Source organism: Saccharothrix sp. S26, from assembly GCF_021390395.1.
In the GTDB taxonomy this organism is placed as follows: Bacteria; Actinomycetota; Actinomycetes; order Mycobacteriales; family Pseudonocardiaceae; genus Actinosynnema.
Map to the genome: position 1 here is coordinate 113,635 of NZ_JAJUWT010000017.1, position 57,671 is coordinate 171,305.

Annotated in this window: 45 protein-coding genes (1 of these 45 running past the window's edge); 32 read left to right on the forward strand and 13 right to left on the reverse strand. The window is 71.8% G+C overall.

All coding sequences use genetic code 11. The annotated features are described in order from the left end of the window. Positions 1–282 precede the first annotated feature (282 nt). The 6 genes from LZG04_RS26545 (at position 283) to LZG04_RS26570 (ending at position 11,910) form a co-directional block, all read left to right on the forward strand. Positions 283–1,905 (forward strand): cellulose binding domain-containing protein, encoded by a 1,623-nt coding sequence (locus LZG04_RS26545; protein WP_233821628.1) that lies wholly within the window; start codon positions 283–285, stop codon positions 1,903–1,905. A gap of 409 nt (positions 1,906–2,314) precedes the next feature. Next, the gene (locus tag LZG04_RS26550; protein ID WP_374202886.1) at positions 2,315–3,631 is read left to right on the forward strand and encodes a cellulose binding domain-containing protein; all 1,317 of its coding nucleotides are present in this window, start codon (positions 2,315–2,317) and stop codon (positions 3,629–3,631) included. A 183-nt stretch (positions 3,632–3,814) separates the two neighbouring features. Further along, positions 3,815–6,508, forward strand: a complete 2,694-nt coding sequence (locus LZG04_RS26555) for an RICIN domain-containing protein (RefSeq protein WP_233821630.1) — start codon at positions 3,815–3,817, stop codon at positions 6,506–6,508. Between the two features lie 256 nt (positions 6,509–6,764). Next, complete coding sequence (locus LZG04_RS41975; RefSeq protein WP_267937930.1) at positions 6,765–7,853, forward strand: ABC transporter ATP-binding protein; 1,089 nt, start codon at positions 6,765–6,767, stop codon at positions 7,851–7,853. Between the two features lie 338 nt (positions 7,854–8,191). After that, positions 8,192–9,361, forward strand: a complete 1,170-nt coding sequence (locus tag LZG04_RS26565) for an esterase family protein (protein WP_233821632.1) — start codon at positions 8,192–8,194, stop codon at positions 9,359–9,361. Positions 9,362–9,366: 5 nt separating this feature from the next. After that, positions 9,367–11,910 carry a bifunctional lysylphosphatidylglycerol flippase/synthetase MprF gene (locus LZG04_RS26570; RefSeq protein ID WP_233821824.1) on the forward strand — a complete coding sequence of 848 codons (2,544 nt, stop codon included), beginning with the start codon at positions 9,367–9,369 and terminating at the stop codon, positions 11,908–11,910. Positions 11,911–11,928: 18 nt separating this feature from the next. On the opposite strand, the gene LZG04_RS26575 is transcribed toward LZG04_RS26570, so the two are convergent. Beyond that, a complete protein-coding gene (locus LZG04_RS26575) occupies positions 11,929–13,134 on the reverse strand; it encodes a glycoside hydrolase family 5 protein (protein WP_233821634.1) in 1,206 nt (401 codons plus the stop codon). A gap of 343 nt (positions 13,135–13,477) precedes the next feature. Then, on the reverse strand, positions 13,478–13,834 hold the full coding sequence (locus LZG04_RS26580) for an STAS domain-containing protein (protein ID WP_233821636.1): 357 nt from the start codon (positions 13,832–13,834) through the stop codon (positions 13,478–13,480). Between the two features lie 338 nt (positions 13,835–14,172). Here LZG04_RS26580 and LZG04_RS26585 point away from each other — a divergent pair, with 338 nt between their 5' ends. From LZG04_RS26585 to LZG04_RS26605, 5 genes are all read left to right on the forward strand, one after another. Continuing rightward, positions 14,173–18,327, forward strand: coding sequence for a SpoIIE family protein phosphatase (locus tag LZG04_RS26585; protein WP_233821638.1), 4,155 nt, complete (start codon positions 14,173–14,175; stop codon positions 18,325–18,327). Further along, positions 18,327–18,644: an STAS domain-containing protein gene (locus tag LZG04_RS26590; protein ID WP_233821640.1), complete on the forward strand. Its 318-nt coding sequence runs from the start codon at positions 18,327–18,329 to the stop codon at positions 18,642–18,644. The genes LZG04_RS26585 and LZG04_RS26590 overlap by 1 nt, the downstream gene beginning before the upstream one ends. 201 nt (positions 18,645–18,845) lie before the next feature. Next, positions 18,846–19,214, forward strand: a complete 369-nt coding sequence (locus LZG04_RS26595) for an STAS domain-containing protein (protein ID WP_233821642.1) — start codon at positions 18,846–18,848, stop codon at positions 19,212–19,214. A gap of 133 nt (positions 19,215–19,347) precedes the next feature. Next, positions 19,348–19,785, forward strand: a complete 438-nt coding sequence (locus LZG04_RS26600; RefSeq protein ID WP_233821644.1) for an ATP-binding protein — start codon at positions 19,348–19,350, stop codon at positions 19,783–19,785. Positions 19,786–19,987: 202 nt separating this feature from the next. Then, complete coding sequence (locus LZG04_RS26605; RefSeq protein ID WP_233821646.1) at positions 19,988–20,965, forward strand: L-threonylcarbamoyladenylate synthase; 978 nt, start codon at positions 19,988–19,990, stop codon at positions 20,963–20,965. A 73-nt stretch (positions 20,966–21,038) separates the two neighbouring features. On the opposite strand, the gene LZG04_RS26610 is transcribed toward LZG04_RS26605, so the two are convergent. Then, positions 21,039–21,671: a carbonic anhydrase gene (locus tag LZG04_RS26610; RefSeq protein WP_233821648.1), complete on the reverse strand. Its 633-nt coding sequence runs from the start codon at positions 21,669–21,671 to the stop codon at positions 21,039–21,041. Between the two features lie 136 nt (positions 21,672–21,807). Between LZG04_RS26610 and LZG04_RS42695 the strand changes: the two genes are divergently transcribed. Continuing rightward, a complete protein-coding gene (locus LZG04_RS42695; protein ID WP_233821650.1) occupies positions 21,808–22,845 on the forward strand; it encodes a helix-turn-helix transcriptional regulator in 1,038 nt (345 codons plus the stop codon). Positions 22,846–22,897: 52 nt separating this feature from the next. Here the strand turns inward: LZG04_RS42695 and LZG04_RS26620 are convergent, their stop codons facing one another. Next, positions 22,898–24,451 (reverse strand): discoidin domain-containing protein, encoded by a 1,554-nt coding sequence (locus tag LZG04_RS26620; protein WP_233821652.1) that lies wholly within the window; start codon positions 24,449–24,451, stop codon positions 22,898–22,900. Positions 24,452–24,622: 171 nt separating this feature from the next. After that, positions 24,623–25,219, reverse strand: coding sequence for a DUF4291 domain-containing protein (locus tag LZG04_RS26625; protein WP_233821654.1), 597 nt, complete (start codon positions 25,217–25,219; stop codon positions 24,623–24,625). A gap of 213 nt (positions 25,220–25,432) precedes the next feature. Between LZG04_RS26625 and LZG04_RS26630 the strand changes: the two genes are divergently transcribed. Beyond that, positions 25,433–25,876 carry a hypothetical protein gene (locus tag LZG04_RS26630; RefSeq protein WP_233821656.1) on the forward strand — a complete coding sequence of 148 codons (444 nt, stop codon included), beginning with the start codon at positions 25,433–25,435 and terminating at the stop codon, positions 25,874–25,876. Positions 25,877–25,883: 7 nt separating this feature from the next. Here LZG04_RS26630 and LZG04_RS26635 read toward each other — a convergent pair whose 3' ends face one another. Next, positions 25,884–27,017: a hypothetical protein gene (locus LZG04_RS26635; RefSeq protein ID WP_233821658.1), complete on the reverse strand. Its 1,134-nt coding sequence runs from the start codon at positions 27,015–27,017 to the stop codon at positions 25,884–25,886. A gap of 458 nt (positions 27,018–27,475) precedes the next feature. Between LZG04_RS26635 and LZG04_RS26640 the strand changes: the two genes are divergently transcribed. From LZG04_RS26640 to LZG04_RS26660, 5 genes are read left to right on the forward strand one after another with little or no spacing between them, the layout of a single operon-like run. Then, positions 27,476–28,642: a glycosyltransferase gene (locus tag LZG04_RS26640; RefSeq protein WP_233821660.1), complete on the forward strand. Its 1,167-nt coding sequence runs from the start codon at positions 27,476–27,478 to the stop codon at positions 28,640–28,642. Beyond that, complete coding sequence (locus LZG04_RS26645) at positions 28,639–29,949, forward strand: aromatic ring-hydroxylating dioxygenase subunit alpha (protein WP_233821663.1); 1,311 nt, start codon at positions 28,639–28,641, stop codon at positions 29,947–29,949. The genes LZG04_RS26640 and LZG04_RS26645 overlap by 4 nt, the downstream gene beginning before the upstream one ends. Further along, positions 29,946–30,458 carry an aromatic-ring-hydroxylating dioxygenase subunit beta gene (locus tag LZG04_RS26650; RefSeq protein ID WP_233821665.1) on the forward strand — a complete coding sequence of 171 codons (513 nt, stop codon included), beginning with the start codon at positions 29,946–29,948 and terminating at the stop codon, positions 30,456–30,458. Before LZG04_RS26645 ends, LZG04_RS26650 begins: the two co-directional genes overlap by 4 nt. Before the next feature lie 36 nt (positions 30,459–30,494). After that, entirely contained in the window at positions 30,495–30,887 is a 393-nt protein-coding gene (locus tag LZG04_RS26655) for a carboxymuconolactone decarboxylase family protein (protein ID WP_233821667.1), read from the forward strand. Next, positions 30,877–31,413, forward strand: coding sequence for a hypothetical protein (locus LZG04_RS26660; protein WP_233821669.1), 537 nt, complete (start codon positions 30,877–30,879; stop codon positions 31,411–31,413). The genes LZG04_RS26655 and LZG04_RS26660 overlap by 11 nt, the downstream gene beginning before the upstream one ends. Here LZG04_RS26660 and LZG04_RS26665 read toward each other — a convergent pair. Then, positions 31,356–32,012 (reverse strand): NAD(P)H-dependent oxidoreductase, encoded by a 657-nt coding sequence (locus tag LZG04_RS26665; RefSeq protein WP_233821671.1) that lies wholly within the window; start codon positions 32,010–32,012, stop codon positions 31,356–31,358. The two genes, LZG04_RS26660 and LZG04_RS26665, sit on opposite strands and share 58 nt — an antisense overlap. Before the next feature lie 47 nt (positions 32,013–32,059). Continuing rightward, positions 32,060–32,857: a type II CAAX prenyl endopeptidase Rce1 family protein gene (locus LZG04_RS26670; RefSeq protein WP_233821673.1), complete on the reverse strand. Its 798-nt coding sequence runs from the start codon at positions 32,855–32,857 to the stop codon at positions 32,060–32,062. A 135-nt stretch (positions 32,858–32,992) separates the two neighbouring features. On the opposite strand from LZG04_RS26670, the gene LZG04_RS26675 reads away from it, so the two are divergent. The 7 genes from LZG04_RS26675 to LZG04_RS26705 all read left to right on the forward strand — a co-directional run bounded on the left by LZG04_RS26675 (position 32,993) and on the right by LZG04_RS26705 (position 39,760). Further along, a complete protein-coding gene (locus tag LZG04_RS26675; protein WP_233821675.1) occupies positions 32,993–34,276 on the forward strand; it encodes a histidine kinase in 1,284 nt (427 codons plus the stop codon). Next, a complete protein-coding gene (locus tag LZG04_RS26680; RefSeq protein ID WP_233821826.1) occupies positions 34,276–34,926 on the forward strand; it encodes a response regulator transcription factor in 651 nt (216 codons plus the stop codon). Before LZG04_RS26675 ends, LZG04_RS26680 begins: the two co-directional genes overlap by 1 nt. A gap of 186 nt (positions 34,927–35,112) precedes the next feature. Continuing rightward, positions 35,113–35,826, forward strand: a complete 714-nt coding sequence (locus tag LZG04_RS26685; protein ID WP_233821677.1) for a hypothetical protein — start codon at positions 35,113–35,115, stop codon at positions 35,824–35,826. A gap of 390 nt (positions 35,827–36,216) precedes the next feature. After that, positions 36,217–36,978: a rhamnogalacturonan acetylesterase gene (locus tag LZG04_RS26690; RefSeq protein ID WP_233821678.1), complete on the forward strand. Its 762-nt coding sequence runs from the start codon at positions 36,217–36,219 to the stop codon at positions 36,976–36,978. Between the two features lie 47 nt (positions 36,979–37,025). Then, positions 37,026–38,033 (forward strand): pectinesterase family protein, encoded by a 1,008-nt coding sequence (locus LZG04_RS26695; RefSeq protein ID WP_233821680.1) that lies wholly within the window; start codon positions 37,026–37,028, stop codon positions 38,031–38,033. A gap of 220 nt (positions 38,034–38,253) precedes the next feature. Next, positions 38,254–38,526 (forward strand): DUF6851 domain-containing protein, encoded by a 273-nt coding sequence (locus LZG04_RS43080; protein ID WP_374202891.1) that lies wholly within the window; start codon positions 38,254–38,256, stop codon positions 38,524–38,526. A gap of 142 nt (positions 38,527–38,668) precedes the next feature. Then, positions 38,669–39,760, forward strand: coding sequence for a phospholipase (locus LZG04_RS26705; RefSeq protein WP_233821684.1), 1,092 nt, complete (start codon positions 38,669–38,671; stop codon positions 39,758–39,760). 75 nt (positions 39,761–39,835) lie between these two features. Here LZG04_RS26705 and LZG04_RS26710 read toward each other — a convergent pair whose 3' ends face one another. Genes LZG04_RS26710 through LZG04_RS26720 form a run of 3 tightly spaced genes read right to left on the reverse strand, consistent with a single transcriptional unit; the run spans position 39,836 to position 41,976 of the window. Beyond that, a complete protein-coding gene (locus LZG04_RS26710) occupies positions 39,836–41,302 on the reverse strand; it encodes an AarF/ABC1/UbiB kinase family protein (RefSeq protein WP_233821686.1) in 1,467 nt (488 codons plus the stop codon). 26 nt (positions 41,303–41,328) lie between these two features. Then, positions 41,329–41,619, reverse strand: a complete 291-nt coding sequence (locus tag LZG04_RS26715) for a hypothetical protein (RefSeq protein WP_233821689.1) — start codon at positions 41,617–41,619, stop codon at positions 41,329–41,331. Between the two features lie 39 nt (positions 41,620–41,658). Next, on the reverse strand, positions 41,659–41,976 hold the full coding sequence (locus LZG04_RS26720) for a hypothetical protein (protein WP_233821691.1): 318 nt from the start codon (positions 41,974–41,976) through the stop codon (positions 41,659–41,661). A gap of 463 nt (positions 41,977–42,439) precedes the next feature. On the opposite strand from LZG04_RS26720, the gene LZG04_RS26725 reads away from it, so the two are divergent. The 7 genes from LZG04_RS26725 (at position 42,440) to LZG04_RS26755 (ending at position 54,947) form a co-directional block, all read left to right on the forward strand. Continuing rightward, positions 42,440–43,903 (forward strand): wax ester/triacylglycerol synthase domain-containing protein, encoded by a 1,464-nt coding sequence (locus tag LZG04_RS26725; protein ID WP_233821693.1) that lies wholly within the window; start codon positions 42,440–42,442, stop codon positions 43,901–43,903. Positions 43,904–43,945: 42 nt separating this feature from the next. Beyond that, positions 43,946–44,770 (forward strand): SDR family NAD(P)-dependent oxidoreductase, encoded by an 825-nt coding sequence (locus LZG04_RS26730; RefSeq protein WP_233821696.1) that lies wholly within the window; start codon positions 43,946–43,948, stop codon positions 44,768–44,770. A 47-nt stretch (positions 44,771–44,817) separates the two neighbouring features. Further along, positions 44,818–46,164 (forward strand): acyltransferase domain-containing protein, encoded by a 1,347-nt coding sequence (locus LZG04_RS26735; protein ID WP_233821698.1) that lies wholly within the window; start codon positions 44,818–44,820, stop codon positions 46,162–46,164. Further along, entirely contained in the window at positions 46,161–51,722 is a 5,562-nt protein-coding gene (locus tag LZG04_RS26740) for an SDR family oxidoreductase (RefSeq protein WP_233821700.1), read from the forward strand. Before LZG04_RS26735 ends, LZG04_RS26740 begins: the two co-directional genes overlap by 4 nt. Next, complete coding sequence (locus LZG04_RS42700; RefSeq protein ID WP_233821703.1) at positions 51,709–53,451, forward strand: acyl-CoA dehydrogenase; 1,743 nt, start codon at positions 51,709–51,711, stop codon at positions 53,449–53,451. The genes LZG04_RS26740 and LZG04_RS42700 overlap by 14 nt, the downstream gene beginning before the upstream one ends. Before the next feature lie 165 nt (positions 53,452–53,616). Further along, entirely contained in the window at positions 53,617–53,985 is a 369-nt protein-coding gene (locus LZG04_RS26750) for a response regulator transcription factor (protein ID WP_233821704.1), read from the forward strand. Then, entirely contained in the window at positions 53,982–54,947 is a 966-nt protein-coding gene (locus LZG04_RS26755) for an alpha/beta hydrolase (protein WP_233821706.1), read from the forward strand. The genes LZG04_RS26750 and LZG04_RS26755 overlap by 4 nt, the downstream gene beginning before the upstream one ends. 347 nt (positions 54,948–55,294) lie before the next feature. On the opposite strand, the gene LZG04_RS26760 is transcribed toward LZG04_RS26755, so the two are convergent. Both LZG04_RS26760 and LZG04_RS26765 read right to left on the reverse strand, forming a co-directional pair. Further along, positions 55,295–56,056, reverse strand: coding sequence for a hypothetical protein (locus LZG04_RS26760; protein WP_233821708.1), 762 nt, complete (start codon positions 56,054–56,056; stop codon positions 55,295–55,297). 26 nt (positions 56,057–56,082) lie between these two features. Further along, positions 56,083–57,671, reverse strand: the 3' portion of a protein-coding gene (locus tag LZG04_RS26765; protein ID WP_233821710.1) for an MMPL family transporter. The gene runs 592 nt beyond the window's last position; the window shows 1,589 of its 2,181 coding nt (coding positions 593–2,181); the start codon falls outside the window, past its right edge; it ends in the stop codon at positions 56,083–56,085.

Below are 57,671 nucleotides of genomic sequence, written 5' to 3' on the forward strand. Positions count from 1 at the left end.
AGAGGAACGGAACCAGGACGACGATTGACCGGTGAAACCGTTCGCACAACGGCGTGCGACGGATTCCGCGATCGCCGATGCCGGCAATGACCGCGGCACGTCGGCTAAAACGAACGCGCACATCTTTAGCTTTGACCGGCCGAATCGCGCATTGCTACCTTCGACGGGCAATCGGGGTCGCGCCGCGGGCGGCGACCCGACCCTGCCGGTGTCTGTCGGACGGCGCTGGGCCGCCGCGCGTCGGGCGAGCCACGACACCGAACAGCGAAGGGATCCAAGACCATGGAACACCCACCCCGGCGGCGGCATCGCGCCGTGCGCGCCGCGTCCGCGGCCCTCCTCGTGGCGGCAGGCATGGTGACCGTGCTGAACACCGGACCCGCCCGGGCCCTGGACAACGGAGTGGCGCGCACCCCGCCGATGGGGTGGAACTCGTGGAACACGTTCGGCTGCAACATCAACGAGACGCTGATCAAGCAGATGGCCGACACGATGGCCGGCTCCGGGATGCGTGACGCGGGCTACCAGTACGTGGTGGTGGACGACTGCTGGATGAACCCCAACCGGGACTCGGCGGGCAACCTGCAGGGCGACCCGAGCCGGTTCCCCAGCGGGATGAAGGCCCTGGGCGACTACATCCACGCCAAGGGGCTCAAGTTCGGGATCTACCAGGCGCCGCTGGCCGAGACGTGCGCCCAGTACTTCAACTCCTACCCCGGTTCGACCGGGGCGCTGGGCCACGAGGAGCAGGACGCCCGCCAGTTCGCCGCGTGGGGCGTGGACTTCCTCAAGTACGACTGGTGCTCGCCCAGCGGCACGATCGACGACCAGGTGCGCACGTTCGCCAAGATGCGCGACGCGCTGCGCGCCACCGGCCGCCCGATCGTCTACAGCATCAACTCCAACAGCATCCACGACAAGACCGGACCCCGGCGGAACTGGGGTGACGTGGCGAACATGTGGCGCACCACCGAGGACATCACCAACAAGTGGGACACCGGGCAGACGAACGGGTACCCGATGGGCATCCAGAACATCGTCAACGTCACCGTCCCGCTCGCCTCCTACGCCAGGCCGGGCGGGTTCAACGACCCCGACATGATGGAGGTCGGCCGCGGCGGCATGACCGACACCGAGATGCGCAGCCACTTCGCCCTGTGGGCCGTCATGGCCTCACCGCTCATCGCCGGCAACGACCTGCGCAACATGGACGCCGCCACGCAGACGATCCTGAAGAACGCCAACCTCATCGCCATCAACCAGGACCCGCTCGGGTTGCAGGCCGTGCAGATCTCCAACGACGGCACGCGGCGGGTGCTGGCCAAGCGGCTGGCCGACGGCGACGTGGCGGTGGCGCTGTTCAACCAGGGCTCCGCCGCGACCACGGTCTCCGTCAACGCCTTCTCGGTCGGTCTCGAAGGGGTGTCGTTCACGCTGCGGGACGTCTGGACGAACGCGGTCACCTCGACGAGCGGGGCCATCTCCGCCACCGTGCCCGGGCACGGCACCGTCGTCTACCGCGTCACGGGCTCCGGGATGCCCACGACCACGACCACCACGACGACCACCACCACGCCGCAGCCGAGTGGCGCGTGCCGCGTCACCAACACCGTCAACGCCTGGGGCAACGGCCTGACCTCGGACATCACCATCACCAACACCGGGTCCGCGCCGATCTCCGGCTGGTCGTTGGCGTTCACCCTGCCCGGTGGGCAGACCATCACCTCCGGCTGGAACGCGAGCTACACGCCGTCGTCCGGACAGGTGACGGCCAGGAACGTCTCCTACAACGCCGACCTCGCCCCCGGCGCGTCGGTCGCCATCGGCTTCCAAGCGACCCACACCGGTAACGCGGGCAAGCCGGCCTCCTACACGCTCAACGGCGCCGCCTGCACCACCTCCTGATGGCACCCGACGCGCCGCTCCCCGTCCGCTGACGTCCCACGTCCGCGGCGGTGGAGCGGCGCGTCGAGCGACCAGTTGTTTACGCTAACAATCTTGCTCTATGTGACCACGTTCAAGCTTGGTTTAGCGCTAACAATTTTAGCTTCGTTGAGCGTTGACCGCCGCGTCGCGCGCCGGCTACATTGACCCCGAAAACGGCAAGTGTTTTAGCCGAAAGTTTCGACTCCCGTCGGCCGCGCACCGCGCGGCCGTCCGTCAACGACGACGTTGGGGACACGGATGCGAGATCGCCTCCTGCGCCGTGCGCGTGCGACGAGCGCCCTTCCTCCCGGTCGTGCCCGGCGCGGCGGCCGGGTCTGCTGGACCGGACCAACGCACCCGATGTCCGCACAGCAGAAAAGAGTCTCTGATGATCACGCGTAGGCTTCTCGGGCCCGCGTTGGCGGCGGTGCTCCTCACCGCGGCGGCGACCGGCACCGCGATGAGCGGGGCACTCGGCGACATCGCGCCGTCCGCGCAAGTCGGTGCCCTCGCGTCGAGCGCCGGCTGCGGCAAGGCCCCGACGTTGCGCAGTGGCACGCACACCATCCAGAGCGGTGGCAAGAGCCGCAGCTTCATCTTGCGGGTGCCGGATGGTTACGACAACGCCCGTCCGTACCGGTTGATCTTCGGGTTCCACTGGCGTGGCGGCACGATGAACGACGTGTCGTCGGGTGGTACGAGTGGGACGGCGTGGTCGTACTACGGGATGCAGGAGCAGTCGAACAACAGCGCGATCCTGGTCGCGCCGCAGGGCCTGGGCAACGGCTGGGCGAACTCCGGCGGCGAGGACGTCACGTTCACCGACGACATGATCCGGCTGATCGAGGCCGATCTCTGCGTCGACACCGCGTTGCGGTTCGCCATGGGCTTCAGCTACGGCGGTGGGATGAGCTACGCGTTGGCGTGTGCTCGGGCGACGGTGTTCCGGGCCGTGGTGGTGTACTCGGGTGCGCAGTTGAGCGGTTGTTCGGGTGGGAGCCAGCCGATCGCGTACTTCGGCATCCACGGGATCACGGACAACGTGCTCAACATCTCGATGGGTCGGTCGTTGCGGGACAAGTTCGTGGCGAACAACGGTTGCACGCCGCAGAGCCCGCGTGAGCCGGGGCAGGGCAGCATGTCGCACATCACGACGACGTACTCGTGCCGTGCGGGTTACCCGGTGCAGTGGGCGGCGTTCGACAACGGCCACATGCCGGGCCCGGTGGACGGCACGTACGCCGAGAGCGGCATCCGCACCTGGACCAAGGGCGAGGCGTGGAAGTTCATCTCCCAGTTCCAGGGCGGCCCCACCACGACGACCACGACGACGACGTCCACCACGACCACGTCCACGACGACGACCACCACCACGTCGAACCCGCCCGGTGACGGTTGCAAGGTCACCGACACGATCAACGCGTGGAACACCGGCCTGACGTCGGAGATCGTCGTCACGAACACCGGCAGCTCGCCGATCAACGGCTGGTCCCTGGTGTTCACCCTGCCCGGCGGGCAGACCATCACCTCCGGCTGGAACGCCTCGTACTCGCCCACCTCGGGTCAGGTCACCGCCCGGAACGTCTCCTACAACGGCACGATCGCACCCGGCGGGTCGGTCAGCATCGGCTTCCAGGCCAACCACACCGGCAACACCGGCAAACCGGCCTCGTTCACCCTCAACGGCGTGACCTGCGCCGCCTGATCCAACACGCGTGACGGAGGCGGGGCCGGACGGCTCCGCCCCCGTCGCGTTGTCGGCGGCCCCGGCAGCCATCCCGCGTGCCGATCCCGGCCACCGAGCGCTGCCCCCCGTACCACGAAGTGCACGCGCGGACAGCGCGCGCGGCGACACGTCCGATCGGAACCCAGCGAAAGGGAGAAGAAGGTGAGATCAGCCAATACCGCCGTGAGGTCGTTGGTGGCCATCGCGGTGTTCGTGTCCGCTGCGCTGCTGCCGACCTCCGGCGACCACTTCCAGGCCGCGGCCGCCACCCAGGCGACCTACTACGTCGCCCCCGACGGCAACGACGCCAACCCGGGCACCGTCACCGCGCCGTTCCGGACCGTGCAGCGCGCACGGGACGTCGTCCGCACGGTGAACGCGAACATGTCCGGCGACATCTACGTGTACCTGCGCGGGGGCAACTACCCGATCAGCAGCACGGTCGAGTTCACGCCGAGCGACTCCGGCACGAACGGGTACCGGGTGGTGTACGCCGCCTACCAGAACGAGACCCCGGTGCTGACCGGTGGCGTGCAGGTGACCGGGTGGACCCAGCACGGCGGCAACATCTGGAAGGCCCCGCTCAACCGCGCCAACAAGCTGCGGGCGCTCTACGTCAACGACAAGCGCGCGTTCATGGCCACCAAGACGATCGCCTCGCAGGGGTGCTACGGCACGTACACCGTCACCGCCGGGCAGGCATCCTGGGCCCGGGAATCGGGCTCGCAGTGCGACGGGGCCAAGTACGGCCTGAACGACCTCCCCGCCATCTCCCGCAACGCCGACGACATCGAGATCGAGACCGCGACGACGTGGACGACCGCCATCGCGGGCGTCCGCCAGGTCACCACGAGCAGCGACGGCGCGAGCCGCGTGGCGCTGTTCCAGCAGCCGGGCGCGGCGATCGCCCAGGGCGCGTTCAACGGCAACCACCAGGTCGGCGGCAGCCACAAGTTCATGAACGCCTACGAGTTCCTCGACTCACCGGGCGAGTTCTTCTTCGACAAGACGAGCAAGACCCTCTACTACTACAAGGCCGACGCCGAGAACATGGCCACGGCGACGGTCTACGCGCCGAACAACGTGTCCACGCTGCTGCGGCTCGCCGGCACGTCCACGACCAACCACGTCCGCAACATCACGTTCCAGGGCCTCACCGTGCAGCACTCCGACTGGAACCTGTTCAGCGTGGCGGGTTCGTCGTTCAAGCAGGCGCAGCAGGGCAACCTCGGCAACACCCTGTACGTCAAGGGCAACTTCCACGTCTACTACTACCGCAACGTCGACACCGTGCCGGGCATGATCCAGATCGAGAACGCCGACGGCGTCCACCTCGACCGCAACCGGGTCCAGCACACCGGCGCGGACGGCATCAGCATGGTCAACGACGTGCAGAACGCGAAGCTGACCGGGAACGTCACCAACGACGTCGCGGGCTCCGCGATCAACGTGGGACACCCGCAGCACGTCTACATCGGTGACCACACGGCGACCAACGGCGAGAAGTACCCCGTTCAGGTCGAGGGTCTGCCCAAGAACATCGAGATCAAGAACAACCACCTCTACGACAGCGCCGTGCTGTTCAACGGGCACAGCCCCATCTCGGCGTACTTCGTGGACACGCTCACGGTGCAGCACAACAGGATCGAGAAGAGCCCGTGGTCGGGCATCACGCTGGGCTGGGGGTGGTGGAACTTCGACGGCTCGTCGGGGTCGATCGCGCCGAACCGGCCGACCACCACGGCGAGGAACAACACCATCAGCCACAACCACATCATCGACACCGTGCAGCGGCTCAGCGACACGGCCCCGATCTACACGCTGGGCAGCCAGCCGGGTACCACGATCACCGACAACTACCTCCAAGGCGTCCCGGCCGGTCACAAGTACGGGCTGCACCCGGACGAGGGCTCGGCGTACATCACGTTCCGCGACAACGTGCTGAGCGTCGACAAGGACATCACCTGGATGATCAACTCCGACGACTTCGGGCGCAAGCACGACCTGAGCATCACGCAGACCTACGGGCCGATCAACAAGGTGTCGCAGAAGAACCTGCCCAACAGCACCATCCAGGACATCCTCACCTACTCCGACTACGTCTGGCCCGCGGCGGCCTACGGCATCGCCGTGAACTCCGGGTTGGAGGAGCCGTACCGCAACATCCTGCCGCCGAGCGCTTCGTCCTCACCGGACTACGCCCTGCCGGCCGGCACGTTCGCCGGCACCGGTGTCACGTCGATCCCCGTCCGCGCCATCGGTGACGCGACCAGGACGCTGTGGCTGGCTCCGCAGGGCACGACCACCTTCGCCGTCGGCCCCACGATGACCAGGGCGAGCGGCACGGCGTCGACCATCGACCTGCCGACCGCGTCCGGCGACTACCGGCTCTACGTCGTGGACGCGCAGGGCAACCGGTCACCCGAGTCGAAGTCCATCGTGCGACGGCAGGGCGGCGGCTCCCCGCAGAACGGCACGATCGTGGGCGGTCAGTCCGGTCGGTGCGTGGACATCGCCGGCGGGAGCGCGACCAACGGCGCGCAGGCCCAGCTGTGGGACTGCCACGGCGGCACGAACCAGCGCTTCACCTACACCTCGGGCAAGCAGTTGCAGGTGTTCGGCACCAAGTGCCTGGACGCGTACAACCGGGGCACCACCAACGGCACCGCGGTCGTGATCTGGGACTGCAACGGCCAGGCGAACCAGCAGTGGAACGTCAACGCCAACGGCACCATCACCGGCGTGCAGTCCGGCCTGTGCCTGGACGCCAACGCCAACGGCACCGCGAACGGGACCAAGATCATCCTGTGGTCCTGCGGCGGCGGGACCAACCAGCAGTGGAGCCTGCGCAACTGACTCCACCCCGACAGGGCCTTGGGCCGGTCGTCGTCCTGGCCCCAGGACGCCGACCGGCCAAGCCGCCGGCCGCCCTCAGGTGAGTCGACGTGGTCACGGCGTGCCGCGTCGAACCGGCGGTGCGGGCCGACGTGGACGGTGCTCTCGCCTCCGCCGAGCGCCCAGGGGGTGCCGGGCAGGAGCCATGACAGATGTCATGGCGCGATCGTGACGGTTGGAAGCCGGTCCGACCCGGCCGGGATCGCAAGCTCCACCCATGACACACGCAACAGCCGTTCGCGCCGGAGCCGCACTGGCGATGCGCGACCTGCACAAGGCGTTCGGCGAGGTCCGGGCGGTCGACGGGGTCGACCTCACGGTGTCCCCGGGCGAGGTCGTCGCGCTGCTCGGCCCCAACGGCGCGGGCAAGTCCACGACGGTCGACATGCTGCTCGGGCTGTCCACGCCGGACCGGGGCGAGGTGACCGTGTTCGGCCGCACGCCGCGCCAGGCGGTGGCCGAGGGCGTGGTCGGCGCGATGCTCCAGAGCGGCGTGCTGCTGGACGACGCCACGGTCGCCGAGACCGTCGGCCTGATCGCGGCGCTGCACCGGCGGCCGCTGCCGGTGGCCGAGGTGCTCGACCGGGCGGGTGTCGGTGAGCTGGCCGACCGCCGTTGCACGAAGCTGTCCGGCGGCCAGAAGCAGCGGGTGCGGTTCGCGCTCGCGCTGGTGTGCGACCCGGACCTGCTGGTGCTCGACGAGCCGACGGTGGCGATGGACGTGGAGACCCGCCGCCAGTTCTGGCAGTCGATGCGCGAGTACACCGGCGGCGATCGGCAAGACCGGGGCGCGCACGCGGGCCGAGGCGGTCCGGGTCGCGGAGGACAACGGCTGGCTCTGACCACGACCGCGTGCGGGCCGCGCTGGGAGCGGAGTTCCTGGTGCACGTCGAAATCGGTGCCGCGCCCCGCAGGTCAACCGCTCACGGTGCCGGCCGTGGTCGCCGCGATGGTCACGATCGGCGCGTCGGCGCCGGCCACCGGGCTGACCGCCGCGGACGGCCGGGGTGATCTCGCCACGCCGGCGGCCGTCGGCGCGTCACCGCGGTTGCGGCGGGTGCTCTCGTTGAGCCGGTCCGGTGTGATCGCCGGGTCGGGCTCGCTCCTCGGGGCGGCCGTGGGCGTCTCCACCGCCGTCCTGACCGCGCTCGACCGGCGCTTCGCCGACCTGTGGCCCGCACCGGTCCCGTTCCCGATCGCGGTGCCGTGGGTGGAGGTCGGCGTCCTGGTGGTCGTCGTGCCGCTGGTCACGATGGCGGGCACCGGCCTGGTGACCCGGTCCCGGCTGCCCGTCGAACGGCCGTGACTCCCGGCTCGGGCGGGCATTTCCCGCACCGCCGGGCTGATTGTCGGCGGGACGGCGTTCGGGTGCGTGCGTGGCGAAAACATTGCATTCTCTTCGGCGTCGTCACGCTCGACACGTCAGGTTGACGGACTGCGGAACGGGGGGTAAATCTCCTGGGAGGGGCCTCGATCCCCGGTGTGAACCTGAAGATTTCCTGATGAACGGAACACATGCCCAGCCCACTGGACCTGTCCCTGGTAAACGGGCCGATCCCTGTAGTCGCCACCGCTGCCGGCGCGATCGCGTTGATTTCTCTGACAATTCGGAAGAATCGGACGTGGTGGACGCGGGTCGTCCCGGTGGTGGTGCCGGTGTGCGCGGTGGTCGTGGCGGGGCTGGTGTTCCTGGTCGACCACGTGTGGAAGCCGTGGCCCGAGCCGCTGCCCGCGATCCTGGCCGTCTGGACGGGCGCGGTGCTGGTGGCGGTGTGCCTGGCCGCGGCACGGCTGCGTGCCGCGCGGTGGTGGTCACGGGTGCTGAGCGCGGTGCTGGTGCTGGTCGTGACGGCGAGCGCGGTCACCGCGGCGAACGCGTTCTTCGGCTTCTACCCCACGTCACGGGCCGTGCTCGACGCGCTCACCGACAGCCGGGTCGACCTCGACGAGGTCGCGCCGCCCGCGTCGAGCGTGGTCGAGGTGCCCGCGGGCGGCAAGCTGGCCGACGTGTGGCGCAAGCCCGCGGACCTGCCCGACCGCGGCACGGTGTCCGAGGCGAGCATCCCCGGCGGGTTCCCGGCCCGCCCGGCGTGGATCTACCTGCCTCCCGCGTACGCGGCGACGCCTCGCCCCCGGTTGCCGGTCGTGGTTCTGCTCGCGGGCCAACCCGGTTCGCCGCGCAACTGGTTCGACGCGGGCCGGCTCGCGGACAACATGGACGCGTTCGCGCGCGGGCACGACGGGCTCGCGCCGATCGTGGTCGTGGCCGACCAGCTCGGCTCGGAGACGGCGAACCCGCTGTGCCTGGACTCGAAGCTGGGTCAGTCGGAGACCTACCTGGCCCGCGACGTGCCCGCGTGGATCAAAGGGCGGCTCACGGTCGACGACCGCCGCGAGGCCTGGACCATCGCGGGCCTCTCGCAGGGCGGCACGTGCTCGCTCCAGCTCGCCGTGCGCGCGCCGGAGGTGTACGCGAACTTCATCGACCTCTCCGGCCAGCGTGAACCGTCGCTCGGCACGCGCGCCGAGACCGTGCGGGCCGCGTTCGACGGTGACGAGGCGGCGTTCGCGCGGGTCAACCCGATGGACGTCCTGGCCCGCGAGCGGTTCCCGCGGACCGCGGGCGTGATCGTCGCGGGCTCCGGCGACACGTCCTACCGCCAGGCCGACGCCGAGGTGTTCGACGCCTGCCGCGCGGCCGGCATGGACGTGGTGTGGAAGGAACTGCCGGGAGGCCACGACTGGAACGTGTGGCGAGCCGGTTTCTACGACTCCCTGCCGTGGCTCGCCGCGCGGACGGGGCTGAGCGGGTGACCGAGATGCCCCACCGCGCGCGTCCGACCCGGGAACGTCCCGCGCCCCATCCGGCCGGGGAGGCGACGAGCGTCCCCGCCGACAGTGCGCCGACCGCCCTCGCCCGCGTCGTGGGCAGGCTCAGCCGGCTGGTCGGCCTGCTGTTCCGGACCGCGCCCCTGACCTGCACCGCGCTCGTCGTGTTCTGGACCGTGGGCGCGTTGACCGGCGCGTTGGGCGACCCGAACGACGACCTGCTCGCCGTCATCGGCTTCGGCACCGACACCCCGCTGTGGACCGCGCTGTCGTCGGCGCTGTGGTCGATGGACCTGACCGGCTACGTGGCGACCACCGTGCTCCTGCTGGTCTTCGGCACGCTGGCCGAGCGTGAGCTCGGGCCCCTGCGCACGGCGGCGATCTTCCTCGCCTCCCACCTGATCGGCGTGTTCCTGGGCTCGGGCTTGGTGCTGATCGGCAGCGACATGGGCTGGACGTGGCCCGACTCGCTGGTGGGCTCGGTCGCGGCCGGGCCGTCGTTCGGCGGGGTGGGGCTCGCGCTGGCGCTGACGTTCCGGATGCCCGTGCTGTGGCGGCGCCGCGTCCGGCTCATCATCGGCTTGTCGGTGCTGGTGCTCGCGCTGTACTCCGGGTGGCTGGAGGACCTGCTGAGGCTGGCGAGCGGTGTGGTCGGGCTGCTGATCGGCCTGCTGTTCCTGCGCGGTGACGCGGACCGCAGACCCCGCACGTTGGCCGAGACCCGGGTCCTGGTCGGGCTGCTGGTCGCGGCGTCGGCCCTCGGGCCGGTCGTGGTGATGATGTCGCCGTTCCCGAACGGCCCGCTGTCGTGGTACTCCGACGTGGTGGCGGTCGTGCAGCCCGCGCAGGAGGACGTCGACGCGGTGTGCGGCTCGGACGCCGTCGAGCTGTGCCGGACCATGACGATCCAGCTGTCCTACGGGCGGCTGCCCGCGCTGGTCATGTCCCTGCTGCCGGCGTTGCTGCTGCTGGTGCTCGCCGAAGGGCTGCGGCGCGGGCGGCGGTTCGCGTGGTGGTCGGCCATGGTGTGCAACCTGGCGCACGCGGGGTTCATCGGGTGGTACGTCGCCGAAGCCGTGCAGATCCGGGACATCGGCGTGCTGGAGAACGTGTTCTCCTACAGCGTCCCCATCGTGGGACCGCTCGCCATCACCGTCGTGCTGCTGGTGACGCGCCGTCGCTTCACCGTGAAGCTGCCCCGGCACGCGATCGGCAAGTTCTGGCGGTTCACGCTGGGCAGCGTCGGGCTGCTGTCGGCGCTGTACGTCTTCGGCGGGTACCTGGTGCGCGAGGAGTTCACGCCGGAGCCGGGGTTCGCGCAGCTGCTCGCGGACCTGCCCAAGCGCTTCCTGCCGCCGGGCTACCTGCTCGGGCTGGTCCCGTTGCAGTTCGAGGCGAACGGGTTCCTCGGCACGCTGCTGTTCGAGTACACCGGCGTGGTGTTCTGGCTGATCGTGCTGGTCGGCCTGCTGATGGCGTCGTGGCGCGCGTGGCCGTCGTCGTCGGCGGAACGGGCGGCGCACGCGGGCGAGCTGGTGCGGCGGTACGGCGGCTCGTCGTTGTCGTACATGGCGACGTGGCGCGGCAACCAGTACTGGTTCACCTCGGACGGGCAGACGGCGATCGCGTACCGGGTGGTGGCCACGATCGCGCTGACCGTCGGCGACCCCATCGGGCCGGCGCGGGTGGACGCCGTGCGCGGGTTCGCCGAGTTCTGCCAGGAGAACGGCTGGACGCCCTGCCTGTACAGCGTCGACGCCGACACGAGGGCCATGGCGGAGGGCCTGGGCTGGTCGGCGGTGCAGGTCGCCGAGGACACCGTGATCGAGCTGGACGCGCTGCGGTTCACCGGCAAGAAGTGGCAGGACGTGCGGACGGCGTTGAACAAGGCGGCCAAGGCCGGCATCACCGCCGAGTGGTGCACCTACGCCGACGCGCCGTACGCGATCACCGACCAGATCCGCTCCATCTCCGCGGAGTGGGTGGCGGACAAGGGCCTGCCCGAGATGGGCTTCACGCTCGGCGGCCTGGAGGAGCTCACCGGCGACGGGGTGCGCTGCCTGCTCGCCGTCGACGCCGACCGCACCGTGCACGGCGTCACGAGCTGGCTGCCGGTGTACGCCGACGGCGAGGTCGTCGGGTACACGCTGGACTTCATGCGCCGCCGCGCCAACGGGTTCCGCGGCGCGATGGAGTTCCTGATCGCCTCCGCGGCCTTGGAGCTGAAGGCCGAAGGGGTGCGGTTCCTGAGCCTGTCCGGCGCGCCGCTGGCCCGGCTGGACCGCGGCGAACGCCCACGCGCCCTGCAACGGGTGCTCGACCTCACCGGCCAGGTGCTGGAGCCGGTGTACGGGTTCCGCTCGCTGTTCGCGTTCAAGGCGAAGTTCCAGCCGACCTACCGGCCGATGTTCATGGCCTACCCGGACTCGGCCGCCCTGCCGCGCATCGCGAACGCGGTCAGCCGCGCCTACCTGCCCCACGTCAACGTGCGCCAGGGCGTCCGCCTCGCCACCAAGATGATCACCCGCTCCTGACCGCGGCGGGCCCGGCCGTCAGCCCCGGACGCCGGTCATGATCGCGTCGATGATCCCCTGCTGCGTCACGGCGTAGGAACGGCGGTCGAACAGCCCGAACCCGTACCGCCCGTTCACGCCGTTGTCCCAGTAGACGGTGGCCGCGCCGTACTTCTTGGACGTGGACACGATGGCCCGCGCGAAGTCGGCGCGGTACCTGTTGTTCGACGAGTCGAACGAGGTCTTGTCGATCGAGCCGTACTCGCCGACGACGACCGGGTACCCCTTCACGACGAACGCGTCGTACATCAGCTTCAACTGGGCGTCGAGGTAGTCTTCCTGGCCCCAGGTCGACCGGCGCGACGGGTTGGTGGCCCCGCGACCCCATTGCGTGATGGTGCCGTTCTCCTCGCCGGCGAAGTCCCACGGGGAGTAGTAGTGGACCGAGATCATGATCCGCTTCTCGGTGCTCGGGATGCCGGGGGAGCGGTACTGGTCGGTCGGCAGGCGGAAGCCGTAGTTGCCCGCGGTGTAGTCGATGTTCGTGTTCCACCCCGGCACCAGCAACCACCGGGAGCTGTTGTTCCCGCCGGCCCGGCGCACGGTGTCGACGAAGATCTGGTTGTAGTCGTTGATGTTCGAGTAGCACGGTTGGGTCGGCCGGCCGTACTGCCCGTCGAACTCCTCGTTCATGGATTCGAGGATCAGCCGCTGGTCGTAGTTCTGGAACCGCTGCGCGACCTGTTGCCACACCTTCTGGTACTTGGCCTTGATCGTCGTCTGCGCGGACGAGTCGCAGATCAACCACGAGCCGTTGATGGTCTTGTAGCCGTCGCCGTGCATGTTGACCAGCACGTACAGGCCGCGGTTGTAGGCGTAGTCGACGACCTGTTGGATCCTGTTCAGCCAGGACGCGTTGATCGTGTAATTGGGGCCGGGGCCGATGTTGTTCAGGTAGGAGACCGGGATCCGGATCGTCTTGAACCCGGACGCCTTCACCCGGTCGATGAGGGCCTGCGTGACGGTCGGCAGCCCCCACGCCGTTTCGCTGGGGTACCCGTTGGCGTTGGCCTCGAGCTGGTTGCCCAAGTTCCAGCCCGCGCCCATGTCGGCGACGATCTGCGCGGCGTTCAGCTGCGCCGTGGCACCGGCCGACGCCTGACCGGTGGGACCCGATACCGCTACGACGACCGCCGATATGGCGGCGAGCAGGCTGACGCCGATCTTCCTGGCCTGGGAAACCATGGGTGCTGCCTCTCCGGTGTGAAGGTGTGAACAACCCCGTGCCGTTGTTCCCGTGATTCGATTCCTCGTTCGACGCGGTGTCGGCTGCGCAAGCGCGCGGACCAGCGGTTCCGTGGTGGCCGAACTCGCCGGTGGGGGCGTGAGGAGTCGGTCGACTGCGAACGGAAAGCGCTTTCCGAAAAGGGACTGTAGCGCGGGCGGTCGAAAAGCGTCAAGGGATCACCCGACACCGTCCGCCCGTGACGCGACGACCGTGATTGTCGAATTCGTGGTCGAATTGGTCGAACGGGCGGCCGGTCGGCATTCCGCCGGGATCAGCGGGCCGGGTGGGGCAATTCCGACGTCACGAGCGCTGGGCGTTGACGGCGTCGTCCACGGTGGGGTGGAGGGGCAGGATCTTGTCCAGCCCGACGATCTGCAGCAGGCGCGTCAGCTCGCGGCTGAGGCCGGCGAGGGCGAAACGGCTGCCGGCGGCCTGTGCGCGCTGGTAGGTGGTGACGAGCAGGCTGATGCCGGTGGAGTCGCAGTATGCGAGGTCCGTCGCGTCGATGACCAGACCGGCGTCCCGGGCGAAGGGGATGGTGTCGAGCACCTCTCGCACCTGGCGGGTGGTGTGGTGGTCGAGTTCCCCGACCACCCGCAGCACGGTGGGTCCCGCCGGGTGGGGGTCGAGGGCGACGGTGAGGGGCTGGTCGGTCACCGGGTCTCCTGTGCTGCGGTTCGGGCTGGTCGTCATCAGAAGGGAGAGGAGCGAGGGCTCCTGCGCCGGGATCAGGTCTCCACGATCGCCACCGCGGCCGCACGGCAACCCGGGCTCACGGCATCGATCCGCCGCCGTCCGTCCGTCATGCCGCTGTCCGTCCCATCCGAGTGCCGGCTCGCGTCCGCAGTTCGCGCACGGGCGTGCGCGCACCTGGGACGGCTGACTTATTCTACGGCCTTCTCACCGGCCTGCGGTGGCCGGCAGTCGCCGGGGACCGCGAGCGCCGGGTGGGCGGATGCCGACGGTGGTCGGCATGGACGAAGGGGTTTGCGGTGATGCGTTCCGACGACGCCGGGCACGAACCGCGACCGGCGGGAGTCGACGTGTTCGCCGTCGACGACGAGGTGGGTCGGGACCTCGCCGCGGTGGACTGGCGGGCGAGCCCGCTCGGTCCGCCGGACGGCTGGCCCCAGAGCCTGCGCACGGCCGTGAGCATCCTGCTGTCCTCCCGCTTCCCCATGTGGCTGGCGTGGGGACCGGAGCTGACGTTCTTCTGCAACGCCGCGTACCGGCGGGACACGCTGGGACGCAAGTACCCCTGGGCGCTGGGCCGCCCGGCGGACGAGGTGTGGGCGGAGATCTGGGGCGACATCGGTCCCCGGATCGACACCGTGCTGACCACCGGCAAGGCGACCTGGGACGAGGCGTTGCTGCTGTTCCTGGAGCGGTCCGGGTACCCGGAGGAGAGCTACCACACGTTCTCCTACAGCCCGCTGCGCGACGACGCGGGTGTCGTGGTCGGCATGTTGTGCGTGGTCAGCGAGGACACCGAACGCGTCATCGGCGAGCGGCGGATGGCGACGCTGCGGGACCTGGGCTCGGACCCCAGCGTGGTGCGCACCGAGCAGGAGACCCTCGCCTTCGCGTGCCGGCAGTTGGACCGCAACCTGCGGGACCTGCCGTTCACGTTGACCTACCTGTTCACCGGGGACGGCTCCGCGCGGCTGGCGGGCTCGACCGGGATCGCCGCCGGGCACCCGGCCGGTCCGGGGACGTTGCCCGCCGACGACCCGGACGGGCCGTGGCCCCTGGCGGCCCTGGCCCGGGGCGAGTCCGCGCTGGTGGAGCTGGACGGGCCGGCGTTCGCCGGGTTGCCGAGCGGGGACTGGCCGGATCCGCCCGTGCGGGCGCTCGTGGCACCGCTGCAACAACAGGGCGGTGCGCCCTACGGTTTCGTGGTGGCGGGGCTGAACCGCTACCGCCCGTTGGACGAGGGGTACCGGGGGTTCGTCGAGCTGGTCGCCGGTCACCTCGCGGCGGGCATCGCCTCCGCCCGCAGCTACCAGGCCCAGCAGCGGCGGGCGGAGGAGCTGGCCGAGCTGGACCGCGCGAAGACGGCGTTCTTCTCCAACATCAGCCACGAGTTCCGCACGCCGCTCACCCTGATCATGGGGCCGGTGCAGGAGCTGCGGGACCGGCTGGCGGAGTCGGAGCCCCGGGCGAGCCAGGAGCTGGCGATCGTCCACCGCAACGGGTTGCGGCTGGGCAAGCTGGTCAACACCCTGCTGGACTTCTCCCGCATCGAGGCGGGACGGATGCAGGCGAGCTACGCGCCGGTCGACCTGGCCGCCGTCACCGCCGAGCTGGCCAGCGTCTTCCGCTCGGCGATCGACAAGGCGGGACTCGCCTTCGAGGTCGACTGCCCGCCGTTGCCCGAACCGGTCCACGTCGACCTCGGCATGTGGGAGAAGGTGGTGCTCAACCTGCTCAGCAACGCGGTGAAGTTCACCTTCCAGGGCTCGGTCGGGATCTCGGTGCGCGCCGGCGAGGGTGAGGCGGTGGTCACGGTGACCGACACCGGCATCGGCGTGCCGTCGCACGAGATGCCGCGGCTGTTCGAGCGCTTCCACCGCATCGAGAACGCGCGGTCCCGCTCCAACGAGGGCAGCGGCATCGGGCTCGCCCTGGTGCGGGAGCTGGTGGGCCTGCACGGCGGCACGATCACCGCCGACAGCGTCGAGGGCGAGGGCACCCGCTTCACCATCCGCCTGCCGTTCGGCTCGGCCCACCTGCCCGCCGACGCCGTGTCGGACGCCGCGAACCCCGCCGCGGTGTCCGCCACCGCCGACCCGTACGTGCAGGAAGCGCTGCGCTGGCTGCCCACGGCACCGGGCGATACCGCCTTGGCGCACGTCAGGGACTCGAACACCGGCGCCGCGACGGCCCCCGCGGTGGCCGCGACGGTGCTGGTCGCCGACGACAACGCCGACATGCGCGAGTACCTCACCCGGCTGCTGTCGGGCGGCGGCTACGAGGTCCACGCCGTCACCGACGGCGTCGAAGCGCTGGAGGCGGCCCGCGCCCGGATCCCGGACCTGGTCGTCAGCGACGTGATGATGCCCCGCTTGGACGGGCTGTCGCTGGTCGCCGCCCTGCGCACCGACCCGCGCACCGCGGCGGTCCCGGTGCTGCTGCTGTCCGCCCGCGCCGGCCAGGAGGCGTCCATCGAAGGTCTCCGGGCCGGTGCCGACGACTACCTCGTCAAGCCGTTCGCGGCGGTCGAGCTGCTGGCCCGGGTCCGGGCGAACGTCGAGCTGTCTCGGCTGCGCAACCACCACGCCCGCTGGCGGACCGCGTTGATCGACTCGTTGCAGGAGGCGTTCTTCGTCTGCGACGAGGACGGCGCCGTGGTGGAGATCAACGCCGCGTTCACCGACATCCTCGGCTACGGCCCCGAAGGGCTGCCCTACACGCCGATCCACCCCTGGTGGCCCGACGCCGACACCGACCCCGAGGCCCACCGCCAGGTCGCCGACGCCTTCTCCGGCCTGCTCGGCGACGGCCGGGGCAGCTGCACCGTCCCGGTGACGCACCGGGACGGCCACCCGGTGTGGGTCAGCGTCATGTTCAACCCGGTCCGCGACCCCGACACCGGGCGCACCGTGGTCGTGGGCACGTTCCGCGACGTCACCGCCGAGCACTACGCGATCCAACGCGACACCGCCCTGGCGGTGCTGAGCATGCGGTTGTCCGCCGCGCCCAGCCTCGCCGAAGCCCTGTCCGGGGCCCTGGACGAGGTCAAGGACCTCTGGCGCGCGCCGCGCGTCCTGGCCGCCGTCTTCACCGACCGCGACGAGCCGTCGTTGACCGCCACCGACCCCGTGTCCTGGGCTGAGCTGCCCGAACAGCAGCGCGCGGACATCAGCGCACTGCGGGGGCGCCCCGCGCTGAGCCCGGCCGCCCGCGGCGCCACGGGTACCGGCGTCACCCTGGAACACCCGGACGGCGTCATGGTGCTCTGGCTGGACCTGGACGACCGCCGCCCCTTCACCGACCAGGACGAGCTCCTGCTGTCCGTGCTGGCCGGCCACCTCGCCCAGGGGCTCACCCGCGCGCACCAGATCGACCAGCAACGGGAAACGGCACTGGCGCTGCAACGCGCCATGCTCGGCCCCGTCGAGCTGCCCGACGGCTTCGCCGTCCGCTACGAACCCGCCGCTCGACCGCTGGAGATCGGCGGCGACTGGTACGACACGGTCGCCCTGCCCGACGGTCGCATCGGGATCGTCGTCGGGGACTGCGTCGGCCGCGGCCTGAAGGCCGCCGCCGTCATGGGGCAACTGCGCAGCGCCTGTCGCGCGCTGCTGTTGCAGGAGACCGGCCCCGCCCGGACCCTCATGGCCCTCGACCACTTCGCCGCGGGTCTGCCCGGCGCGCTGTGCACCACCGCTTTCTGCGGCGTCCTGGACCCGGCGACCGGTCACCTGACCTACTCCAGCGCCGGGCACCCGCCCGCCATCCTGGCCCATCCCGACGGCACGACCCGGCTGCTCGAAGAGGGGCGCTCGACCCCGCTCGCGGTGAGGCCGGGCGTCAACCGCCCCGAGGCCGAGTGCACCCTGCCCGCCCGCGCCACCCTGTTGATGTACACCGACGGGCTCGTGGAGCGCCGCCGTCGCCCGCTGACCGAGGGCATCGACCAGGCCGGCGCGGCCGTGCAGGACGGCCGCGACACCGCTCTCGACGAGCTCGCCACCCGGGTCATGGACCGGCTGGCCCCCGCCGGGGGTTACGACGACGACGTCGCCCTGCTGCTCTACCGCCACCCGGCCCCGCTGGAGCTGACCTTCCCGGCCGAGTCCGCCCAGCTCGCACCGGTCCGCAGGACCCTGCGGAGCTGGCTGGAACAGTGCGGGCTGCCACCGCAGGCCATGCAGAGCGTCCTGGTCGCCGCCGGCGAGGCCTGCGCCAACGCCATCGAGCACGGCTACCGCGGCACGACGCCCGACGAGGTGCGGCTGAGGGCCGAGGCGCTGGTCGGGGACCTGTACCTGACCGTGGCCGACACCGGCCGCTGGAAGACGCCCCAGCCCGAGCTCAACGCGCACCGCGGGCGGGGTGTCGCCCTGATGCGGGCGCTGATGCAGCGGGTCACCATCACCCCCGGCCCGGTCGGCACGACCGTCGACATGCACTTGAGGATCCCCTGATGACCACACCGCTCACGCTGACGCCCGACCGCGGTCCGGACGGCACCACGACCCTCACGGTCGTCGGCGAGATCGACATGAGCAACGCGCCCGCCCTCACCGCCGCGCTCGACGACCTCCCCGGACGGATCCTGGTGGACCTCACCGGGGTCGAGTACCTCGACAGCGCCGGGTTGAGCGTCCTGTTCGCCCACGCCGACCGCATCGAACTCGTGGCCACGCCGCTCCTGGCCCCGGTCATGACCTTCTCGGGGCTCAACACCGTGACCACGATCCACGGCTTGGCGGATTCGACGGAATCTGACGGGCGGCCGTAACCAATGCGGGTCGCGAGGCGTTAAGAGAACGTACGGCGGGATGTCGTGCCTCCTCGGCATGCCGTTGGCACGTGATCAGCGTCATGGTTTGAACCGCCGAGGATCGCTCGACTTGCGCACTGTCCGCCGCACGCGCGTTCCACAGCGGTCGATGCCGTCCGGCGACTATGCCAAAGGCCGTCTACCGGCGATGATGTAACCGTGAACGCTCCCGACGCGCCCACCTTTGGGCTCACCAGCAACAGTTACGGCGACGCGACCGTGGTCAGCGTCACCGGCGACATCGACATGTCCAACAGCGACGCGTTGAGCGAGCGCTGCCTGGAACTGATCGACGCCGGGGTGGGCGCGTTGGTGCTCGACCTGTCCGGGGTCACCTTCTTCGCCTCCTCCGGGATCGCCGCGCTCGGCCGGATCCGCGTGCACAACGCGGCGAACCGGGGGCGACCGGTGCACGTCGTGGCGAGCCGGAGCGTGCGGCGCTCCCTGGAAGTGACCGCCATGGACAGGTTGCTGCCCCTGCACCAGACGTTGGACGACGCGCTCAAGGCCGCCGCCGACGGCCAGTGACGCGGGGTCCGCGCCTCGCCGTGCCGTGGTCCCGATCGCCGGCAGACCACATCGGGTGATCACGGGCGCGTGTCGTCGATCGACCTCAGGGGTATCAGGTCACGACACCGAGCCATCGTGAGGAAGGACGACCGTGATCACCGGTGGGGAGAACCCGAACCAGCCCGGATCCCGATCCGCCGAGCCGCCCGAACCCCTGGTCCTGGAACTGGAGGATGACGCTCCCGCGCTGGCGGAGGTGCGGCGGTGGACCGGCGAGGCCCTCGCGGACCTGACCGCGGACGAGGTCGCCGACGCCCAGTTGGTGGTGTGCGAGCTGGTCGCCAACGCGTACGAACACGGCCAACACCCGCTGTACGTGCGGCTTCGGCGCACCCGCGACCACGTCCGGGTCGAGGTGACCGACCTGTCACCGCAGGTGCCGGTCGTGGGTCGGTCCTCGGTCCGCGTGACCCGGGGTCGGGGGATGGTGCTCGTCGACCGGTTGTCCCGGCAGTGGGGAGCCGTGCGCCACGCGGTCGGCAAGACGGTGTGGGCCGTGCTGTCGCCGCCGTCGCCGGCGGCCGGCTAGCCGATCCACGCGCACCCGGTGTCCTCGGGACACCTGCCGCGGAGCGGCGCTCCAGCGCGGTCGTGCACGGCGACTGCGCCCGCGTCACCCGCGGCGGACGCGGGCCGGTCCGCCACGGCGCACCGCGCTTGCCGTTCGCCGGTCGTCGTGCGCTGATGAGGCCCCGGCGGACCGGGAGCGGGTGGGTGACAGAATCGCGAGAGTGTTCGCGAGGAGTGGTGATGTCGAGAAGGCCGCCGGCGTGCTTCGAGCCGGTGGTCTGGTGGCCTTCCCGACCGAAACGGTCTACGGGCTCGGCGCCAGCGCCGAGGACCCCGCCGCGGTGGCGCGGGTCTTCCAGGTCAAGGGGCGTCCGCCGTCGCACCCGCTGATCGTCCACCTCGGCCGGGTGGAGGACCTGGGTGACTGGGTCGAGGACGTCCCCGAGACCGCGCGCGTGCTCGCCGAGCGCTTCTGGCCGGGGCCGCTGACGCTGGTCCTGCGGCGCGGCCGCCGGGTGCCGCTGGAGGCGACCGGCGGACTGGAGACGGTGGCGGTGCGGGTGCCCGACCACTCCGTCGCGCTCGCGCTGCTCTCGGCCTTCGGCGGCGGTGTGGCGGCACCGTCCGCCAACCGCTTCGGTTCGGTCAGCCCCACGACGGCGGACCACGTGCGCGCCGAACTGGGCGACGCGGTGGACTTCGTGCTGGACGGCGGCCGGTGCGAGGTGGGCGTCGAGTCGACCATCGTGGACGCCACGGGCGACGTCCCGAGCGTCCTGCGGCCCGGCGGGGTCACCCGCGAGGAGCTGGAGGCGGTGCTGGGGCACCCGATCGAGGTCCACTCGACGAGCCGCGTCCGCGTGCCGGGCCAGCACCCGTCCCACTACGCGCCGCGCGCGCGGGTCGTGCTCGTCGAACCCGAGAACGTGGTGGCGGAAGCGGAACTCGCGCTCGACCGAGGGCACCGCGTGGGCGTTCTCCTCCCACCCGCGTTGGCCGGCGCCGAGGTGAAGGCGCACGCCGTGGTGGCCGTCCCGAGTTCGATGGCCGCCTACGCGCGCGGGCTGTACGGGTTCCTGCGCGAGTTCGACCGGCAGGGGTGCGACCTCATCGTCGCGTCCCTGCCGGTGGAGCAGGAGCTGGGGCTGGCGATCGCCAACCGGCTGCGCCGCGCCGCGGGGCCCCGGCTCTCCGAGTGACCCCGCGGCCGGGGGCACGGCCGAGCGGGCGCGGATCACACCCGGCGCCCGCCCGCTCCGCGCCCCCCTGCGCTCAGGCGGCCGGGACGCCCAGGCCCCGGGCCGCGACGACCTGCGTGTTGCCGTCGGCCAGGCGGTAGCGCAGGCCGACCACCGCCGTCTGACCGGAGTCCACCCGTTCGGCGAGCAGCCGGGAGCGGTCGAGCAGCAGGTCGACGGTGCGGCTGACGTGCTCGGCCAGGATCGCGTCGGCGTCCTCGTGCCCGGCGGCCCGTGCCGCGATGACGCTGGGGGTGACGCGTTCGACGACGTCGCGGATGTAGCCGTCCGGGACCGCGCCGTCGTCGAGCGCCGCGCACGCGGCGCCGACCGCACCACACGCGTCGTGACCCAGGACCACCACCAGCGGGCTGCTCAGCACGGCCACCCCGTACTCGACGCTGCCCAGCACCTCCGAGCCGACGACGTGGCCCGCGGTGCGCACCACGAACAGGTCGCCCAGGCCGCGGTCGAAGATGATCTCTGCCGCGAGCCGGGAGTCGGAGCACCCGAACAGCACGGCGAACGGGCGTTGCGCCGGTGCGACCTCGGCGCGGCGGGTCGCGTCCTGGTTCGGGTGCTCGGGGGTGCCGGCGACGAAGCGCTGGTTGCCGGCGAGCAGCAGCTCGAGGGCTTCCTGGGGAGTCGAGGACTTGATCTCGGCCATGGTTCGCAGCCTAGGGCAAAACCGCGCCCGCGCGCTGTCTGACGTGCGGTAAGGCTCACCACAGGCGGTCCGGTCCGGCCCCTTCGGTTCGGGAACGCGCGCCACCGCGTGCCGGCCGGCTCGTACCCTCGTCGGTGTGGTGGGGATTCGCGAGGCGGATCTGAACAGGTTGCTCGCGGCACTGCGGGAAGGCGAGCAGCCCGACACCGCCGGGGACGTGCGCCGGCGGGTGCTGGCGACGATCACGGAGGTCGTCGGCGGCGACATCGTCGCCTACCAGTCGATCGACCCGGCCACGGGCAGCAGCGAGCAGGTGTCCGTGCCGGACGGGTGGGAGACCACCGAGCTGGCCGAGGTCTTCACCCGGCACGTGCCGCAACACCCGCTCCTGCCGCACTTCCTGCGCGCCGGCGACCTGGACGCGGCCAGGCTCAGCGACGTGGCCACCCGGCGGCAGGTGCGCGACCTGGGCATATACCAGGACTTCTACCGGCCGCTCGGCATCACGCACCAGCTCGTCTGCAGGCTCGGCACCGACCTGGGCGTGGCGGACATCCTGGTGTTCAACCGCGGCGGGTCCGACTTCACCGACGCCGAGCTCCAACTGGTGCGGCTGGCCCGGCCCTACCTGGCCACCGTGGTCGCCACCGCGTCGGCCGGCGCGTGGTTCGACTCGGCGTTGGCGGCCCTGGAAGGGGTGGACGACACCGCGTACGGCGTCGTGCTGCTCGGGCCGCTGGGTCGGATCAGGGTCGCCAACCGGGCGGCCCGGCTCCTGCTCTCGACCTACTTCCGCAGGCCGGCGCGGGAAGGCGGGGTCGTGCCCGAGGAACTGGGCGCCTGGCTCGCCCGGCAGTCCGCGGTCGCGCGGCCCTACGTCGTCACCCGCGGCTCGCGTCGCCTCACCGTGCGGCTGTTCCGGCACCGCGCGGCCGCGGCGTTGCTGCTGTCGGAGGCTGGCACGCGGACCCCGCCCGTCGCCACCGCCGCGAACCTGACGGCCCGCGAGTCCGACGTGCTGTGGCTCGTGGCCGGTGGCCGCACCAACGCGCAAGCCGCGCTGGCGCTGCGGATCAGCGTGCGGACGGTGGAGAAGCACCTGGAGAACGCCTACGCCAAGCTCGGCGCGACCAGCAAGGCCGAAGCCGCCGAGCGGGCGTTCGGCCGGACGTGACCGGGCGTGTGCCGGTGCCGTGGTTCCGCACCGGCACACGCCCGCTCGCCGATCAGGCCGCGTAGACCTCCAGCTCGTTGACCCGGACGAACCCGGCTTGGTGCGTCGGACCGCTCAGGCCGAGGATGCGGACCAGGCGGGACGTGCGCGCGCCGGTCCCGAAGACCACCGTCGTGCTGAGGGCGGTGTTGTTGCGCACCGAGGCCGCCGACACGAACGTGACGCCGTTCCAGACCTGGACGTCGAAGTCCTTGATCGGGTACCCCGCGCTGGTGTAGACGACGACCCGGCGGAACGTCTTGTCGACGCCGAAGTCGACCTGCACCCACTCGGGGGAGCCGGGCGGGTACGTGCCCGCATTGTTCGCCCAGCTGTACGAGCCGCCGAGGCTCGTGTTCGCGCTGCCGTCGTTCACGCGGGCGGGGGAGTAGCCGGGGTACGTGCTGGACGCCGAGGCGATGCCGGTGCGGGCGAAGTTGTCGTAGCCCGTCCCGCCGTCACCGCCCTGGCTGCACGTGGCGAAGGAGACCTTGCCCGTGTTGTACTCCAGGTAGGTCGACTCGGAGAACATCACCGCCGCGCTGCCGCCGTTGTCGTCGCGCTTGTGCCACTTGACGTTGGCGTTGATGGTGCCGCCGGAGAACGGGATCGACACGCCGATGGCGACCTCGGGCCCGCCGTCCTCCTCGTACCACTGGTAGCCCAGCACGTCGCCCCACTGCGCGCGGTCCCAGGTGGTGATGAAGATGTCGGAGTTCTGCCACCGGTCGATGTACTTCTTCTTGATGCCGGGGAACGCGATCGTGCGGATGGTGACACCGGTGGTGGTCAGGATGATGGCGCGCATCTCGCGCTTGCCCTCGAACCAGCCGCCGAACTCGCCGCGGTTGGGCACCCGCCACTTCTGCAGGTACTCCAGGCCCTTGTCGTTGCGGGCGCCGGTCGGGTTGCACGTGGCCAGCGCGCCCGGCCCGGCCTCGTCCAGCGCGACCGGCCGCAACGCCGCGGTGGGGTTGGTGGTGACCGGCTCGTTGGCCGACAGCACCCACACCTCCTTGGTGTCGGTGTACGCCTCGTCGATGGCGGTGGGCGTCTGCTGCACCTGGCCGCTGGAGTTCAGCACGTAACCGGGGATGGCGTTCAGCGTCTCGTCGGCCGGCGCGACGGCGACCACGACGCTGGTCGAGGTGACGATGCCCTCGTCCAGGTTGGGGATGTAGACCTGCGGGTGGTAGGCGAAGCCGTTGACGTCGGCGAGCTGGGTGATGCTGCTCTTCAACGCGACCCAGCGCGGGTCGGTCGGGTTGACGATGCGGGACTCCTCGGCCTCTCGGACCACGGTCGAGAGCAGGGCGTTGGTGTCGCCGTCGGACTGGCGGGCGGCGATCGTGCGGACCAGCGCCCGGACGTTGGTGTCGGCCGCGACGGCCGTCAGCACGGGCCGCACCATGGTCTGCAACCGCTGCGAGATCACCACGTCGTCGTTCGTGGGTACCGCGGCGGCCCGTGTGGCGGGTTCGGGTGCGGCGGTGGCCTGGCCCGGGAGGAAGGAGAGGGCGAGCGCCGCGCCGAGCAGGGTGACCGCGGTTCTTCTTCTTACGGGCATGGGTAATTTCCGATGCATTGGAAGTCCTCACGACAGGGAAGAAAGCGCTTTCCGGCGGAATTGTCCTCCGTCGGAGTTCGCGTTTTCGATTTCCCTTCCGATCGTCGTGCTCATCGGCGCGCGGTCGCAATACGTACCGCTACGTACACCGAACGGACGCCGCGAGGCGGGTCAGCTGTCCGCCTGGACGCGTCGGGCGATGGCAGGGGGCAGGAGGTAGGGGCGTTCCGGCGGCAGCAGCCGTTGCGCTTTGGCGTGCTGACCGGCCCTGACCAGGTCCGCGACCTTGTGCACGGTCGGGGTCAGGTCGGTCAGGCCGACGACCCACTCCTCGGCGTAGGTGCGGATCAGGGCGCGGCCGATGCCGACCTGGATGCTGTAGTGGTTGAGCGCCGCCCCGCGCAGCGACCGTTCCGGATCCCACTGCACGTGGACCTCGGCGTCGTCGAACGCCGCGCGCCAAGCCTCGGCGCTGCCGTGGACGGACGGCTCGGGCGCGGTGAGCACGGCTCGTGACAGCGCCTGCTCCCAGCCCGCGCGGGTGACGCGGATCGCCAGGACGCGCTCCTGGCCGGGCTTGCGGGCCCAGTTGCTGCGGTGCGCCAGCCACAGCAGCGACGGCTTGATCCACGTCATGCGGGTGAAGGAGAACGGGGCCACGAACCGGCCCGCCGCCAGCGCCGCGTCCGCGATCGCGGGCGAGTAAGCCTGGTACACCTGGATGGTGCCGCGGTCGAAGTCGGCGCGGACCTGGCGCAGCGACGGCATCGGCTCCACCTCTCGTCCGGCGTGGTCGGAGTCCGCGACACCCTGCCACAGCGGACGTCGGCCGTTCGAGCGGATTCCGCCTCCCCGCTCCGGCCCGGTCCGGTGCGCCGGGGATCGGCTCCCACCAGCGGTGAGCCGGACGACCGGTGGAACCCGCGGCCGTCGACGGGCTCGACTGGGCGCGAACCAGTTGCCGACTACGAGGACGTCGTGATGGCCTCTCCCCGGTCGAACGTGACACTGCCGGCCGCAGCACTGCTCGTCGGCGTGGCGGTGCTCGCGGCGCTCAGCCTCGCCCTGCCCCTCAGCCTCACCTACGACTACGACGAGTACGGGCTCCACTTCGGCGACAACTACATGTTCGACGATCCCAAAGGGGTCATCGTCAGCGTCGACATCGTCCTGACCGCGTGGCTCGGGGTCGTCACGTTCCAGGACCGGACCCGCTGGGTGCGCCGCCTGATCTGGCCGTTCGCGGTGCTGAGCTTCCTGCCCCTCGCGCTGGCCGCGAGCGTGGTGCAGGGCGACATCGAGATCGGCGGCATCACGGTGGTCCTGGAAGCCCTCTTCCGCGTGGTCGCCGTGCCGCTGGTGGTCCTCGCCGCCCGGCGTGGCGTCGGGTCTTCGGCGGGACCAGGCGGACGACAGGACGGGTGACGTCGTGCTAGGCGCGCTCGCGGACGGCCAGGTAGACCGCGCGCACGGCCAGCGTGCGTTCGATCTGCTCGATCACGGGCGCGAAGAACTGCCGGCGCTGCTCGGCGTCGCTCATCGACACCACCGCGAAGTACATGCTGCCGAAGGCCGCGAACAGCGTGGCGTTGCGCAGCATCGCCGCCGGCACGCCCGGGACCCACCTCGCGGGCTCCGGCGGCGCGCCGATCCACTGCTCCGCGACCGCGGGCGTGACCACGATCAGGCCGAGCGCCACGAAGAACCCGAACAGCGCGAGCCCCACCACCGCCGCCTGCACGAGCTGGCGGATCGCCAGCATCACCAGCAGGTTGCGCGACTGCCGGCCGTCCAGCTTGCGCGGGCGCAGCGGCTCGTCGAACTCCTCCCCGCTCAACGGGGTGCCGCGGCAGGCTTGCCGCAGCACCTCCGGGCGCAGGTCCTGCTCCACCCGGCCGATCTCGTCCTTGAGGCGCGCGGCCGCCGCGAGGATCGTGATCGCCGCGAACAACGCCACGACCAGGCCCACCCGCTGCCACGGCAGCTGGTTCATCGCCTGCCACAGCTCACCGGTGAAGAACAGGAACAGCGTCACGAACAACAACGGCGGCAACGCCCGCCCGAGCAGGTTCACGCTGTTGCGCAGGTCGTGCACCGTGTGCCGGATCGCGCCCTTGAGCAGCGCCACCAACCCGTACGTGACCGCGAGCCAGGACGCGACGAACGTCGCCGCGAAGAACACGACCAGTTGGGCGGGGTCGCTGTCCGGCGTGTCGTCGATGGTGTCCTGGAGGATCGGCACGATCACGGGCACCGCCGCGTACCCGACGAGGATGGCGATCGTGCGGCGCCGGGTGATCTGCGGCAGGCGACGCATGAACACCGACAGCAGGACCCACGTCGTGAGCGCGCTGGCGAGGATCAACGCCAACAGCACCCACCGCCCGTACCCCGCCGCGCCCAGCGGCACGAGCCAGACGAGACCGGCGATCGCGATGGTGGCCAACGCCGGCAGCATCCGCGGCAGCACGTGCGTGAAGGGCCCGTAGCCCTCGATCATCGTCGGGGTGCCCTGCCGGACGAACCACCGTTCGGTGCGGCGAGCCAGCAGCCGTGCAGCCGTCATGGGCGAGATCATGCCCCAGTCCGGCACCGGCGCCGGCCGCGCCCGAGTCGGGTGGGTCGACGGTCGGCGGCCGTTCCGTGCCGCCGAGCGGACCAGCGTTTCGCTCCGCGCCTTCCGGCAGGCGTCGTAAGGCGGACCGCCGCGCACTTCGTGCACGAATGCTCGCGGTCGTGGGGCGTTGACATCGATTGCGCGCCCCGGCAAGCTTTGCGCAACTCCTGGGAGCAGGTGGCGAACCCGGTGTTCCGAGGGCGTTCCGAATAACTCCTCTTACTGTGCCCCATCAGCGATGGTGGGGAATGCGCAGACCCTCGCAGCGGTACCCGCACGTCGACTTCCCCTGTTTTCCGGTCGGGCGTTCCGGCCTGCTCGGACGTGGAGTCGCGCCGTTCGGCGGCACCGCCTCGATTCGTTCCGCGTCGGTCCTGGTCGCTTTCTCTCGATGCATCGGAGGTCTGATGCGCGTCGCTCTCCTCACCACGACTCAGCACGGTCACCTGAACCCTTACGTTCCGGTGGTCAACGCGCTGCGAACCGCGGGCGCCGAGGTTTCGCTGTTGCTGTTGTCCGCGGACGGCGGGGTGCTCGACGAACAGCGTCGCCGGGCTTTGGGCGAGGTGGAGGTGCACGCGGTCGGGCAGGTCGAGATGGCACCGTGGAGCGGCGACCCGGCCGCGATCGGACCGATGCTGCGGTCGTCGCCGGTCGCGGTCCGGACGCGGGACGTGCTCCGGGCGACCGCACCGGACTTCGTGCTCGTCGATTCGCTGCCCGTCACGGCGTCGGCCGTGGTCGGCGCGCACGCGTCGGGCGTGCCGTACGGGATGATCTGGGCCAACCTGGGCGGGGTGTGCCCGCGCGAGCACCGGCGCGGGCGCTGGCCGTACGACGAGCAGGTCCGCGACTACCTGACCGGGCACGGCGTGCTGTGGTCGACCCGCACCCACTCGGCGCGCTCGCCGATCCTCAACCTGATGCCGACGATCCCCGCGCTGGTCGGGGACGACGCGGTCACCGACGACGGCGTCGAGCTGGTCGGGTTGCCGGGCGCGCCGGGGCAACGCGGCGACGAGGTCTGCTTCCCGGACCTGGACCGGCTCGACCCGGGCCGCCCGGTCGTGTACGTCTCCTTCGGCACGATCTTCCACCGGCGGCCGGAGCTGCTGCGCACGGTGATCACCGGGGCGGCGGCGACCGGCGCGCAGGTGGTCGCCGCGGTGGGCGACCTCGCCGCGGAACTCGCGCTGCCCGAGGACGTGCTCACCGCGGCGTACCTGCCGCAACGAGAGGTGCTGGAACGCGCCGACGTGTTCGTCACCCACGGCGGGTACAACTCCGTGGCCGAGTCGATCCGGGCGGCGACACCGATGCTGGTGCTGCCGCTGGCCGTGGACCAGCCCATCCAGGCGCACTTCGTGGGTCGTGCCGGTTTCGGCACGGCGCTGGAGCCGACCGACGTCACCGCGCAGGCGGTCGCGGACGCGGTCACCGACCTGCTCGACCCCGCCCGGGACTACGGGGCCCGGCTGCGCGCCGCGCGGCACGAGTGCGGCGATTCCGCCGCGCGCACGGCGGAGCTGGTCACCGCCACCGTCCGAACGTCGCAGGGCCAGGGGGCGCGGTGACGATCGAACTGGAGCGGTCGGTGGGCGACCCGATCGTGATCGACGACCTCGAACGCCTCACGTTCCGCGTGGACCGCCGCGCCTACACCGACGACGACCTGGCCGCGCGCGAGCTGACCAGGATCTTCGACCGCTGCTGGCTGTACGTCGGGCACGAGTCCGAGATCCCCGAGCCCGGCTCCTACGTGTCACGCGACGTCGGTGGCCGCCCGGTGGTCATGGCGCGCGGGTCCGACGGGGTGGTCCGGGTGTTCGCGAACAGCTGCACCCACCGCGGCGCGCTGATCTGCTCGCAGCCGTCCGGGCAGGCCAGGTCGTTCCGGTGCCCGTACCACGACTGGACGTTCTCCAACCGCGGCGAGCTGGTCGGCGTCCCGCTCCCGGACGGGTACGGGCCGGGTTTCCGCAAGGCGGACTTCGACCTGGCCCGGCACCGCAGCGAAAGCTACCGCGGTTTCGTGTTCGCCACCTTCGACCCGGAGCAGCCGCGCACCCTCACGGAGTACCTGGCGGGCGCCGCGGAGTACCTCGACCTGATCGACGACCAGTCCGAGGTCGGGATGGAGGTGATCCAGGGCGCGCAGCTGCACGGCGCCCGGGCCAACTGGAAGCTCATGATGGAGAACAGCGTCGACATCTACCACTTCCGGGCCCTGCACAAGCGCTACGTCGGCTACATGGAGTCGCTGGGCTCGGTGCCGCCACGACGGCGAGGCGGCTTCGGCCGCGCCCTCGGGCTGGGGCACGGGGCCAACGAGCTGCCCCCGGCGGCCGCCCGCCCGCTCGCCTACTGGACGCCGATGTTCGGCCCCGAGGTCCGGCCGCGGATCGAGGCGACGGCCGCGCGGTTCGTCGACCGGTTCGGCGCCGACCGCGCCGAGCGGATCACCGGCACCAACCGCGCGGTGCTGATCTTTCCCAACCTGATGATCATCGACGCGATCGCGATCACGATCCGCAAGATCGACCCGGTCGGCGCGGACCGGATGGCCATCACCTCGGTCGCGTTGGCGCCCAAGGACGAGGACCCGGACATCCGGGAGCTCCGCAAGAGCCACTACCTGACGTTCCTCGGCCCCGCGGGCTTCGCCACCCCCGACGACATCGAGATCGTCGAGTCGTGCCAACGGGGCTACCTCAACCGCACGGTCCGCTACTCGGACCTGTCACGCGGCATGGACAAGGAGGTCCCGGAGACGACCGACGAGCTGCCCGCGCGCGAGTTCTGGCGGCAGTGGGACCGGCTGATGCACGGTGACGACGGCCACCTCGACCGGGCCGGGACGCGAGAGGTGGGACCGCGATGACCGTCGAGCTGACCGTGGACGAAGCGGCCCGGGTGCGGTTGTGGCACCGGGTGAGCCAGTTCCTGTTCCGCGAGGCGCGGCTGCTCGACGAGTGGCGCCTGCGCGAGTGGTACGACGAGATGCTGACCGACGACGTCCGTTACACGGTGCCGGCCACCGACGTCCGCGGCGAGGTGACCGGTGCGCTGGGGCTCATCGACGACGACGCCGCCCGGCTGCGCCAACGGGTCGAACAGCTCCTCAACGACGAGGTGTGGTGCGAGAACCCGCGGTCGCGGACGCACCGGATGGTCGGCAACGTGGAGGTGCTGGCCGATCGCGGCACGCACCTCGACGTGGCGGCGAACGTCGTCGTGCACCGGTTCGGGCACGGCCGCTCCGACGCCTACGTCGGCAAGTGCCGGTTCGAGCTGGTCGTCGCCGGCGAGTCGTTCCGGGTGCGGCGGCGGGTCGTGGTGCTCGACCACGAGACGTTGTACGAGCACGGGAAGCTCAGCATCATCCTCTGACCGCGTTCGCCGCGTCCTGCGCGAAGGAGTTGATCGATGGATCGGCCTGTCGACCGGCACGAGCGGGGTGAGGCGGTGTTCCGGCAGGTGTTCGGCCGCGAACCCCGGCCGGGCTCCCACCCGGAGTTCCTGCGGATCACCGTGGACCACCTGTTCGGCGAGATCTGGAGCCGCCCGCACCTGAGCGTCGAGGAGCGCGAGCTGGTCGCGCTGACCGCCGTCGCGCTGGCGCGCACCGACTGGGAGCTGCGCGGCCACATCGGCGCGGCCCTGCACCTGGGCATGTCCCGGGAGAAGATCGTCGAGGTCATCATCCAGCTCGCCTACTACGGTGGCTGGCCGGTCGCCAACAACGGGCTGCGCGTCGCCCAGGACGTCTTCGCCGAGCTGGACGCCGCCACCGGGACGGACGCCGACCATGACCGGTGAACCGGCCCCGCTCGACCCGGCCGAGAAGGTCGACCTGTGGCGCCAGCGGTTCTTCGAGGCACAGGCCGCCGCGGAGGAGTTCATCCTCGGTGAGCACGGCGAACAGGGCCTGGCCGCGTGGATCCAGGCGAACTCCCGCATCACCGCGGAGCTGCTGCGCGCGCAACGGCCCGCCGGGGTGTCCGCCGCCGACCACTTCATGACCCGGCTGCGACGCCAACTCCAGCTGTACGACTCGGCGGTGACCAGCGAGCCGCAACCCTCGGGAACCGTCCTGCGCAACGCCGACTGCGGGATCCTCCGCTACCGCAAGCGGGCCGCCCGCGCCGGCGTCGTGCTCACGTTCACGTCACCGTGCCCGTACTGCCAGCAGCTCAACACCGCCATCGCCGCCCGTTACGTGGAACCGGACGTCACGGTGTCGTGCGAGCAGACGGGCGACGGGTGCACCTGGCGCGCGGACCCGGCTCACGTGCCGGGGGAGGAGGCGGCCGGGTCACCGCACCGCGGCCGAGCCGCCGGCTGAACCAACGGCAGCACCGTCCGGGCGGCGGCGGGCGTTCGGTCGGCGTCGAGCGTCAGGCCGAGCTGCCGGCCCACGGCCACGCACAGGTCGACCGCCGCCGTGCGGGTCAGGTCCTCGTGCCCGCTCTGGGTGAAGCACGCCGACGCCACGTTCTTGTTCCGCAGGCGCAGGTACCACGGGAACAACGCGGCCAGCGCCGGCTCGGTCAGCATCGTGCGCGAGTGCACGATCGTGCCCACCAGCAGGTTGCCGAACGGGCGTCGCTCGGCGTTCATGAAGCTCTTCAGGCGCTCCTGGAAGATCTTCAGCACCGCGGGCACGTTGCCCGCGTACACCGGCATGGCGAGCAGCATCGCCTGCGCGCCGTCGGCCAGGCCGACGACGTGCTCGAAGTCGTCGTTCAACGTGCAGCGGCCCACCGCCGGGTCGAGGCAGGTGTCCTCGCCCTCGCACATCTCGATGCGGTGGTCGATCAGCCGGATCCGCTGGACCTGCGCGTCGCCGACCTCCCGGACCAGGCCGGTGACCGCCGCGTCCAGCAGCGCGTCGGTCAGCGAGGGCAGGCGCTTCTGCGTGCAGGACAACGCGACGATCTTCACCCGGCGAGCCTCCCGGTCCGCCCGGCGTCGCGCAAGACCCGGTGACGTCACGGCCGCAGCCGCCCGGTGGCCAGCACCCAGCAGGCGACCACGGCCATCGGGACCGTCATCAGCACGGTGACCGCCGTGACGCCCACGTCCGCCAGCAGGACACCGACGAGCAGGGACAGCACCATGTTGTTCCCGGCGTGGGCGAGGCTCGCGGGCCACACGCTGGCGCTGCGCACCCGCAGCCAGCTCAGCAGCACCTCCTGGCACACGAACGACACCGTCCACACCGCGAGGCCCCACCAGACGTGCTCGAACTCGATGTAGCCGACGAACGCGAGCGGGTAGTGCCACACCGCCCAGACCAGGCCGGTCGTGAGGGTCGCGGCCACCGGGCGGCCGACGAACACCCGCTGCCGCAAGTAGGCGGTCCAGCCGAACTCCTCGCCCCAGTAGATCGGCGTGAGCAGCGGCACGACCAGCAGCAACACCGCGACCAGCGCCCACCCGGGCAGCCCGCCGAACCCGTCCAACGGGGCCAACCGCGCGCCGAACGCCACCGCCACGAGCGCGGTCGCGCCGACGAGCAGGACCGGGCCGAGCCACGCCACGAGGTACTGCGGCCACGCCGCGCGCAGCCGCAACCGCAGCCCCGCGTCCGCGAAACCCTCACCCGTGACCCAGCGCCGCACGACGAACGCGGCGATCGCCGGCGCGAACGCGAACGGCAGTTGCACCAACGGGTTCACCAGCGAGAAGCCCGACGCCCACGTGCCGATCATGCCCAGCCAGGCCAGGCCGAACGCGAGGAGCAGGAACACCGGCAGCCCGCGAACGCGGGTCTTCACCTCAACCATGTCCCCAACAAGATCAGCGCGGTGCCCCGGCGGTCACGGGCACCAGGGGGCCACCCGGAGGTAGTGCCAGGCATACCCCCGGACTACACCGAGAGGGCGGGACGCCGCCGGTTCGGCTCGATTACCGTCGGCCGGGTGATCAGGGGGAAACCAAGAACGGCGCGAGAAGCGCTCACCACCAGCCGGTTCCTGTTCGGCGCCTGGCCTTGGCGCGCCTACGCGCACGTCCTCAGCACACCGGTAGTCGCCGCGGCGGCATCGGTGCCGCTGGCGGTGCCGGCCGCGCCGTGGCTGCTGGCTGTGTCCGGGCTGCGCCGCCCGACGCCGATGCCGTGGACGTCGGTGCTCGTCCTCGTGCTGGTCGGCGGGCTGCTGCTGGCCGCGGTGCTGCCCTGGGTGGCGGTGCCGGTGGCCCGGCTGGAGCACCTGAGGACCCGCCTGGTGGACGGCCGCCCGCTCGGCGACCCGCCCCGCGTCAGGTACACCGACCCCGCGACCTGGCGGGCGGTGGCGTACACCGTCCTGCTGGTGACGGTCGGCGCGCTCATGTCCGCCGCCACCTGCGGCCTGCTGCTGCTCCTGGTGCTGATGGTCGGGTCACCGTTCCTGGTGGACGGTGGCGAGCCGGTGACGATCGCGATCGACACCGTCACCACGCCGGGGGCCGCGGCGCCGTACGCCGTGGCCGCGGGCGTCGCCCTGCTGCTGTCGCCGTACCCGGTGGCCCTGCTGGCGGCGGCGCACGGCGCGGTGGCCCGCGCCCTGCTCCGCGACGACAGCGGACCGCTGCGGGCCGAGCTGGTCGAGGTGGCGCGGTCCCGGGCCCGGCTGGTGGACCTGTTCGAGACCGAGCGGCGGCGCGTCGAGCGGGATCTGCACGACGGCGCGCAGCAGAGGCTGGTCGGGCTGACGCTCCGGCTCGGGTTGGCCAAGGTGGACCTCCCGCCGGACTCGCCCGCGTACGCGGAGGTCGTCGCCGCGCACGACGAGGCCAAGGAGCTGATGACCGAGCTGCGCGAGCTGGTCCGCGGCATCCACCCCAGGGTGCTGACCGATCGCGGGCTGCCGGCGGCGCTCGGCGAGCTGGCCGACCGCGCGCCGATCCCGGTGACCGTGCGCGCCGACGTGCCCGAGCGCCTGCCCGCCGCCGTCGAGGCCATCGGCTACTTCGTCGTGGCCGAGGCGTTGACCAACGTGGCCAAGCACAGCGGCGCGGACACCGCCACCGTGCACGCCTTCGCGCGAGGCGGGACGCTCGTGCTGGAGGTCGGCGACAACGGCCTCGGCGGCGCGGACCCGGCGCGCGGCACCGGGTTGACGGGGCTGGCGGACCGCGCGGCCGTCGTGGGCGGGCGGATGCTGCTGTCCAGCCCGTCGGGCGGTCCGACGGTGGTGCGGGTGGAGTTGCCGTGCCGGTGATCCGAGTGGTGCTCGCCGAGGACGGGGTGCTGCTGCGGGCGGGCCTGGCCGGGCTGCTGGAGCGGTTCGGGTTCGCGGTGGTCGCGCAGGTCGGCGACGCGGGGGCGTTGACGGCGGCGGTCGCGGACACCCGGCCGGACCTGGTCGTCACGGACATCCGGATGCCGCCGACGTTCACCGACGAGGGCCTGCGGGCCGCCGTGGCGCTGCGCCGGGCCGAGCCGCGGCTCGCCGTCGTGGCGCTGAGCCAGTACGTCGAGCGCAGCTACGCCGCCGAGCTGCTGGACTCCGGCGGCGGCGAACGGGTCGGCTACCTGCTCAAGGACCGGGTGGTCGACGTGGAGGACTTCGTCGCCACCCTGCGCCGGGTCGTGGCGGGCGGCACGGTGGTCGACCCGCAGGTGGTCCGCCAACTGCTGGCCCGCCGCCGCGACCCGCTGGCCCGGCTGTCGGCCCGCGAGCGCGAGGTGCTGGCGCTGGTCGCCGAGGGCCACTCGAACACCGCGATCGCGTCCCGCCTGGTCGTCACGGAGGCGGCCGTCGGCAAGCACGTCGGCAACATCCTGGCCAAGCTCGACCTGCCACCGGCGGAGGACACCAACCGACGGGTGCTCGCGGTCCTCGCCTACCTGCGGGCGACGGCCTTCTGACGCACGACACCGGGGTTCGGACGGTTCGTGCCCGAACCGTCCGAAGTGGACCGTCGCCTGCCCCGGCTGGGCCGGCTGGTCGATTCTCACCCGGATGGACCACCGTTTCATCCCCCTCCTCCGTCACGCCCGGTGCCCCGCCACCGATAGGCGTAGTGACAAGACGTCGGATGGAGGAGCAAGGACATGGCACACGTGATGTCGCTCGAGGATCAGATCGCCACGCGCATCCAAGCGTCGTCGTTAGGCGTGGCGGTGCGCCAGCCGGTGAACGGGCCCGACCAGGGCGTCTTCATCGACAACCCGTACAACGCCATCAACAACAACCCGCTGACCCGGGTCGGCAAGGACCCGAAGAGCCGGATCGTGCAGTACGCGCCCGGCCGGGACACGTTGCTGCCGGTCATCCCGCAGCTCAAGGCACGGTCCCTCGGCTACGGCGACAACCCGCCCTCGCACGCCGCGCGCGTCAAGGACTACCTCGACTGGGGTGCCGCGCGGGCCGTCAAGCAGCCGTTCGTCGGCGTCTGCGAGAGCTTCAACGCGGTCGTCATCGCCATCCTGGCGGCCAAGAACAGCCCCCTGGCCAACGGCACCGTGATCGAGTACATCGGCGTGACGCAGGGCAGCCTGGGGCACGCCATCGCCGTGATCGACCGCGCCAACCAGGTGGAGGCCGTCGGCCAGACCGTCCCGGCGCCGGCCCTGTGGGGCCCGAACTGCATCGTGGTCGACCAGTGGTACGCCCTCCAAGCGGGCACCGCGCCGGTCTTCCACGTCGCGGGTCCGCACGCCGACAACAACTACCTGGCCTTCCTCACCACCGGCACCACCCGCGTCGGCCTCTACGGCACGTTCACCAAGGACGGCACCCGGCCCAACATCACCCTCCGGGCGTGACCGGTTCGGGCCGATCGCATTCGACACGACCGGTCGAATGAATTCGACGGACAATTCTCATCCTTGAACCAATTGAGTCACTCACCCGTTCGACCCACGAAGAACGACCGGGTCCGCGTCTCAATTACCCGGACCCGGGCGGATGCGCGACAAATCGGACTCGGGCCCTTGTGGTCGGCGTGCGCGCCGATCCATACTGCGATACCCGGTTTTCCGCCGGGTATCGCACCGATTCCGGTCACCGGCACCGATCGGCGCACATCCTGCAAAAGACGGGAAACGCGCATGCGCCCGACACGTCCCACCTGGCGACGACCCGTGGCGCGACGACGCCTCCGACCCGCCGGAGTCCTGGGTGTCGTCGCGGCACTGTCGTTGGGTTCCCTGGTCATGACCGGGCCGAGCGCCTCGGCGGCGACGCCCGTGTCCTTCTACATCGCGGGGGACTCCACCGCGTCCACGTACGTGTCCTCGCTGGCTCCCCGGGCCGGCTGGGGACAGGCGCTGCCGGTGTTCCTCACCTCCGGCGCGGTGGCGGTGAACGTCGCCAAGTCGGGCGCCAGCTCCAAGAGCTTCATCGACCTCGGTCGGCTCGACCACATCCTGGCCCGGATCAAGCCCGGCGACTACCTGCTCATCTCGTTCGGGCACAACGACGAGAAGATCGAGGACCCGGCCCGCTACACCGAGCCCTCCACGACCTACAAGTCCTACCTCTCCCAGTACATCGACAAGAGCCGGGCCAAGGGCGCGAAACCGGTCCTGCTCACCCCGGTGGAACGCCGCCGCTTCACCAGCGCCGGGGTCGTCTCGCCGACGCACGGCGCGTACCCGGCCGCGATGCGCGAACTCGCGGCCGCCAAGCGCGTGCCGCTGATCGACCTGACCGCGTCCAGCACGGCGTCGTGGAACCGGGCCGGGGTCGAGGGGACCAAGAAGCACTTCCTGCACCTCGCCGCCGGACAACACCCCAACTACCCCGACGGCGTCGCGGACAACACGCACTTCCAGGCGTTCGGCGCGATCGAGGTCGCCCGCCTCGTCGCCACCGCCCTGCGCGGCCAGGGCATCGCGCCGCCCACCCACTTCCGGCAGCTCACCAGCACCATCCCCGCCGGCTCGATCACCTGGCCCAGCACCGCGCCGTACTGACGCCACCGCCCTCGGCGACGTACCCGCACATCGAGGAGAGGTCCACCATGCCCCCGCACGCCACCCGCCGGACCACCGCCGCTGTGACGCTGGCCGTCGCACCGCTGGCCGCCATCACGCTGTCCACGCCGGCGCACGCCGCCACGACGGTCACCGTGGCGGCCGACGGCACCGGGAACTACACCACGATCCAAGCCGCGCTCGCCGCCGTCCCGTCCGGCTCGGTCATCAACATCAAGCCGGGCACCTACCGCGGCCAGGTGTCCATCCCGGCGAGCAAACCGGGCATCTCCCTGCGCGGCACGACCGGCACCTCCACCGACGTCGTGATCACCGGCAGCACGCCCGCGTCCACGGCCGGCACCGCGGGCAGCGCCACCGTGCTGAACCTGGCCAAGGACACCAGCGTGACGGGCTTGACCATCGCCAACACCTACGGCGGGCACGACAGCCAGGCGCTGGCCCTGTACGCGGGCGGCGACCGGCAGGTCTACCGCAACGTCCGCCTGCTGGGCTACCAGGACACGTTCCTGTCCTGGGGCGGAACGGGCAGCGCGCAGGTCCGCCAGTACGTCTACAAGAGCTACATCGAAGGCGCGGTCGACTTCATCTACGGCAACGGCGCGCTGGTCATCGACTCCACGACCATCCGCTCGCTCGACCGAGGCAGCAGCAACAACGGCTACATCACCGCCGCGGCCACCCACTCGTCCAACCGGTACGGCATCCTGATCACCAGGTCCACGCTGACCGGCCCGGCCGCCGCGCGCACCGTCGCCCTGGGTCGCTGCTGGCACGCCGGCGGCGCGGCCGACGCGATCGGCCAGGTCCTGGTCCGCGACTCCGCGCTGGGCGGCCACATCCGCCAAACCGGTGCTTGGCAGGACATGGGCGGCTTCTCCTGGAAGACCTGCCGCTTCACGGAGTACAACAACAGTGGGGCCGGCGTCAGCACCGGCACCGGCGACCGGCCGCAGATGAGCAGCACGACCGCGGCGAACTACACCGCGCAGAAGTACCTGGCCGGCAGCGACGGCTGGAACCCCGTGCAGTAGGCGCGGCATCCGGGACGTCGTGATCCCCGCGGAGAACCCGCTCTTCCGGACCACGGCGGCGCCCGGTGACGCCTCGCTCGGGTGTTGCTCGACAACGCCTGGTTCGACGCGACAGCGCCGTTCCACCCGACCACCGTGGGCATCGCGTCACGGCTCGGCCCGCGACGAGCGGAGGACCAACCGGGAACGCGACATCGCCATCTCGTACGCGAGCGACCGGGTGCTCACCAGCCGGCTGCCCCAGCTCCGGGCGCAGGGGCGGGACGTGTTCGTCTCGGCCGGGCTCGACCCGGACGACGACAGCCGGGACACGACCACCGCGGCGGGCACCGGCAACAGCGCCGGTCGGGCGGTGATCGCGAGCGGGAGTTCGACACTCCACAGTGGAGCATCGCTCGGCCGTACTCGTTCCGCGACCCCGACGAGTTCGACGCGCCGTTCGACCGGGAGACGTCGGACCACCCCGACTACCCGTCGACCTCGGCGGCGATGAGCGGCGAGGTGTCATAAAGGCCCGGCAAGACGTCCAGACGATGTCCAGTACCCGTCCAGAACCGGCTGAAAGCTTGTGGTCAGCAGGAAACCAGGACGGGGTGGACATGAGATCGAAACACATCGGCAGGAGAATTCCGGCAGTGACCGCGGCAATGGCGCTCGTGCTGCTCGGTGCGCTGGGGAACACGTTGCCGGCAGGGGCCGCGGCTGCCGGCAGCGCACCCGGCATCGACGTCCAGGCGGCCACCGCCGCACCCGGCGTGTCCGCGCAGAAGCCGGACGCCGCCAAACGACCCGCCGGCCCGCGATCGGTGACCGAACTCGCGAACGGCTCCGCGCTCGCGCTGCGCCCGCGGGTCGCCGGCAAGACGCCGGAGATGGTCGGCGCGGCGCAAGTGGAAGACGCCGGCTGCACGCCCTACATCAGCGGGTCGATCAGCAAGTCCGGGCTCAACGTGCGGATCGACTACCTGGCGGAGGTCGTCTGCAACTTCTACCTCGCGGGAGCAGGGCAGGCGTACGTGATCGAGCGGACGTCGGGCTCGCCGTACAACGGGCAGGTGGTCGCGGCCGCGGCGCCGTTCTCGTTCGCCAACGGCTACTACGGCTACAGCTACGGCGCGGTGCTCATCGACGGGAAGGTCTACGACGGCGGCGCGCAGGTGGAGATCGGCTTCAACCTGGCGCTGCGGGCGTACGGCGGCGTCTGGACCGGCTGCCTGGCGCTGCCCAACGGGCTGCGCTACCTGAGCGCCTGCGCGGGCCTCGGCACCGACACCGTCTCGGTCTCGATCGGGTCCGGCGAGGTCGCCACCGGCCTCGCGCCCAACCGGCTGGCGGTGCTGGAGAGCTTGACCTCGCCCGGTTCCGCGAGCTACGACGCGTGGAACATCGGGCGCTTCTACCCGAACTACGCGGCCTACGAGTTCGACTGGAACACCAACTACTGCAGCTGGGCGCCGGACAACCCGCTCGGGTTCACCTTCGAGTCGGCCTGCGCCCGCCACGACTTCGGCTACCGCAACTACAAGGCCGCCCAGCGCTTCGAGGCCAACAAGAACCGAATAGACCTCGCGTTCTACGGTGACCTGCAACGGGTGTGCGCCAACTACGGTGACGCGGTGCGTCCCGCGTGCTACGCCCTGGCGACCGTCTACTACGAGGCGGTCCAATCCCTGGGCTACCGGGCCGACACCCCCGGGCCGACCGACGACCACCGCGTCCTCGCCTGACCTGACCCCTACCACCTCACGGCGGAGCCCTCGCGCTCCGCCGTGAGGCCGTTCACGTGGTGCCGCGGACGCGCGTCAAGTCCCGCCGTTCCGGGAAGAGCCGTTCTTCAGATATCCGACTGCCGCAACGCCGATCGCCAGCAGCACCAGCCGGGTGAAGGAGGGGTTGGCCCCGAGCCCGTTGCCGGACTCCACCGGCAGTTGCAGTTCGCGGTCCGCCAGGTCGCGGAGGATTCCCCGCGCCTGGTTGTAGCTTCCTTCGGCGGTCAACAGCAGCTCGGTCATGGCGCGCGCGACCTGGGCCTCGGACAGCGTTTCGCACGCCAGGTCCACCATGATGTCGGCGAGCTGGTCGCGGAAGACCTCCGCGGCGGACAGCTCGGGGGCCAGGCAGCGGATCGAGCCCTCCATGTTGGCGAACGACTTGCCCAAGAGCGGCACGGCGGGGTTGGTCTTGATGCGGCGCAGGGTGGAGTGGCGCAGCACGGTGGTCAGCGTGAGCCCGAAGTCGAGCTCCGCCAGCGTCGCGGTCGCCGCCTTGGGCACCAACGCGGCGACGTCGCTGGTGAACCCGCCGATGTCGGCCCGGCGGGTCGGTTTCCCCATCTCGATCCACGCCTTGGCCGCGCCGTCGCCGTCGTTCTGCACGATGTTGATCAGGGTGAGGGCCAGCTTGAGGCTGAGCGGCCGGTCCAGGCGGCCGACCATGCCCCAGTCGATCAGGGCGGCCGGGTGGCCGGGCGCGACGAACACGTTGCCGGGGTGCGGGTCGGCGTGGAAGATCCGCTCGACGAAGTACCCGCGGTACATGAACGCCATCAGGTCGTGGGCGATGGCGAGGCGCTCGTGCCGGGTGAATTCGCCGCGATCGACGTCGCGGATGGAACGCCCCGGCGCCAGATCCTGCACCAGCACCCTCGGTGTCGCCCTGACGACCTCCGGCACGGTGAGGTGGGCGAAGTCCTCGGTGGCCTTCCTGCCGATGTCCATCTGCCGCGCTTCGACGGTGAAGTCGAGTTCGCCGCGCACGGCGTCGAAGATGAGGTCGAGCATCGCCCTGAAGTCGATGACGGCGTTGAACTCCGGCCACAGCCGCGCCGACCACCGGGCGGCGCGGCGCAGCACCGCCATGTCCGCTTCGACGACGGACCGCACCCCGGGCCGCTGCACCTTCACCGCCACGGGCCGGCCGTCGGGCATGTCGGCGCGGTAGACCTGCGCCAACGACGCCGAGCCCAGCGGGCGCTCGGCGTCGAAGCACCGGAAGCCCCGACGCCACCCGGCGCCCAACTCCTCCTCCAGCACCCGCGCGAACCCGTCGAACGGGGCGGCGGGCACGTTGTCGTGCAGGCCTGCCAGCTCCTCGATCATGGCCTCGGAGACGAGGTCGGGCCGGGTGGACAGGACCTGTCCGAGCTTGATGTACAGCGGACCGAGTGCTTCGAGGGCTTGTCGCACCGCCACGGCTCGCCGTCGCGAGCGCGGGTGCCGCCCACCTCCCGCCGTTGCGCGGCCGGAGAGGGCCACGCGCGTGAGCGTCACGGCGATCAGCGTCGCCCGTGCCGGGTTCAACGCGGATCGCAACCGGGGCGACGCGAGCCGATCAGCCCCTCCGCGAACTGCGCGAGGGACGAGCGCCCGTCGGGGCCGTCACGTCGTCCGCCCGGACCGAGCGGCACTCCCATCACGCGGGCGAGGACCTCGATCGTGCAGTCGGCTCCCGTGTCACGCCGGTGAGCCCGGAACGGCCGCCCGGCGCGGAGGTCGTCCAGGACCTCCGAGTCGGTGACCGGTCGCCGCCCCGCCACGTCGGTGAGGCCGCCGTCCCGCTCGCGCACGAGCACGCGCCTTGCCCCCATGCCCACCCACTTCGTCCGAGCCCGCGCCGCGGGCGTGGTTCAGCTGGTCCGCGCCGCCTGGGGCTGCTCCTCGGCCGACGACAGCCGGGAGATCTTCTCGGCCAGCTCGTCGAGCTGTTCCCGCAACAGCGCGAGTTCCTGTCGGTCGTCGTCGCGGCCACGGGCGGCGTCGCGGTCGTCACGGTCGCGCTCGTCCTCGCGGAACGTCCGCCGGGCGGTGCCGCGCAGGTCGCGCTCGACCTCGTCGCCGCGGTCGAGCACGTCGTCGATGAAGTCCTTGGTGTCGTCGACGAGGTTGCCGAGGAACCTGGTCAACCCGACCCGTCCGGCGGGCCTGGTGGTCCTGCTGGTGGTCACCCTCATCACTCCCTTGGCCTTCTATCCGGTCGCGCGAACTTTCCGATCACGCTGGCACGACGAATGTCGGGGTCCATTTTGCTCGCATCCCGCGTCGGCGACCACGGCACTTTTGTTCTGCCCCCATCGGGAGGGTGGCCGGGCGGGGTGGCATATTTGCGTATCGTTTGGCCTCGCCCTTCCAGGGCAGCCCACTGCCGGTCCGGAACCGTCCGAGTGCACGCAGGGTCAAGGCATCCGAGCCGCGGTGCGGCCGCCCGGGCGTTGCCGTTAGCCGGGATGGCTTCGCACAAAGGTACCTCTTCCGGGGGTGCGGCCGGCCACGGGTGCCGGCCGAAGGTGCCACACCAATGGGGGTACACATAGCCGGCGAATGTATGTGAGATGAAAGTGTCGAAGCGCGGCACGTCTGCGAATGTCGCTCGATCAGCTCGATTCCCCTCAACGAATTCCAGGGAGAAGCATGGCCGAACGCGGAACAGGGGCACCCGCCCGCGCCGTCTGGCGTGCGCCGGTCGAGATGAACGCCCTGGAGACGTTGTTCTGGCGCGCGGAGAACCACCTGGGGATGCGGTCGAACATGCTGGGCGTCTTCGTGCTCGACCGGTGCCCCGACTGGGAGCGGTTCGTGGACAGGCACGAGTGGAGCAGCCGGATCGTGCCCCGGTTGCGCCACCGGGCCTTGGAACCGCCGCTGAGGCTGGGACGCCCGTTCTGGGTGGTGGACCGGACCTTCGACGTGCGCAACCACGTGCGCCGGGTGCGGCTGCCCGAGCCCGGCACGGCCCGCCAACTGCTCGACCTCGCCCAGGCGGTCGCTTCCACGCCCCTGCCACCGGAACGCCCGCTGTGGGAGGTGACGCTGGTGGAGGGGCTCGACGACGGTCGGGGTGGCCGGGCCGCCTACCTGCTCAAGCTGCACCACAGCCTCAGTGACGGCCTGGGCGCGGCGCAGTTGGCCACGGTCGTGCTGGACGACGCGACGACCTCGATGGACGAGCCCGCTCTGCCGCCGGCGCCCGAAGCGCGGCCCGCCGTCGCCATCGCACTGCTCACCGGTCGCTTCGCCAGGAACCTGTTCAGGGTGGTCCCGGCACTGCTTCGCGCCGCCGGTGGGATCCGCGCGACGCGGGGCAACCCCAAGCCAGGGTTCGCCCTGCCACCGGTCGACCGCGTCACCGACGGCTTGATGTCGTTCGCCCGGGCCACGTTGCTGCCACCGGTCCCCGCGTCACCACTGCTGCGGGCACGCAGCCACGCGGTGCACTTCGACACCTTGGAGTTCCCCGTGCGGGCGCTCAGGGCGGGGGGCAAGGCCGGAGGCGGTACCTTGAACGACGCCTTCGTGGCAGGCCTCATGGGCGGCTTCGAGCGGTACCACCACCGCTTCGGGCTGGACTTGCCCGCGGTCCCGTTCCTGATCCCGATCAGCGTGCGCCGGCGCGACGACCTGCCGGCCGGGAACCGGCTGGCCAGCACGCGGTTGGCCATGCCGGTGTCGGGCCTGAGCGCGGTCGAGCGGATCGCCGAGTCCCGCAGGCGGGTGGCCGCGGTGCGCACCAAACCGGTGCTGCGGGCGCTGGACCTGCTCACCCGCCCGATCACGCCGCTGCCCGGACCCCTGGTGAGGTTCGTGTTCACCCAGATGTTCCGCGGCAACGACCTGATCGCCACCAACTTCCCCGGTGTGCCGGGGGAGTTCCGCCTGGCCGGGGCGAAGGTGCTGGGCGTCTCGCCGTTCCCCCCGCTGCTGCGCGGGGCGACGAGCATCGCGCTGACCACGTACGGGGACCGCTGCCACATCGGGATCACGCTCGACACCGGCGCGTTCACCGAGCCGGACGCGTTCGTCGCCGCGCTGCGGGAGAGCTTCGAGGAGATCCTCGCCCTCGCCCCCGACACCGCCGCCGCGTCCACGACCGCCTGAGCACCGCCACAGCCGACCCGCGCACCGCGAACCGGAGGACCCATGGCGTCCGCGTTGGACTCGTTCGACCTGAAGGGCAAGACGGCACTCGTGACCGGGGCGTCAAGGGGGATCGGCAGGGCGATCGCCACCGGGTTGGCCGAGGCGGGCGCGGACGTCGCGCTGCTCGCGCGCAACACGACCGAGCTCGAGCGCCTGGCCGGGGAGGTGGAGGCACTGGGCCGCCGGGCGCTCGTCCTCACCTGCGACGTCAACGACGGCGACCAGATCCGCCGGGCCGCGCGGTCGACGTTCGCGGAGTTCGGCGCCCTGGACGTCCTGGTCAACAACGCGGGGGGCATCGGTCACGCCGGCCCGTTCCTGGATCTGGGGTTCGACGACTGGACGCGGGTGCTGCGGCTGAACCTGGAATCCACCGTCCACGCCTGCCACGTGTTCGGCGCGCACATGGTCGAGCGCGGCGGCGGCTCGGTCATCAACGTCTCGTCGATCGCCGGCCTCGGGGGCACCCCCATGCTCGCGCACTACGCCGTCACCAAGGCCGCCGTCATCTCGCTGACGCGGACGCTGGCCGCCGAGTGGGCTGCCGCGGGGGTGCGGGTGAACGCCCTGGCGCCGGGCTGGGTGCGGACCGACCTGACCAGCACCTTCTTCGCCGACCCCGACGCGAGCGCGGGGCTGTTGGCGGCGGTGCCCTCCGGCGCGTTCGGCGACCCGTCGGACGTGGTCGGGTCGGTGGTCTACCTGGCCGGTGACGCCTCGCGCGGTGTCACCGGCAGCTGCCTGGTCGCCGACGGCGGCACGACCTGCTACGTCGGCGGGCCGCAGCTCCTCGGCTTCCTCCAGCACGGTCGCATCCCCGTCTGAGCCCACCACGGATACCTCCGGAGGCCCCACCAGTGTCCGATCGTCCCGTGCTCCTGTTCCCCGGTCTCGGCGGGTACTCCCCGGGAGTGCTCCGGCAGGCCAAGACCTCCCACGGCGAGGTCGACGCCGTCTTCGACGAGATCGACGCCGCCGCCGCGCGGCTCGACGTGCCGTCGGTGTCGGCGGCCTTGTTCGACGGCGAGCCGCGCCCGATCCGCGAGCTGCTCGCCGAACCGGCCGAGGTGCTCCAATTGGTCATCTTCGGCGTCTCCGTGGCCGTGCACCGCATCCTCGTCGCGCGAGGGGTGACGCCCCGGCTGCTCGTTGGCCACAGCTTCGGGGAGATGGCGGCGCTGGTCGCGGCCGGGGCGTTCACGCTGGCCGACGGGGTGCGGCTGGTGTGCGCCAGGGCGGCGGCGCTCAGGCCCTGGGAAGGCCGGGGCGGGATGGCCGCGATCGGCGTGGACGAGGCGACCGCGGGCCACGTCGCCGGGGTGCTGGACGAGCCGGACCTGGTGGTGGCCTGCCTGAACGCACCGCGCCAGACCGTGCTCGCGGGTCCGCTGCCGGCACTGGACCGCGCCGAGCGGCTCGCGGCGAACCTCGACCTGCTGTTCGCACGCCTGCACCTGCCCTACGCGTCGCACCACCCGTCGATGCGACCGGCGGTGGCCGACTTCGTGGCGAGGATGGGCGGGATCCGCCAACAGCCGTTGGAGCTGGCGGTCTACTCGCCCGTCCACGGCCGCCGCTACACCGATGACGACGACCTGAAGTGGGCGCTGGCCGAGTGCCTGGTGCGCCCGGTGCGGTTCACCGACGCCGTTCGGGAGTTGCACGCCAAGGGCTGCGTCACCTTCATCGAGAGCGGCGCGCTCAACGCCCTGACCAAGTGCGTCGAGCAGACGGTGCCCGACGTGCGTGCCGTCGCCCCGCTGGTCGACCCCGACCAGGAGGACGCGGGCCTGCGCGCCGCGGCCGACCCCACCGCACCGCCACCGACGCGCACGTCCCGCAACGGGCAGCCGTCGTCCACCTCCGCACCGGCGCGGACTTCCCCGCCTGCCGAGGCACAGGTGGTCGGGGTGGTCGGTGATCCCGCCCCCGTCGCACCGGAGGCACCTCCCGCGCCCGCGGCGACCGACCGGCGCCGGGTTCTCGCGGAGTTGCGCGAGCTGTACGCCGACGCGCTGGAGTACCCGGCCGACCTGCTGACCGAGGACGCCCTGCTGGAGGCCGAGCTGGGCGTCGACTCGCTGAAGCAGACCTCGCTGCTGGGCCGGGTCGTCGAGCGGTTCGGCCTGACCGATCGCCCGGCGGAGCTGCCGGTGTGGGAGCTGCCGACGCTCGGCCGCATCGCCGACTACGTCACCACGTCGGGGGCATCGCGATGAGCGGCGAGTTCGCGGGCCGGGTCGTCCTCGTCACCGGAGGCGCACGCGGGGTGGGCAGGGCGGTCACCACGGCGTTCGCCCACCGGGGCGCACACGTGATCGTCAACTACTTCCACGCCACCGCGGAGGCTCCCCGGTTGGTCGAGGAGCTGATCGCCCGGGGCTGGTCGGCGGAGGCAGTACGCGCGTCGGTTGCCCTCGGAGACCAGGTCGACACGATGTTCGACGAGGTGCAGCGGCGGCACGGCGCGGTCGACGTGCTGGTGAACAACGCCGCGGCCGGCGCGCTGCTCCCCCTGGACCGGCTGCACGAGTCGCACTGGCAGCGGGCAGTTGACACGAACCTGCGCGGCAGCCTGCGGTGCGCCCGGCGCGCGGCGCGCCTGATGGTCCGCCGCGGTGGTGGAGCGATCGTGAACCTGTCCTCGATCGGCAGCTCGCTCGTGATCGGGGACTACGCCACCGTGGGCACCACGAAGGCCGCCGTGGAAGCGCTGACGCGTTACCTGGCGGTGGAGTTCGCCCCCGACGGCATCCGGGTCAACACGGCCTCCGGTGGCCTGCTGGACGGCGCGGTCGCCGGCCTGTTCCCCGACGCCGAGCGGTTGGCCGAGCGGGTGCGGGAGGCGACACCCCTCGGGCACCGTCTCGGGCGCGAGGAGGAACTGGCCGAGCTGGTGGTGTTCCTCGCCTCGCCGGCCGCGTCCTGGATCACCGGGCAGACGGTGGTGGCCGACGGCGGGCTCTCCCTCGGCGCCGCGATGCTCGCACCACCACGCGGTGCCACGGCCCCGCCGTCGACCTCTCCGGCGGTGGAACGCGGCTCGGCCGCAACGGCGGCACCGGAGAAACCGGTGGCCCGGGCGCACCCGCGGGACGACGCGGTGGCAGTGGTGGGCATCGGCGTGGTGACCCCCGGCGCGAACGACCCGGGCGAGCTGTGGCGGCTGCTGTCGGACGGGCGGAACGTCTTCCGCCGTCCCGTGCTGTTCGACGTGACGTCCTTCCACGCGACCGACCCTGCGGCCGAGGACCGGACCTACTCCCCGGAGTCGGGGTTCATCACCGACTTCCGCCCCCACCCGCGCCTGGCGGCCGAACTGGCGGGTGACCCGGCGCTGAGCCGGGAGGCCACCACGTTGTGGCTGCGCCACTGCCTGCACGCGGCGCTGGAGCGCGTCGGCAGGTCGGCGGGCGACCGCTGCTTCGCGGCGTTCGGCTACACCGCCGACGGCAGCCAGGACCTCGAATCGCACCTCGTGCTGACCGGCTACCTCGGCCGCGTCGCCGATCGCCTGCCGGCAGACGCCGTGCGCGTGCTGCGGGAGCGCTACGACCGCCTGGGCCAACCGCCGCACGAGTTCCTGCCCCACCGGGTCGGCCGCAACGCCATCGCGGGGCTGCTGCCGGACGCCACGGAGCTGGTCATGGTGGACACCGCGTGCTCCTCCTCGCTCTACGCCCTGGACCTCGGCGTCAAGGCCCTGCGGGAAGGCAGCGCCGACCTGGCCGTCTGCGGCGGCGCGTTCGCCTACAGCGCGCGCAACCTGGTGCTGTTCTCCAAGCTCCAAGGGCTCTCCCGATCGGGCACGGTGCGCTGCTTCGACCGCGCGGCGGACGGCGTTCTGTTCTCCGACGGCGCCGGCGCCGTGGTGCTCAAGCGGCTGGACCGCGCGCACGCCGACGGTGACCGGGTGCTCGGCGTCGTCGAGGGCATCGGGCTGGCGGGCGACGGCCGGGGCAAGGCCATCTACGCGCCCAACGCCGAGGGCCAGGCCCTGGCCCTGCGCCGGGCCTACCGCGCCGCCGGGGTCGACCCGGTCGATGTCGGCTGGGTCGTCGCCCACGCGACCGGGACCCGTGCGGGCGACAGCACGGAGGTGGCCGCCCTGCGGGAGGTCGCCGGGCACGGTGGCCCGGCGCTGCTGTCGTCCAACAAGGCCGTGGTCGGGCACACCGGTTGGGCCGCGGGGCTGGTCTCGCTCAGCCAGGCGCTGTCCGGCCTGGCCCGCGGCGAGGCGCCCGCGCAGCCGTACCTGCGCGATCCCATCGACGCCGTCGCCGAGAGCCGGTTCACGCCGCCGACCGCGGTGGCGGCACGCGCGGTGCCCGCGGGACGGGACGGCACCCGTCGGGTGGGCATCTCGTCGTTCGGGTTCGGCGGCACCGACGCGCACCTCGTGCTCGGCGAGGACCGGCCCGACCGGCCGGGTGGCGGCACCTCGGTGGTGGAGGAGGAGGTCGTGGTCGTGGGGTGGGCGGTCGACGTGCCCGGTGGCGACCCGACCGGCTGGCTGCGCGGCGCCGCACCCGCGCCGCCCGTGACCTTCGGCGACGACTACCCGTTGCCGGGGTGGCAGGAGGTGAAGCTGCCACCCGCCACCCTGCGCGGCATGGACCGCACGCAGATCATGGTGCTGCGCGCGGCGGCGGCGCTGCCCGCCGAGGTCGGCGCGGTGCTGGGGGAGCTGCACGACACCACCGGTGTCGTGGTCGGGCACATGGGCCCCACGCGCCGCGCGGTCCACTACGCGCTGCGCTGCTACCTGGGCGACCTCGACCGCGCGCTCGTGGACCACACGGCTTCCGACGCCGACCTGGCCGAGTCGCTGGACCGGCTGACCGCCGACGTGCGATCCCTGGTGCCCGCCGCCACCGAGGACTCCTTCCCCGGCATCATGCCGAACATCATCGCCTCGCGCCTGGCCGCCGTCCGCGACTTCCGCGGCCTCAACGCGACCCTCGACGGCGGCCCCGATTCCAGCCTGGACGCCCTGCGCGCGGCCGAGCGCTACCTGCGGCACGGCGACCTCGACGCCGCCGTGGTCGCCGGTGTCAACGGCAACACCACCGCGGAGTACCGGCGACTGCTGACCTCGACCGGCGAGACCGACGCCCCGGCCGAAGGCGCCTTCCTGGTCGTGCTCGTCCGCGGGTCGATCGCCCGGCGGCACTCGCTGCCCGTCCTGTGCCGGCTGCGCACCCGCTTCGGCCCGACCGATCCGGCCACCAGGCCCCGCCGGCACGCGCCGCTGGCCGGCTCGGGCCGCACCTACCTCGGAGCCGATGCGCTGCTGGCCGTCGTGGCCCGGCTGGCCGGCGGGCACGCCGAGGCGACGGTGGGTTCGGCGGCGGACGTCGGCACCCAGGTCGACCTCACCGTGCCGTCCGCGGCCCCGCCAGAGGCCCCGGGCTGGTCCGCGCCCACCGGAACGGCGCTGACCCGGGTGACGCCTCGGCTGAGCCCGGCCGCGCCGCGTCGCGTCCGGTCGCCGCTGCCGTCGGTGCCGCCCGGCAGCCTGGTCGTGCTCTCGCACCCGGACCTGGTGGACGGAGTCGAGCTGCCCCGGGACGCGCGCGTCGTCGTCGCGCCCTCGGCCGCGGGAGGCGGCCTGCCGACCACCGCGAAGCTGACCGCGCTGCTGCCGCCCGACGAGGCGCCGTTCGAGCACGTCCGCGTCCTGGCCCGGGTGGACGGGGACGGCCCGGCACCGGCGGACCTCTCGGCTCTCGACCGGCTTCGCGCAGTGCACGACCTCGCGTTCCTCGCGGCCAAGAGGTGGCGCGGGCGGAAGAGTTCGTCCTACGCGGTGCTGATCACGGGAGCCGTCCGCGCGGCCGCGCCCCACCCGGCGGCCGGCCTGTTCACCGGGCTGGTCAAGGCGCTGGCTCGCGAGACGCCGAACGCCCTGGTGTTCGCCGTCGTCACCGACCTGACGGACCCGCCGGCGAGCCTGGACCTGCTCGCCCGGGAATCGGCCAGGGCGCACGACCTGGCCGTGGTGGTCCACGCGGCCGGGCGGCGCCTGGAGCACCGGCTGGTCGCGGACCCCGGACCGACCGCGGACGGCGCCCTGCCGCGCGGCGGGATCGTCGTGGCGGCGGGCGGCACCAGGGGGTTGACCGCCCGGCTCCTGATGCGGCTGGCCGAGGAGAGCGCCCCGGAGGCGGTGTACCTGCTGGGCCGCCACGCCCCCGAAGCCGAGGCACTGCCCACTCGTGCGGAGTTCCTGTCGCAGCGGCGCAAACAGGATCCGGCGTCGTCGGTGGCGAGCCTGTCGGCCGAGTACGACCACCGCGCGGCGGCGGCGGAGACCGCGCGTACCGTCGGTGACCTGGCCGCGATCCTCGGCAGCGATCGGGTCCGCTTCATCCGCTGCGACCTCACCGACCCCGCGCAGACCGCGGCGGCCGTCGACCGGGTGTTCACCGCGCACCACCGAGTCGACCTGCTGGTCAACGCGGCCGGCAGGCACGTCGGCGGGCGCGTGGCCACCACCTCCCTCCACACCGCTCGCGGGGTGCGCGACACGAAGGTGCTCGCCTACCTCAACCTGTGCGCCGCGTTCGCGCACCGCCGTCCCGACCGCTGGCTCAACATCGGCTCCCTGCTGGCGGTCCTGGGCTGGCCGGGGGAGGCGGACTACTGCTCGGCCAACGAGGTCCTCGGCCTCGCGGCGCACTGGCGGGACGCCGGTCCGGGCGGTCGTGAGACCACGTTCGCCTCGCCGCTGTGGGAGCAGTCCGGGTTCGCCGCCGAACCGGTCGTGCGGGACCTGCTGCGCAGGCAGGGCGCCCTCACCGGCGTGTCGGACCGGGAGGGCGTCGACCTGGTCCTGCGCGAGCTGCGCCGGGGCCTGCCCGATCCGGAGGTGACCCACCTCGGGAGCGCGGAACGGCGGTTGCTCGTCACCACCCGCCGGCACGCGCTGGAGGTCGCGCCGGAGCCCGGCGGGCGCGCGCTGCTCTGGCGTCCCGACCCCGACGAGGACGGCTACTTCCGGCACCACCGGCTGCACGGCGCGCCGACGTTGCCGGGCGCGTGGATCGCCGAGCTCGCGGTGGCCGCGAGCCTGCGCGGTGACCGCGACGGTGTGCCGGTGGCGGTTTCCGACCTGGTGTTCCACGCTCCGCTGGCCGTCCTGGGCCGAGCCGGGCGCACGTGCTCGGTCGAGGCGTCCGACACCGGTGACGACCGGATGCGGGTGCGCGTGCTGGCCGACGTCGTCGCGCCCGACGGACGGCTGCTCGTCGGCGGACGCCCGCACGCCGCCGCCGTGGTGGAGTTCGCCGCGCGGCACCTGAGCCCCGCACCCGGCAGCGCGCCGACGACACCTCTGCCGGAGACGGTCTTCCACTACGGCGCGACCGGTCCGGTGGTGCTCGACCCGCCGTTCGCCTGCCTCGCGGAGGTGCGTGCCGACGCGCACCGCGCCCGGGCGCGGTTCCGCCCCTCCTTGGGGCGGTGGGCCGAGCGGCTGGCGGGGCTGCGCCTGCCGGTGCTGCTGGTCGACGCCCTGATCCAGTGCGCGCTGATCGCCGACCGACGCGACGGGGACGATCCGCTGCCGATTCCGACCGGGGTGGAGCGGGTCGAGTGGTACACGGGCGCCAACGACGTCGAACTGCTCGACCGGCACGGCGACGGCATCACCGTGGCCGCCGCCGACGGTGATGCGGTGGCCTCGGCTCCCGACGGCACGCCTTTGGTGCGGTTGACCGGGGTTCGCGCCGCGGGCAACACGACCTCGAAGGAGGTGAGCCGTGCCGGTCGATGACGACTTCCGCGACGTGCTGGCGACGCTGTTCCGGCACGAGGTGTTCCGACCCCGCGGCGGCATGGACTACCAGGAGCGCTGCGAGCTGACCTACGAGAGGCTCCGCGTCGTCGGCGAGCACCTGCCACCGGGCAGCGCCCTGCTGCGGGACCTGCCCAAGCTGTTCACCACCCTCGAATGGGCCGCGGTGGCCGATCCACCGCTGTTCCTGGCGCTGACCCTGCACGTGTGCCTCAGCCTCGGCGCGATCGTCGAGTTCGGTGACGAGCGAGCCGAACAGCACGTGCGCGAGTTGGACGACATGTCGAGCTTCGGGGCGCTGCTCGTCACGGAGCTGGGCCGGGGCAACAGCCACCTCGGCATCCGGACCACCGCGGAGCACGACGTCGCCACCGGGGAGTTCGTGCTGCGCACCCCCGACGAGGCCGCGCGCAAGTTCATGCCCAACGTGGGGCTGGCGCACGTGCCGAAGACCGGCGTGGTCTATGCCAGGCTCCGAACCGGGGGCCGTGACCACGGCGTGTTCCCGTTCGTCACCCCGATCCGCACCGCCGACGGCACACCGGACGGCGTGCGCGTGGTCCCGTTGCCCGAGGCCCCGCTGTTGCCCTTGGACTACGCGCTCATCGAGTTCGACGGCCTGCGCCTGCCCGGTGCCGCGCTGCTGGCCGACGACGCCCGCTTCGACGCCGACGGGGTGTTCGACGACCCGCTCGGAGGTGCGGACCGCCGGCTGAGACGGTCGCTCGACATCCGGCACAACGCCTGGGTGGCCTCGTCGGCGGCGCTGGCCGCCGTGGCCCGTGCCGGTGTCGTGAACGCGCTGCGCCACGCCCGGAACCGGCTCACGGTGTCGCAGTTCGCCGGCGAGCGTGTCGTCCTCGACCACCGCGCCCAGCAGCGACCGCTCTTCGGCGCGCTGGCGGACTGCTACGCCCTGACCCGCCTGGTCGAGCGGGTCAAGGCCGCGCGCACCCGGTCGCAGACCGGCGAGCGCGTCCCGGACGGTTCCGCCTGGACGGCCGGACCGGCGTTGAACCGCACCTACGGCCTGGTCAAAGCGGTCGCGAGCACCCTGACCGGTGACATCGTGACCACGTGCGGGCTCCGGTGCGGTGCGCACGGAGTGTTCGCCACCGGCCGGTGGGTCGACTACCAGGGACTGGCGCACATGCTGGGTCCGGCCGCGGGGGACGGTTACCTCATCGTCCTCGAAGCCGCCCGCGGCATGGCCGCCGGCGACCACTACGAACCCCCGCTGCGCGAAGACGTCGCCGATGTGGACCTGTCCGCCCCCGCGTCGTGGGCCCGTCTCGCCCGCGCGCGCGAGCGCCTGCTGCACGAACGCCTGGTGGACCGGATGCGCCTGGCCGCCAGGCGGGGGCAGCAGGGCTTCGAGGCGTGGAACAACCGCAGCCACCTGGGCACGGAGCTGGCCGAAGCGCACGTGGCACGCCTGATGCTCGAAGCGGTCGCGGAGGCGCCCGCGAGCTCGTCGGCCGGCTCGGCGACACGCCTGGCGGATGCGCTGAGCGCGATGCACGCGGTGCGCGAGCTGTCCCGGCACGCCGCCTTCCACCTCCGCGAAGGGCTGATCACCGCCGAGCAGCTCGATGGGCTGGCCGAGCGCGAGCACGACCTGTGCGACCGCGTCCTGACCGACCTCGACGCCGCGCCACTGCTGCTGGACGTGCCAGAAGAACTGCTCCACCATCCCGTGCATCGTTGAAACACAATTTTTCGGCACCGTTGCCGACGGTTGACGGTATTCCCCTCGATATGTCACACGCGACTTGCGTCACGGCCGAACGGGGGATTCTTCCGTGTCGAAGACGTGAGACGATCTCACCCGGGAAGAAGGTTTCGAAGTCTCGACCCTTAAGGAGTTCCTCGTATGTCGACCACCTCCTCCGGGGAGGGTGAGAAACGAAGTCGGGACATAGTGGAACTGCTCCGTCGTTTACAAGCGCACCAGCAGGAGGCACAGCAGCTGCTCGCTCTCGCAGAGCAGATCAGCAAGTTGGCGCCCGTGGAGGGGCAGTCGGCGATGTGCGGTCGGAAAGCGGCGCGCGCTCAATTCACCGAACGTGAGAAGAACGTGGTCGACCTGCTCACCCAAGGCATGTCGAATCGCACGATCGCCCGGGCGCTCGACATCTCGGAACGGACGGTGAAGAACCACCTCAACTCGATCTTCCACAAATTGGGCGTCGCCGACCGGACCCAAGCGGTGATCGCCCTCATGCGCGGAGCGGAGGAATGACCGGGCCAACCCGCGAGCCGCGGTCGTCGGCGGTCGAACGCCGCGCGATCACCTTCACCGCCGGCCCGACGCGGTACGACGGCGACCTCTACCTCCCGCACCGGCGAACCGGTGGGCTCGTGTGCGTCGTGATGGCCAACGGGTACGGCGGCACGCGCGACCTCGGCCTGCCGCGCTACGCCGAGCGGTTCGCCGCGCACGGATTGGCGGCGTTGACGTTCGACTACGCCGGGTTCGGTTCCAGCGGCGGCCACCCCCGGCTCGTGGTCGACCCCGCCCGGCAGCTAACCGACTACCGGGCCGCGGTGGAGTTCGCGCGGACCTGCGCCGGCGTCGACCGGGAGCGGATCGTGCTGTGGGGCGTCTCGTTGGGCGCGGGCCTCGGCCTCGACCTCGCGGCGCACGACCGCCGAGTCGCCGCCGTGATCGCGTTGACGCCCTTCACCGGTCTGACCTTCGGCGCCCTGTCACGCGGCCGGGCACCGGCTGTGCTCCGCCTGGTCGCGACCGCGCTGCTCGACGCCGTGCGCAGGCCGTTCGGCGTGGGTGCCCTCACCGTGCCCGTGGTCGGCACCCCGGCCCAAGGGGCGCTGATAACCGATCCGGAAGACCACGAGGTCGTGCTCAGGCTCGCCGAGCGGGCACCGCTGTGGCGCAACGAGATCGCCGCCCGCGGCGTGCTCTCCTTGCCGCGGTACCGGCCGGGCAGGTTCGCGAGACGACTGCCCGTGCCCGTGCCGGTGCTCGTCGGGATCGGGCGGCACGACACCGCGGTCTCCTCGGCCAAGGCGGCGGTCGTGGCGGCCCGAGCGCCGCGAGGTGAGCTGCGCCGTTATGCGGCCGGCCACTTCACCTGCTTCGAAGGCCGGGCGTTCGAACTGGCCGTGACCGACCAGATCGCCTTCCTGCGCAGGCACGTACTGGGTCGGGACCGCTTCGTCGCCGGTAGAGGAGCGCCGTGACGAGGTGGCCGGTCAGCCGATCAGACGGAACCTGCGGTGGTGACCGGTCTCGCGGTGCCGGGTGGGTGCCTCGGGCCGCTCGTCGCGCCGGGGCACCGGTGCGTGCCTCCTGCCGGTGCCGGCGTCCATCAGCCAGTGCGTTGTCGGGGATGTCGCAGTCCAACGGCTACCTGCCGGCCGCCGGACCGGTGGTCTTCGGCCTGCTGCGCACCGCGAGCGGTGGGTGGCAGGTCACGATCGCCGGCTCGTGGTCGTGGCGGCGGCGGTGCGGACGGTGGTTGCCCTGGTGGCCGGCGGGGGACCGGGCGCGCCGCCGGCGGCCAGGGTGCTGCTGGCGTTGGGTGCCCCTAACGCACACGTCCCACGCGGAAGTCGTTGCCGTGGTAGCGGGCCAGCAGGCTGTCCATCATGGTGTTGAAGAAACGCCGGTAGGCGCTCTCGGTGACCAAGGTCTTGAACCACGTCCACCGGTCCATGCGGGACAGTGCCATCAGCGGCGGGATCGGGAAGTTCTGGCACGCCAGGAAGGCGGCGATCGTGCCCCGGCCGTCGGGCGTGCGGCGGAACGACGTGTACCCGTCGTCGCACACGGCCGAGCCGTTCGGGCTGTGCACGGTCAGCATCCACACCCGCTGCTCGTCCGGCCCGTACTCGACCTTCTCCAGCTTGTAGACGTCGAGGTTCTCCTTGCCGAAGTACGCCGCGTAGTTCGGCTGGGGCAGGGCGACCACGCGCACGCCCTGGTGCACGGACCGGTCCCGCTCGTCGCGCTTCACCACTCGCGTCGTGACGCCGAGCGAGTCGCGGTAGAACTCGCCGATGTGGCTGATGTCCACCCTGGACACGAAGTCGTCGAACGGCACGTCGAACGTCCGCTCGCCGTAGAACAGCACGGTGTCGGCCAGGTGCACCCAGCGCATGCCCCGGCGGTCGAGCGGCACCGCCTCCAGTTGCCGCTCCACGTCCTGCAACTGCGGGATGATCTTCTCGTAGTCGGCCTCGTGGTAGAGGTCCAGGTCGATGTCGAAGGACGGCTCCACCCGGTCCACCGTGGGCTTGGCGAAGACGATCCGCGTCGCGCGGGCGACGGCCGAGAGGATTGAGGGCACGGTCGGCGCAACCTTTCGGGTAGGGGTCAGACCAGGTCGTCGGAAGAGGACGCGCGCCCGCTCACGACCTCGGGGCGGCGCTGCGCCGGCGGGGCGGGCCGCGGGGTCGTCGAGGACGGGAACCACCAGTTCCAGCGGCCCATGAGCTGCATGCTCGCGGGCACCAGGACGCCGCGGACCACCGTGGCGTCGATCAGCACGGCGAACGCGAGCCCCACGCCGAGCTGCTTGAGCGGCGTCACGTCCGACAGCGCGAACCCGAAGAACACCGCGATCATGATCGCCGCGGCGCTGCTGATCACCCGCCCGGTGCGCGCCACGCCGTCGATGATCGACCCGGTGTTGTCCCCGCTGCCCCGGAACAGCTCGGCGATGCGGGAGATGAGGATGACCTCGTAGTCGGTCGACAGCGCGATGACGATGGCGACGATCGTGATGGGCACGATCGGGTGCAGGTCGGCGGGGTCCGACCAGCCGATCAGCGCCGCGCCCACCTCGGTGGTGGACAGCAGCAGCAGGCCGCCGGTGCTCGCGCCCAGCGACACCACCACGAGCAGCACGGCCTTGATCGGCAGCACGATCGACCGCATCGCCACCACGAGCAGGAGCAGCACCAGCCCGAGCAGCACGGCCAGCATCAGCGGCAGGCTCGCGAACAGGGCGTCGGTGGCGTCGATGCGCATCGCGGTCTCGCCGCCCACCTCGTACACCACGCCGTCGAGCTGCCCGCGCAGGTCACCGTCCCGCAGGCTGCGCACCAGGTCGTGCGTGCGGTCGTCGGACGGGCTGTGCACCGTCGCCACGCTCACCCGGTAGACCTCGGGCCGGTCCAGCGGCACGGGCACCGCCGCACGCACCTCGGGATCGCCGGACACCACCTGCGCCACGCGTTCGGCCTGCGTCCGGGCGGTGTCCGCGGTCGCCCGCACGACGACCTCGACGGGCGAGATGACACCCGGCCCGTAGGCGGCCGCGGCGGCCTCGGTGGCCCGCCGCACCTGCGAGTCGGACGGCATCGCGCTCGCCGACGGCAGGTCCACCCGGTCGGCGAGGTCCAGCGCGGGCACGCAGAACAACGCCATCAGCACGGTCGCGCCGACCAGCCAGCGGCCGGGCCGGTCGGTCACCCGCTTGCCCCAGCGCGCCCAGAAACCGGACACCTCGGCGTCCACCACCACCGCGCCGCCGGACGCGAGCAGCCGTTCCCGGTCCTTCTTGCGCAGGATGCGCAGGCCCAGCATCCGCAGCACGATCGGGGCGCCGACGAGCGCGGCCACGATCGCCGCCACCGTCACCAGGATCATGCCCAGCCCGGCGGTGCGGATGGCCCGCGAGTCGACCAGGAACATGGTCGCCTCGGCCACCAAGACCGTGATCCCGGACCACGCGATGGCCGTGCCGGTGGTGCGCATGGCGTGCCGGACCGAGTCGTCCACGCCCATCCCGCGCAGCAACGACTCGCGCACCCGCTGGACGAGGAACATCGCGTAGTCGACGGCGAGCGCGAGGCCCACCATCGACGCCGCGTTCGTGACGTACTCCGAGAACGGGATGCCGTACGCCAGCGCGCCCGCCGCGCCCAGGCCGCCGACCAGCGCGGACAGGCCGATGACGA

Excerpts from the sequence above, each read along its gene's own strand:
- LZG04_RS26690 (WP_233821678.1), top strand. The coding sequence starts at position 36,217 with ATGACCGGGCCGAGCGCCTCGGCGGCGACGCCCGTGTCCTTCTACATC.
- LZG04_RS26650 (WP_233821665.1), top strand. The coding sequence starts at position 29,946 with ATGACCGTCGAGCTGACCGTGGACGAAGCGGCCCGGGTGCGGTTGTGG.
- LZG04_RS26575 (WP_233821634.1), bottom strand. The coding sequence starts at position 13,134 with ATGGTTTCCCAGGCCAGGAAGATCGGCGTCAGCCTGCTCGCCGCCATA.
- LZG04_RS41975 (WP_267937930.1), top strand. The coding sequence starts at position 6,765 with ATGACACACGCAACAGCCGTTCGCGCCGGAGCCGCACTGGCGATGCGC.
- LZG04_RS26695 (WP_233821680.1), top strand. The coding sequence starts at position 37,026 with ATGCCCCCGCACGCCACCCGCCGGACCACCGCCGCTGTGACGCTGGCC.
- LZG04_RS26740 (WP_233821700.1), top strand. The coding sequence starts at position 46,161 with ATGAGCGGCGAGTTCGCGGGCCGGGTCGTCCTCGTCACCGGAGGCGCA.
- LZG04_RS26685 (WP_233821677.1), top strand. The coding sequence starts at position 35,113 with ATGGCACACGTGATGTCGCTCGAGGATCAGATCGCCACGCGCATCCAA.
- LZG04_RS26640 (WP_233821660.1), top strand. The coding sequence starts at position 27,476 with ATGCGCGTCGCTCTCCTCACCACGACTCAGCACGGTCACCTGAACCCT.
- LZG04_RS26610 (WP_233821648.1), bottom strand. The coding sequence starts at position 21,671 with ATGGCCGAGATCAAGTCCTCGACTCCCCAGGAAGCCCTCGAGCTGCTG.
- LZG04_RS26620 (WP_233821652.1), bottom strand. The coding sequence starts at position 24,451 with ATGCCCGTAAGAAGAAGAACCGCGGTCACCCTGCTCGGCGCGGCGCTC.
- LZG04_RS26750 (WP_233821704.1), top strand. The coding sequence starts at position 53,617 with ATGTCGACCACCTCCTCCGGGGAGGGTGAGAAACGAAGTCGGGACATA.
- LZG04_RS26670 (WP_233821673.1), bottom strand. The coding sequence starts at position 32,857 with ATGGTTGAGGTGAAGACCCGCGTTCGCGGGCTGCCGGTGTTCCTGCTC.
- LZG04_RS26755 (WP_233821706.1), top strand. The coding sequence starts at position 53,982 with ATGACCGGGCCAACCCGCGAGCCGCGGTCGTCGGCGGTCGAACGCCGC.
- LZG04_RS26635 (WP_233821658.1), bottom strand. The coding sequence starts at position 27,017 with ATGACGGCTGCACGGCTGCTGGCTCGCCGCACCGAACGGTGGTTCGTC.
- LZG04_RS26585 (WP_233821638.1), top strand. The coding sequence starts at position 14,173 with ATGCGTTCCGACGACGCCGGGCACGAACCGCGACCGGCGGGAGTCGAC.
- LZG04_RS26630 (WP_233821656.1), top strand. The coding sequence starts at position 25,433 with ATGGCCTCTCCCCGGTCGAACGTGACACTGCCGGCCGCAGCACTGCTC.
- LZG04_RS26725 (WP_233821693.1), top strand. The coding sequence starts at position 42,440 with ATGGCCGAACGCGGAACAGGGGCACCCGCCCGCGCCGTCTGGCGTGCG.
- LZG04_RS26715 (WP_233821689.1), bottom strand. The coding sequence starts at position 41,619 with ATGGGGGCAAGGCGCGTGCTCGTGCGCGAGCGGGACGGCGGCCTCACC.
- LZG04_RS26655 (WP_233821667.1), top strand. The coding sequence starts at position 30,495 with ATGGATCGGCCTGTCGACCGGCACGAGCGGGGTGAGGCGGTGTTCCGG.
- LZG04_RS26625 (WP_233821654.1), bottom strand. The coding sequence starts at position 25,219 with ATGCCGTCGCTGCGCCAGGTCCGCGCCGACTTCGACCGCGGCACCATC.
- LZG04_RS26590 (WP_233821640.1), top strand. The coding sequence starts at position 18,327 with ATGACCACACCGCTCACGCTGACGCCCGACCGCGGTCCGGACGGCACC.
- LZG04_RS26660 (WP_233821669.1), top strand. The coding sequence starts at position 30,877 with ATGACCGGTGAACCGGCCCCGCTCGACCCGGCCGAGAAGGTCGACCTG.
- LZG04_RS26570 (WP_233821824.1), top strand. The coding sequence starts at position 9,367 with ATGCCCCACCGCGCGCGTCCGACCCGGGAACGTCCCGCGCCCCATCCG.
- LZG04_RS26550 (WP_374202886.1), top strand. The coding sequence starts at position 2,315 with ATGATCACGCGTAGGCTTCTCGGGCCCGCGTTGGCGGCGGTGCTCCTC.
- LZG04_RS26545 (WP_233821628.1), top strand. The coding sequence starts at position 283 with ATGGAACACCCACCCCGGCGGCGGCATCGCGCCGTGCGCGCCGCGTCC.
- LZG04_RS26730 (WP_233821696.1), top strand. The coding sequence starts at position 43,946 with ATGGCGTCCGCGTTGGACTCGTTCGACCTGAAGGGCAAGACGGCACTC.